Source organism: Pseudomonas sp. zfem002 (genome assembly GCF_032621685.1).
Taxonomy (GTDB): Bacteria; Pseudomonadota; Gammaproteobacteria; order Pseudomonadales; family Pseudomonadaceae; genus Aquipseudomonas; species Aquipseudomonas japonica.
The window spans coordinates 1-57,671 of sequence record NZ_JAVYJH010000022.1; the positions used below are offsets into that span (position 1 = coordinate 1).

General features: G+C 62.2%; 49 protein-coding genes and 1 pseudogene (1 of these 50 running past the window's edge). 35 read left to right on the forward strand and 15 right to left on the reverse strand.

Features of this window, described 5'->3' with window-relative positions; translation table 11 throughout:
• The first annotated feature begins 374 nt into the window (after positions 1 to 374).
• Positions 375 to 812 (forward strand): carboxymuconolactone decarboxylase family protein, encoded by a 438-nt coding sequence (locus RTI28_RS22385; protein ID WP_042128380.1) that lies wholly within the window; start codon positions 375 to 377, stop codon positions 810 to 812.
• On the opposite strand, the gene RTI28_RS22390 is transcribed toward RTI28_RS22385, so the two are convergent.
• Positions 809 to 1,819, reverse strand: coding sequence for an AraC family transcriptional regulator (locus RTI28_RS22390; protein WP_316922474.1), 1,011 nt, complete (start codon positions 1,817 to 1,819; stop codon positions 809 to 811). The genes RTI28_RS22385 and RTI28_RS22390 overlap by 4 nt on opposite strands.
• Before the next feature lie 174 nt (positions 1,820 to 1,993).
• Here RTI28_RS22390 and RTI28_RS22395 point away from each other — a divergent pair, with 174 nt between their 5' ends.
• From RTI28_RS22395 to RTI28_RS22430, 8 genes are all read left to right on the forward strand, one after another.
• On the forward strand, positions 1,994 to 3,178 hold the full coding sequence (locus RTI28_RS22395; protein WP_316922475.1) for an acetyl-CoA C-acyltransferase family protein: 1,185 nt from the start codon (positions 1,994 to 1,996) through the stop codon (positions 3,176 to 3,178).
• A 14-nt stretch (positions 3,179 to 3,192) separates the two neighbouring features.
• Positions 3,193 to 4,044 (forward strand): 3-hydroxybutyryl-CoA dehydrogenase, encoded by an 852-nt coding sequence (locus tag RTI28_RS22400; RefSeq protein ID WP_042128386.1) that lies wholly within the window; start codon positions 3,193 to 3,195, stop codon positions 4,042 to 4,044.
• A gap of 6 nt (positions 4,045 to 4,050) precedes the next feature.
• A complete protein-coding gene (locus tag RTI28_RS22405) occupies positions 4,051 to 4,653 on the forward strand; it encodes a TetR/AcrR family transcriptional regulator (RefSeq protein ID WP_316922476.1) in 603 nt (200 codons plus the stop codon).
• A 160-nt stretch (positions 4,654 to 4,813) separates the two neighbouring features.
• Complete coding sequence (locus tag RTI28_RS22410) at positions 4,814 to 5,206, forward strand: hypothetical protein (RefSeq protein ID WP_316922477.1); 393 nt, start codon at positions 4,814 to 4,816, stop codon at positions 5,204 to 5,206.
• A 34-nt stretch (positions 5,207 to 5,240) separates the two neighbouring features.
• Entirely contained in the window at positions 5,241 to 5,642 is a 402-nt protein-coding gene (locus tag RTI28_RS22415; protein WP_316922478.1) for a hypothetical protein, read from the forward strand.
• A gap of 20 nt (positions 5,643 to 5,662) precedes the next feature.
• Complete coding sequence (locus tag RTI28_RS22420; RefSeq protein ID WP_316922479.1) at positions 5,663 to 6,760, forward strand: hypothetical protein; 1,098 nt, start codon at positions 5,663 to 5,665, stop codon at positions 6,758 to 6,760.
• Between the two features lie 41 nt (positions 6,761 to 6,801).
• A complete protein-coding gene (locus RTI28_RS22425; protein ID WP_316922480.1) occupies positions 6,802 to 7,908 on the forward strand; it encodes a hypothetical protein in 1,107 nt (368 codons plus the stop codon).
• 188 nt (positions 7,909 to 8,096) lie between these two features.
• Positions 8,097 to 9,158, forward strand: coding sequence for a hypothetical protein (locus RTI28_RS22430; protein ID WP_316922481.1), 1,062 nt, complete (start codon positions 8,097 to 8,099; stop codon positions 9,156 to 9,158).
• Here RTI28_RS22430 and RTI28_RS22435 read toward each other — a convergent pair whose 3' ends face one another.
• The 6 genes from RTI28_RS22435 to RTI28_RS22460 all read right to left on the reverse strand — a co-directional run bounded on the left by RTI28_RS22435 (position 9,159) and on the right by RTI28_RS22460 (position 17,116).
• On the reverse strand, positions 9,159 to 10,451 hold the full coding sequence (locus tag RTI28_RS22435) for a DUF2235 domain-containing protein (protein ID WP_316922482.1): 1,293 nt from the start codon (positions 10,449 to 10,451) through the stop codon (positions 9,159 to 9,161).
• Positions 10,452 to 10,550: 99 nt separating this feature from the next.
• Positions 10,551 to 10,928, reverse strand: a complete 378-nt coding sequence (locus tag RTI28_RS22440) for a response regulator (RefSeq protein WP_042128402.1) — start codon at positions 10,926 to 10,928, stop codon at positions 10,551 to 10,553.
• Between the two features lie 53 nt (positions 10,929 to 10,981).
• The gene (locus RTI28_RS22445) at positions 10,982 to 12,229 is read right to left on the reverse strand and encodes a hybrid sensor histidine kinase/response regulator (protein ID WP_316922483.1); all 1,248 of its coding nucleotides are present in this window, start codon (positions 12,227 to 12,229) and stop codon (positions 10,982 to 10,984) included.
• Entirely contained in the window at positions 12,223 to 12,798 is a 576-nt protein-coding gene (locus RTI28_RS22450; RefSeq protein ID WP_316922484.1) for a chemotaxis protein CheB, read from the reverse strand. Before RTI28_RS22450 ends, RTI28_RS22445 begins: the two co-directional genes overlap by 7 nt.
• Positions 12,795 to 13,616, reverse strand: coding sequence for a protein-glutamate O-methyltransferase CheR (locus tag RTI28_RS22455; RefSeq protein ID WP_316922485.1), 822 nt, complete (start codon positions 13,614 to 13,616; stop codon positions 12,795 to 12,797). Before RTI28_RS22455 ends, RTI28_RS22450 begins: the two co-directional genes overlap by 4 nt.
• Positions 13,613 to 17,116 (reverse strand): response regulator, encoded by a 3,504-nt coding sequence (locus tag RTI28_RS22460; protein ID WP_316922486.1) that lies wholly within the window; start codon positions 17,114 to 17,116, stop codon positions 13,613 to 13,615. The genes RTI28_RS22455 and RTI28_RS22460 overlap by 4 nt, the downstream gene beginning before the upstream one ends.
• Before the next feature lie 212 nt (positions 17,117 to 17,328).
• Here RTI28_RS22460 and RTI28_RS22465 point away from each other — a divergent pair, with 212 nt between their 5' ends.
• The 12 genes from RTI28_RS22465 to RTI28_RS22520 all read left to right on the forward strand — a co-directional run bounded on the left by RTI28_RS22465 (position 17,329) and on the right by RTI28_RS22520 (position 33,554).
• Positions 17,329 to 17,685: a response regulator gene (locus tag RTI28_RS22465; protein ID WP_316922487.1), complete on the forward strand. Its 357-nt coding sequence runs from the start codon at positions 17,329 to 17,331 to the stop codon at positions 17,683 to 17,685.
• A 753-nt stretch (positions 17,686 to 18,438) separates the two neighbouring features.
• Positions 18,439 to 19,995 (forward strand): glycogen synthase GlgA, encoded by a 1,557-nt coding sequence (gene glgA, locus RTI28_RS22470; RefSeq protein WP_316922488.1) that lies wholly within the window; start codon positions 18,439 to 18,441, stop codon positions 19,993 to 19,995.
• Between the two features lie 3 nt (positions 19,996 to 19,998).
• Positions 19,999 to 21,762 (forward strand): malto-oligosyltrehalose trehalohydrolase, encoded by a 1,764-nt coding sequence (gene treZ / locus RTI28_RS22475; protein ID WP_316922489.1) that lies wholly within the window; start codon positions 19,999 to 20,001, stop codon positions 21,760 to 21,762.
• On the forward strand, positions 21,759 to 23,825 hold the full coding sequence (gene malQ, locus RTI28_RS22480; protein ID WP_316922490.1) for a 4-alpha-glucanotransferase: 2,067 nt from the start codon (positions 21,759 to 21,761) through the stop codon (positions 23,823 to 23,825). The genes treZ and malQ overlap by 4 nt, the downstream gene beginning before the upstream one ends.
• On the forward strand, positions 23,822 to 26,614 hold the full coding sequence (locus RTI28_RS22485) for a malto-oligosyltrehalose synthase (RefSeq protein ID WP_316922491.1): 2,793 nt from the start codon (positions 23,822 to 23,824) through the stop codon (positions 26,612 to 26,614). Before malQ ends, RTI28_RS22485 begins: the two co-directional genes overlap by 4 nt.
• Positions 26,611 to 26,889 (forward strand): DUF2934 domain-containing protein, encoded by a 279-nt coding sequence (locus RTI28_RS22490; protein WP_316922492.1) that lies wholly within the window; start codon positions 26,611 to 26,613, stop codon positions 26,887 to 26,889. The genes RTI28_RS22485 and RTI28_RS22490 overlap by 4 nt, the downstream gene beginning before the upstream one ends.
• A gap of 95 nt (positions 26,890 to 26,984) precedes the next feature.
• Positions 26,985 to 29,147, forward strand: coding sequence for a glycogen debranching protein GlgX (glgX, locus tag RTI28_RS22495; protein ID WP_316922493.1), 2,163 nt, complete (start codon positions 26,985 to 26,987; stop codon positions 29,145 to 29,147).
• Positions 29,144 to 29,917 carry an endonuclease/exonuclease/phosphatase family protein gene (locus tag RTI28_RS22500; protein ID WP_316922494.1) on the forward strand — a complete coding sequence of 258 codons (774 nt, stop codon included), beginning with the start codon at positions 29,144 to 29,146 and terminating at the stop codon, positions 29,915 to 29,917. Before glgX ends, RTI28_RS22500 begins: the two co-directional genes overlap by 4 nt.
• A gap of 299 nt (positions 29,918 to 30,216) precedes the next feature.
• Positions 30,217 to 31,272, forward strand: coding sequence for an autotransporter outer membrane beta-barrel domain-containing protein (locus RTI28_RS22505; RefSeq protein ID WP_316922495.1), 1,056 nt, complete (start codon positions 30,217 to 30,219; stop codon positions 31,270 to 31,272).
• A gap of 345 nt (positions 31,273 to 31,617) precedes the next feature.
• Positions 31,618 to 31,776 carry a PAAR domain-containing protein gene (locus tag RTI28_RS22510; RefSeq protein WP_316922496.1) on the forward strand — a complete coding sequence of 53 codons (159 nt, stop codon included), beginning with the start codon at positions 31,618 to 31,620 and terminating at the stop codon, positions 31,774 to 31,776.
• A 7-nt stretch (positions 31,777 to 31,783) separates the two neighbouring features.
• Positions 31,784 to 32,710, forward strand: a complete 927-nt coding sequence (locus RTI28_RS22515; protein WP_316922497.1) for a DUF6402 family protein — start codon at positions 31,784 to 31,786, stop codon at positions 32,708 to 32,710.
• A 418-nt stretch (positions 32,711 to 33,128) separates the two neighbouring features.
• On the forward strand, positions 33,129 to 33,554 hold the full coding sequence (locus RTI28_RS22520) for a hypothetical protein (protein ID WP_316922571.1): 426 nt from the start codon (positions 33,129 to 33,131) through the stop codon (positions 33,552 to 33,554).
• Between the two features lie 217 nt (positions 33,555 to 33,771).
• On the opposite strand, the gene RTI28_RS22525 is transcribed toward RTI28_RS22520, so the two are convergent.
• Both RTI28_RS22525 and RTI28_RS22530 read right to left on the reverse strand, forming a co-directional pair.
• Complete coding sequence (locus RTI28_RS22525) at positions 33,772 to 34,680, reverse strand: universal stress protein (RefSeq protein ID WP_316922498.1); 909 nt, start codon at positions 34,678 to 34,680, stop codon at positions 33,772 to 33,774.
• Between the two features lie 125 nt (positions 34,681 to 34,805).
• Positions 34,806 to 35,153 carry a hypothetical protein gene (locus tag RTI28_RS22530; protein WP_316922499.1) on the reverse strand — a complete coding sequence of 116 codons (348 nt, stop codon included), beginning with the start codon at positions 35,151 to 35,153 and terminating at the stop codon, positions 34,806 to 34,808.
• Positions 35,154 to 35,456: 303 nt separating this feature from the next.
• Here RTI28_RS22530 and fdnG point away from each other — a divergent pair, with 303 nt between their 5' ends.
• The 10 genes from fdnG (at position 35,457) to RTI28_RS22580 (ending at position 46,301) form a co-directional block, all read left to right on the forward strand.
• The gene (gene fdnG, locus RTI28_RS22535) at positions 35,457 to 38,507 is read left to right on the forward strand and encodes a formate dehydrogenase-N subunit alpha (protein WP_316922500.1); all 3,051 of its coding nucleotides are present in this window, start codon (positions 35,457 to 35,459) and stop codon (positions 38,505 to 38,507) included.
• A gap of 10 nt (positions 38,508 to 38,517) precedes the next feature.
• On the forward strand, positions 38,518 to 39,411 hold the full coding sequence (gene fdxH / locus RTI28_RS22540) for a formate dehydrogenase subunit beta (RefSeq protein WP_316922501.1): 894 nt from the start codon (positions 38,518 to 38,520) through the stop codon (positions 39,409 to 39,411).
• Positions 39,408 to 40,049, forward strand: a complete 642-nt coding sequence (locus RTI28_RS22545) for a formate dehydrogenase subunit gamma (protein WP_316922502.1) — start codon at positions 39,408 to 39,410, stop codon at positions 40,047 to 40,049. Before fdxH ends, RTI28_RS22545 begins: the two co-directional genes overlap by 4 nt.
• The gene (fdhE, locus tag RTI28_RS22550; RefSeq protein WP_316922503.1) at positions 40,046 to 40,933 is read left to right on the forward strand and encodes a formate dehydrogenase accessory protein FdhE; all 888 of its coding nucleotides are present in this window, start codon (positions 40,046 to 40,048) and stop codon (positions 40,931 to 40,933) included. The genes RTI28_RS22545 and fdhE overlap by 4 nt, the downstream gene beginning before the upstream one ends.
• A 229-nt stretch (positions 40,934 to 41,162) precedes the next feature.
• Entirely contained in the window at positions 41,163 to 41,741 is a 579-nt protein-coding gene (locus RTI28_RS22555) for a GNAT family N-acetyltransferase (protein ID WP_316922504.1), read from the forward strand.
• A 72-nt stretch (positions 41,742 to 41,813) separates the two neighbouring features.
• On the forward strand, positions 41,814 to 42,536 hold the full coding sequence (locus RTI28_RS22560; RefSeq protein WP_316922505.1) for a TenA family transcriptional regulator: 723 nt from the start codon (positions 41,814 to 41,816) through the stop codon (positions 42,534 to 42,536).
• A gap of 22 nt (positions 42,537 to 42,558) precedes the next feature.
• The gene (locus RTI28_RS22565; protein WP_316922506.1) at positions 42,559 to 43,788 is read left to right on the forward strand and encodes an MFS transporter; all 1,230 of its coding nucleotides are present in this window, start codon (positions 42,559 to 42,561) and stop codon (positions 43,786 to 43,788) included.
• Positions 43,789 to 43,835: 47 nt separating this feature from the next.
• On the forward strand, positions 43,836 to 45,086 hold the full coding sequence (locus tag RTI28_RS22570; protein ID WP_316922507.1) for an aminotransferase class I/II-fold pyridoxal phosphate-dependent enzyme: 1,251 nt from the start codon (positions 43,836 to 43,838) through the stop codon (positions 45,084 to 45,086).
• The gene (locus RTI28_RS22575) at positions 45,079 to 45,306 is read left to right on the forward strand and encodes a hypothetical protein (protein WP_316922508.1); all 228 of its coding nucleotides are present in this window, start codon (positions 45,079 to 45,081) and stop codon (positions 45,304 to 45,306) included. The genes RTI28_RS22570 and RTI28_RS22575 overlap by 8 nt, the downstream gene beginning before the upstream one ends.
• A gap of 68 nt (positions 45,307 to 45,374) precedes the next feature.
• A complete protein-coding gene (locus RTI28_RS22580) occupies positions 45,375 to 46,301 on the forward strand; it encodes a dienelactone hydrolase family protein (RefSeq protein ID WP_316922509.1) in 927 nt (308 codons plus the stop codon).
• Between the two features lie 10 nt (positions 46,302 to 46,311).
• On the opposite strand, the gene RTI28_RS22585 is transcribed toward RTI28_RS22580, so the two are convergent.
• The gene (locus tag RTI28_RS22585) at positions 46,312 to 47,358 is read right to left on the reverse strand and encodes a GlxA family transcriptional regulator (RefSeq protein WP_316922510.1); all 1,047 of its coding nucleotides are present in this window, start codon (positions 47,356 to 47,358) and stop codon (positions 46,312 to 46,314) included.
• 665 nt (positions 47,359 to 48,023) lie between these two features.
• Here RTI28_RS22585 and RTI28_RS22590 point away from each other — a divergent pair.
• The 4 genes and pseudogenes from RTI28_RS22590 to RTI28_RS22605 form a co-directional block, all read left to right on the forward strand.
• Complete coding sequence (locus RTI28_RS22590) at positions 48,024 to 48,440, forward strand: hypothetical protein (protein ID WP_316922511.1); 417 nt, start codon at positions 48,024 to 48,026, stop codon at positions 48,438 to 48,440.
• A gap of 61 nt (positions 48,441 to 48,501) precedes the next feature.
• Positions 48,502 to 49,290 (forward strand): hypothetical protein, encoded by a 789-nt coding sequence (locus RTI28_RS22595; protein ID WP_316922512.1) that lies wholly within the window; start codon positions 48,502 to 48,504, stop codon positions 49,288 to 49,290.
• A gap of 352 nt (positions 49,291 to 49,642) precedes the next feature.
• Complete coding sequence (tnpC, locus tag RTI28_RS22600) at positions 49,643 to 51,076, forward strand: IS66 family transposase (RefSeq protein WP_316922572.1); 1,434 nt, start codon at positions 49,643 to 49,645, stop codon at positions 51,074 to 51,076.
• Positions 51,077 to 51,121: 45 nt separating this feature from the next.
• Positions 51,122 to 51,463 (forward strand): annotated as a pseudogene (locus RTI28_RS22605) (radical SAM protein); the annotation flags it as partial.
• Between the two features lie 6 nt (positions 51,464 to 51,469).
• Here RTI28_RS22605 and dinB read toward each other — a convergent pair.
• The 5 genes in view from dinB to speD are tightly spaced (at most 27 nt apart) and all read right to left on the reverse strand, a layout consistent with a single transcriptional unit that may run on beyond the window.
• Entirely contained in the window at positions 51,470 to 52,540 is a 1,071-nt protein-coding gene (dinB, locus tag RTI28_RS22610) for a DNA polymerase IV (RefSeq protein ID WP_316922513.1), read from the reverse strand.
• Positions 52,537 to 54,666 carry an ornithine decarboxylase gene (locus RTI28_RS22615; protein WP_316922514.1) on the reverse strand — a complete coding sequence of 710 codons (2,130 nt, stop codon included), beginning with the start codon at positions 54,664 to 54,666 and terminating at the stop codon, positions 52,537 to 52,539. Before RTI28_RS22615 ends, dinB begins: the two co-directional genes overlap by 4 nt.
• Positions 54,644 to 55,861, reverse strand: coding sequence for an MFS transporter (locus RTI28_RS22620; RefSeq protein ID WP_316922515.1), 1,218 nt, complete (start codon positions 55,859 to 55,861; stop codon positions 54,644 to 54,646). The genes RTI28_RS22615 and RTI28_RS22620 overlap by 23 nt, the downstream gene beginning before the upstream one ends.
• A gap of 27 nt (positions 55,862 to 55,888) precedes the next feature.
• A complete protein-coding gene (locus RTI28_RS22625) occupies positions 55,889 to 57,295 on the reverse strand; it encodes a radical SAM protein (RefSeq protein WP_316922516.1) in 1,407 nt (468 codons plus the stop codon).
• A gap of 22 nt (positions 57,296 to 57,317) precedes the next feature.
• On the reverse strand, positions 57,318 to 57,671 hold the 3' portion of the coding sequence (gene speD / locus RTI28_RS22630) for an adenosylmethionine decarboxylase (RefSeq protein ID WP_316922517.1). It continues 6 nt past the right edge of the window; the window shows 354 of its 360 coding nt (coding positions 7-360); its start codon lies beyond the right edge, outside the window — the gene reads right to left on this strand; the stop codon is at positions 57,318 to 57,320.

Genomic DNA, 57,671 nt, shown 5'->3' on the forward strand with positions numbered 1-57,671 from the left:
TTATTGAAAACACCATCGCCTGGGAAGTTGGCGCCAACACCGAAACAAATTGAACAATTTCAGCGCAAACTTATATGAAATTCCTGCCGGATCGATTCAAATTTCCGGCGCGGACAGTAAAACATCTGACTTGGGGATTTCGACCTGAAAACCAACGCTCAGAATTTCCCTGGGAAATTTGGGAAAATTCCCACCCTCGCGGTGCATCACGGACTCAATCCGCTCAGTTTTTCTGCAACGTGCCATGGCCTGTGAGAGTCGAGCCGTTCGCCCCTTTGGCCCCCTCGCTTTTCCGCAAATTGGCTATTCGGCCCACCACCCGCCCCGTTTAAGGTGTTCTCCATTCCCAACGCATCACCCACGGAGCCACCGCAATGAGCAATCGAATCGAATGGGCCAAGCACGCACCGGACGCCTACAAGGCGATGATCGGCCTGGAACAGGCCCTGGCCCGGTCGGGGCTGGAGAATTCGCTGCTGGAACTGATCCGCCTGCGCGCCTCGCAGATCAATGGCTGTGCCTACTGCGTGAACATGCACGCCAATGACGCGCGCAAGGCCGGCGAGACCGAAGCGCGCCTGCAGACCCTCAGCGTCTGGGCCGACACCGACTACTTCACCCCGCGGGAAAAAGCTGCGCTGGCCTGGGTCGAAAGCCTCACCCGGCTGCCGGAAAAGCACGCGCCACAACACCAGTACGACGCGCTGCTGGAGCATTTCTCGGCCAGCGAAGTGGTCAACCTGACCCTGGCCATCGCCACCATCAACGCCTGGAACCGCTTCGGCGTCGGTTTCGCGATGATTCCCGCCTAACGCGAGGCGAGGCGCTGGCGATAGCTGCCCGGGCTTTCGCCGGTCCACTTCTTGAACGCCCGGTGAAACGCGCTGGGTTCCTGGAAGCCGGTCTGCGCGGCGATCTCGGCGACGCTGAGGTCGCTGTCGCGCAGGCATTCGAAGGCCATGGCCCGGCGCACTTCGTCCTTGATCTGCTGGAACGAGCAGCCTTCGCGCTCCAGTTGCCGGCGAAAGCTGCTGGCACTCAATCCCACTTCTCCGGCCAGGCCCAGCAGGGTCGGCCACTGGTCGTACTCGCGCTGGCGCAGGTGCCGCCAGACCCGCGCCGCCAGGCCATTCTGGTTGCGCCAGCGCACCACCAGGCCCTGGGGCGCGGTACGCAGGAAGGTCTTCAGCGCGCCGAGGTCCTGCACCACTGGCAACTTCAGGTAGTCGGCGGCGAACTCCAGTTCGGTGCGCCCGCTGCCCAGTTGCAGGTTCGGCCCCCACAGCAGGGCATCGTCCTCCAGGCGCACACGCGCATCGGTCAGCTCGGTGCGGTCGATGGCGATCCGCCGCCCGCCCAGCCAGCACAACAGGCTGATCACCAGCACCAGCAGGGTTTCCTCGGCGTAGACCCGGCGCTGCGGGTCGTCGATGCGCGACTGCAGGCTGATCACCGCGCGCTGGCCGCGCAGGCTGAGCGTGCCCTCGACATCGCGCAGGAACAGGCTGAAATACTCCAGGCACTGCTGCAGCGCCTTCTCCAGCGTCGGCTCCTGGATCAGCCCGCGGCAGATCAGGGCAAAGCTGCCCAGGGGCATGCCATGGCTGTCGAGGTTGAAGAATTCGTCGTCGAGGGTTTCGATCAGGATCAACCACAACCGCGCGAACGCCGTCGCCGGCACCCGCGCGCTGCTGTCGTCGAGCACCGCGGGATCGATGCCGGCCTGGCTCAGCGCAGCCGCCGCCCGCGCCGGCTGCTCGCGCAGGGCGTAGAGCATGATGTGGACGAAATACACCGCGACCGAATCGTTTTCCCGCATGACAATTCCGTAGACGCCGCCCATACATTGCAAAAAATGACAGGCTGGCTGGACAGTTAAGGCATAGGCCCAGGAACGCCGGTTGCCTAGACTCGACGGCATCCCGGAGGTGACCGGGCGCCATTCTCGCAGAGCGGGGGGGCCTGGTCACGCCTTCACCCATTGGAGTGGATCATGAACAGCAACGATATCTATGTAGTCAGCGCCGTGCGCTCGCCCATCGGCTCCTTCGGTGGTTCGCTCAAGGACCTGCCACTTGCCGATCTCGCCACCCAGGTCACCCGCGCCGCGCTCGAACGTTCCGGTGTCGCGCCGGAAAAGATCGGTCATGTGGTCATGGGCACCGTGATCCCCACCGAAGCCCGTGACGCCTACCTGGGCCGGGTCGCGGCGATGAACGCCGGGATCCCCAAGGAAACCCCCGCCTTCAACGTCAACCGCCTGTGCGGTTCCGGCCTGCAGGCCATCGTTTCCGCAGCGCAGACCCTGCAAGTGGGCGATGCCGAAGCGGTGCTCGCCGCCGGCGCCGAATCCATGAGCCGCGGCCCGTACCTGCTGACCCAGTCCCGCTGGGGCGCGCGCATGGGCGACATGAAGAGCATCGACTACATGCTCGGCGTCCTGCATGACCCGTTCGAAAGCTTCCACATGGGCATCACCGCGGAAAACGTCGCGGCCAAGCACGGCATCACCCGCGAGATGCAGGACGAAGTGGCGATCACCAGCCAGCAACGTGCCGCGCGCGCCATCGCCGAGGGCCGTTTCGACAGCCAGATCGTCGCCATCGAAGTGCCTGGGCGCAAAGGCCCGGTGCAATTCAAGGTCGACGAGCATGTGCGCGGTGACGTCAGCGCCGAGCAACTGGCCGGCATGAAGACCGCCTTCAAGAAAGACGGCACCGTCACCGCCGGCAACGCCAGCGGCCTCAACGACGGCGCATCGGCACTGGTCCTGGCGACCGGCGCGATGGTCGAGCGCGAAGGCCTGAAGCCCCTGGCGCGCCTGGTGGCCTACGCCCACGCCGGCGTCGAGCCGGAACTGATGGGCCTGGGCCCGGTTCCCGCGACCCAGAAAGTGCTGGCCAAGGCCGGCCTGACGGTCGCCGACCTCGATGTCATCGAATCCAACGAAGCCTTCGCTTCCCAGGCCTGCGCCGTGTCGAAACTGCTCGGTTTCGATCCGGAGAAGGTCAACCCCAACGGTTCCGGCATTTCCCTGGGTCACCCGGTCGGTGCCACCGGCGCCATGATCGCCACCAAGGCCATCCATGAACTGCAACGCATCCAGGGCCGCTATGCCCTGGCGACGATGTGCATCGGTGGCGGCCAGGGTATCGCCGTCCTGTTCGAACGCGCTTGAAGGAAGACAACCACATGAGCATTACCACTATCGCCGTGATCGGCGCCGGGACCATGGGCAACGGGATTGCCCAGGTCTGTGCGGTCGCCGGCTACCACGTGACCCTGGTCGACGTTTCCGACGCTGCGCTTGAGCGTGGCGTGGCCACCCTGCGCAAGAACCTCGAGCGCCAGGTCAGCAAGCAGACCCTGCAGGCCGACCAGGCCGCGGCCGCGGTCGGACGTATCCGCACCAGCACCGACTACGCCCTGCTGCAGGACGCCCAACTGGTGATCGAGGCCGCCACCGAGAACCTCGAGCTGAAGAAACGCATTCTTCAGCAAGTGGCGGCCAACGTCAGCGAAACCTGCGTGATCGCCACCAATACCTCGTCGCTGTCGGTGACCCAGCTGGGCGCTGCCATCAGCCACCCGGAACGCTTCGTCGGCGTGCACTTCTTCAACCCGGTGCCGATGATGGCCCTGGTCGAAGTGATCCGCGGCCTGCAGACCAGCGACGCGACCTATGCCGCGGCCATGGCCCTGACCGGCCAGGTCGGCAAGACCGCGATCACCGCCGGCAACCGTCCGGGCTTCGTGGTCAACCGCATCCTCGTGCCGATGCTCAACGAGGCGATCTTCGTGCTCCAGGAAGGCCTGGCCAGCGCCGAGGACATCGACACCGGCATGCGCCTGGGCTGCAACCAGCCGATCGGCCCGCTGGCCCTGGCCGACCTGATCGGCCTGGACACCCTGCTGGCGATCGTCGAGGCCTTCCACGAAGGCTTCAACGACAGCAAATACCGCCCCGCGCCGCTGCTCAAGGAGATGGTCGCGGCCGGCTACCTGGGTCGCAAGAGCGGCCGTGGTTTCCACGTCTACGAGTAAAACGCCATGCCCAAGACCTGTGCCGACCGTTGCGCCGACTATGAAGAACGGCGCGAGAAGGCCCTCGAACTGTTCGCGCTCAAGGGCTTCGGCCAGGTCAGCATGCGCGAGCTGGCGGCCCATGTGGGACTCACCGCCGGCTCGCTCTACCACCATTTTCCGAGCAAGCAGCACCTGTTGTTCGATCTCATCGAAGAACTCCACGAGGAGCTGCTTGCCACCCTGCAACCGGTCGTGCGCGGCAAGGCCGGCACGGTGCACCTGTCGGCGGTGATCCGCGCGCACTGGGAACTGCACGCCGAACGGCCGTTGCAGTTCCGCCTGGCCGAACGCGACCTGTGCTGCCTGACCGACGAGCAGCAGGCGCAGATCGCCGCGATGCGCCGGGAATACGAGCATCGCCTGCTGCAGTTGATCGCCCCGGCGACGCGCCTCGGCGGCGCGGCCCTGGAAACCGCCACCCAGGTGGTGGCAAGCATGCTCAACAGCCTGCCCGGCTGGCTGCAGAACTCCGCGGCGAGCCAGGCCCAGCGCCTGGCCCTGATGGAGAGCATGCTGCTCGGTGCGATCGAGCGGACGCTGCCGGAGTGCGTCAGCTCGGCGGCGTGACCGCGCAGTCGATTTTCGCTACCGCTCGTAGGAAAAAGTTACTTTCTTCATTGCCCATCTCCAGGTCATCGTCTAGACCTTGAACACCCCCTTTTGCCAATGATGGCTGATTGATTTCGCCGCCGGTGTCGCCGCTGGCACTTCAATCCGGAGAATGGACTTGAACCGCATCGACATCCTCATCGTCGTGGACGTGACCGGCGCGCTCGCCGCCGGCACGCTCCAGGGCAGCGTCTATCTGGTGGACAGCAACAAGTACCTGGGCTCCTGGCAGGAAGGCCAGAGCACGCTCAATACCGTGTGCCAGGACGGCCAGGCGCTGACCTGGTCGGTGACCCCGGTGAACCCGGGGGATGCCGTGGCCATTGCCGGGTTCTCCGGGACCATGGTCGCCAACCACATCTGCGTCCCCACCCAGGACCCCTTTCTCGGCAACACCGTGTGGAACGGCCTGGTGCAGACCCAGGGCGCCTACGCCAGCTACCCCTATTCCGTCAGCCTGTCCATGGACGGCACCACCCTGAGTTTTTCCAGCGCACTGAAGGTGGTGTGACGACCCCGGTTTCACTCACGCAGGAAGCATCACGATGGCAAACGAAATCTATGTACTGGTGGTGGTCGACGTCGAAGGCGCACTGGCCAGCGGCGACCTGGGCTCCAACGTCTACCTGGTGGATACCAACAAGTACTTCGGCTCTTCCAGCGAAGGTCAGGAAGAGCTGGTCACCAGCTGTACCGACGGGCAGATCGTGATCTGGTCGGTCAGCCCGATCAACCCCGGCGACGACGCCGAGATCACCGGCTTCAGCGGGCAGATCATCGACCAGAAGATCTGCCAGCCGCAGCAGTCGACCCTGGTCAGCGGTGAAACCGTGTGGTCCGGCCGCGTCGAGTCCCAGGGCGCCACGGCGCAGTACCAGTACAGCTGCACCCTGTCGTTCGACGGCAAGGCGATGACCTTCGACCCCTACCTCAACGTCACCGGCTGATCCGCCACGGAGGTATCACCATGCTCGCACCCGATGTCAACGACACCCAGGACAAACTCACCGACGCCTACTCGAACATCGTCGGCCTGGACAGCTTCGCCGTGAGCTGCGAAAGCATCCGCATCGCCACCATCCCCGACGAACCGAGCTGGCTGCCGGCGGTGGCGGTGGAAGTGCAGCAGCTGGACGCCGCCGCCGACGCCTGGCAACTGGACCGCGCCGGCATCTGGGCGCCGGTGCTGCTGGCCTTCGAGAACTACTACGCGATGTTCACCGGGGTCGCCGGGCTGTCGCCCAGCAGCAACAACGATGCCGCGTTCTGGATCAAGCTGCTCGGCGAGACCCTGCTGCCCCAGGTCAACCAGAGCCTGGCCGCGACCCAGGCCGCCGACCAGGCCCTGAAGCAGCGCATGGCGGCGTTCAGCGCGGTACTGCCGGCGATGAACAAGTCCATCGAGCAGGGCTGGAACGCCCTGGGCGACGAAGAGCAGCAGATGCTGCAACTGACCGAGCAGCTGGGCGAGCTGGTGGACTCGGTGGAGGCCCTGGGCAGCAGCATGACCAGCCAGGACATCGCCACCGGCAAGGGCATCGCCCAGTCCGCGGTGTCGCTGCTGTACGAGGTCGGCTCCGCCGGCGCCGAAGCCACCGTGCCGATCGCCGGCATGGCCATGGCGGTGCTGAGCATCGGGCAGAGCTTCTACACCCTGATCGCCGATGACAACCAGCTGATCGCCACCATGAACCAGATCAACGCGATCAAGGCGCAGCTGTCCGACGAGGCGCTGGGCGTAGCCCTGACCAAGTCCACGCTGCAGACCCTGTACCGCGTCGAGGGCCAGTTCCTGGTCCTGCGCGATGCCCTGCCGGCGCTGGTCGACCTCTGGGTCACCCAGCAGGCCAAGACCCAGGACGCCATCGACGCCCTGCACGCCGGGGCCCAGCCCGACCAGTACCTCGACCTGCTGACCCTGCCCCAGGCGCTGGCGGCCTGGACCACGATCAACAACTTCGTCACGCAGTTATCGAAGACCGACATCGGCGTCGGCGAGCCAGTGACGATCGACATCAGTTCGGCCAGCGTTCGGCCAACCTTTGCGAACTTTATGCGCAATTGAAGGACCTCCCGCGTTTCCACCCCTACCAGAGGATGTTCATGATGAATGTTGCCCTGACCGACTCGAGCACCACGACCCAGGCCCCCGACACCCTGATCGGCAATACCAACGTTTCCTACAACGCCGCGCAGCTGATCACCTTCGCCTGCCATGCCGTGGTCAATACCGTCTTCATCTCGCCGACGCCGCAGCCGAGCTGGTTCGACAGCCTCAATGCCGAACTGGGCGTGGCGCAGACCCTGTCCCAGCAATGGATCGACACCCTCGGTCCGCAGGTGACCAAGACCATCCCGCTGCAGGTGATCAATTTCGGTTCCGACTTCACCGCCGCGACCAATGCGATCCTGCAGATCGTCCAGCAGAACCCCACCGCCTCGGGGGCCGACAACCCCTATGTGATCGAGGTGCAGACGATCATCGAGCAGACCCTGCTGCCGCCGATCCAGGCGGTGATCGACCAGATGACCCAGACCACCACGGCGCTGACCACCTGGGGCGACCAGATGCAGACCGCGCACAACAACCTGGTCAGCGGTGCCACCAATATCCAGAGCGCGGAAACCCAGCTGACCGCCGACATCAATCAGATGAACGCGGCGATCAGCGCGCTGAATGCCGAGATCCAGCAGGAGAACGAAGCCATCGCCGCCTCGGCCGCGGGCATCGGCGTGGGCATCTTCGCCCTGGTGGTCGGTGTCGCCCTGGCCCCGGAAACCGGCGGCGCCAGCCTGCTGGTGGGCGGTGCCATCGGTGCCGCGGGGATCATCGGCGGTGGTGTGACCTGGGGCGTGATGCAGAGCAAGATCAACGACCAGTTCAACCAGATCGCCGCCGACCAGCAGGAACTGGATGACGACCAGCGTCAGCTGGTAGCCCTGCAAGGCCTGCAGATGGCTTCCGATGGCGCGGTGGCCAGCCTTGAACTGGCGACCCAGAGCCTGTCGAAACTGCAGACCCAGTGGGCGACCTTCCAGGGCGAGCTGCAGGGCGTGGTCACCCAGTTGCAGGCGGCCGACCAGCAGCTGTCGACCATTACCGAAGGGGTGTTCACCCAGGCGGCGGTCACCGAGTGGAACCAGGCCATCGTCACCGCCAACAGCCTGGTCAACGCCCAGGTGCCAATCGAGTCGCAGACCCTGCCGATGTAACGAACGCGGGTTACCAATGGCCGTAGGAGCTGGCTTGCCTGCGATCGACGGCGTAGCCGTCGCAAACCCTGAATCCGCGGTGCGCCTGGCGCACCGTGGAGACTGATTTTACGACGGCTGCGCCGTCGATCGCAGGCAAGCCAGCTCCTACGGGTTCAGCGCCAGCCCACTGCAACAGGAGTGTTCCGATGAGTTTCGATGCCACCCAGACCAATCAGCAGATCAGCGATTCGGTCGGCAGCATGCTGCTGCTCAATTCGTCCTGCCAGGCATTGATCGAGGCGTCGATCGCGCCCTCGGACTCGCCCTGGTACCCGGTGCTCGACCAGGAGCTGGGCCAGGCGGAAAACCTTGTGGTTGGCTGGCGGCAGAACGGTTTCCTGTATTTCCAGGAACAGATCCTGGCCCAGACCGCCGCCTGCGCCGCCGCCTTCCTCGCGGCGCAGCCGGCGCTGGACCAGGCCTTCGCCCAGTTGCAGGTGCAGTTCGACAGCACCCTGCAGGCCAGTATCGTCGCCCAGCTCAATGCCCTGGAGGCGCCGGTACAGGCGATGATCGACGCGATCGACCAGTACACCGACCGTCTCGGCACCTTCAATAGCCAACTGGCCGTGCCCTATGCCGCGATGAACCGCAGCATCGCCCAGATCCAGGCCCAGGAAGCCGATATCCAGGAACAGATCACCACCATCAACGCGCAGATCGCCCAGTTGCAAGCGCAGGTACAGAGCGATCGGCAAGCCATTGCCCAGGCCCAGGCGAAGAAGACCAGCGGCCTGGTGGAAACCATCTTCGGCGTGCTGCTCACGCCGTTCACCGGCGGTGTCTCGCTGATCCTGGCCGGGATCGGCGTGGCCAGCATCGCCCAGGCCGAGGAGCAGATCTCCAGCCTGCAGGACAGCATCGCCCAGTACCAGAGCACCATCGCCAGCGACCAGCAGGACCTGTCCAGCGACCAGCAGCAGGTGGCCACGCTGAACGGCCTGAGCATGAGCCTGGCGCTGGTGATCGGCGATGTCACCGACATGACCAGCGCCCTCGATGCCTTGAATGTCAGCTGGCAGGTGCTGTCCGGCGAGCTGGGCAACGCCGCCAGCGACGTCGCCCAGGCCGAGAACGCGCAGCAGGCCCTGGTAGCCCAGGTGTGGTTCGATGCGGCGTGCAACAGCTGGCAGGCGATCGCCGGGTTCGTCGCCAACATGCAGGCCAACAATGCACCGCAGCCGGATCTGGTCAGCATCGGTCAGTGATCAGGCCGGCGGATCGGCGTGGATGACCCGTTGCCGGTCGGCCTGCGGGCGATTGATGAACAGGGCGTCGAGCAGCGGGCTGTCGGAGTGCAGCGTGGCATTCCAGTGGGCCGAGAGGTGGATATAGCGGCGCCGCAGCAAGGCCATTTGCGCCGCGTCCAGACCGTGCCCCAGGCGCGGCGCCAGGCCATGGGCCAGCAGTCTGGCGGCGATCGGGCGCAGTTCCTCGGGCAGTGCCAGCTCGGCGCTGTCCGGCACCGGGTCGAACGGCACCCCGGCCGCGCACGCCAGGGCGTGCATCAGGCGCAGGTAGACCAGCGACAACTCACCCCGCACCCGGCGCTCGCCACGAATGCGCACGCGCACACGCTTTTCCCGGTACAGATCGCGCTTGGGCAGGAATGGCTGGGCGACGCTTTCGCTGTCCAGGTACAGGCGCAGGCCAAGTGCCTCCCAGGCCTGGCGCTGGCGTTCCAGGCAGGCACTGGCCAGACGCCAGGCCTGTGTCTGCTGCAGCGCCAGGTGAGCGGGCTCGGTGCTGCTGAACGGTCGCTCCAGCACCAGCACCTCGTCCTCTTCAGCGCGGTATCCGCCACCGATATCGCAGTGATCGCCCGGCAGGACCAGGTCGACATCGGTGGCGACCAGGGGAAAGTTCACCCGCCATTCGTCCGCCGCCACCAGTTGCACCCGCTGCCGCGCCAGCCCAGCCGGCAGTTGCGTGCGCAGACCGTCGAAATCGGCATTGGCGGCGCTGAAATTGCCCTTGAGCGGGGCCATGATGCTGGCCACGGTATCGAACAGGCCGACGAAGTTGAGCCGCAGCGGATACCCGCCACACGCCTGGGTCAGCGCCTCCAGGTCATTGGCCAGGTGCCGCGCCGCCGCCGCGCCGCGACTGAAACCGAACAGGTCGACTTCGATGGCGGCGATGCGCACGCCGGGGTTGCACTCAAGCAGGCGCCGCAGCGCCTCGCCGACCTGCGCCGGCACCTGCGCGACCCGCGCCGCCACGCCACTGGCACCGCGCCCGCAGGCCTGGGCCATGAGGTCATCGGCCGCGCCGCGGGTGGTGCCGACGCCTTCGATATACAACGCCAGCGAAGCTCGGTCGGCTGTACCGGGGATGTCTGGCGATTGCCGATAGAGTGCGAACAGCCGCGCCACGTTGCTCCTGCCCATGGCGTAGCTGCCCTGGGCTCGCGACTGCGTCGCGCCCTCCTCGCTGTTGTACAGGTTGAGCCCGGTGCCATCGAAGAACAGGCCGAGATGCAGGGTCAGTGTCGGATTCATGACGGTTCCTTGTGCGGTAGGACAAGAAACCGATCGGATCACCCGGCGAAAAAGCCGGATATAAGAAGACTTACAACAGGTTGTATGAAAGGTCTGACGCTAGCTGAGCAAGGCCTGGATCTGCTCGCGCAGGCTGTCCAGGTCGAACGGCTTGGCCAGGATCGGTGCGCGGAACGCGATGGGGCTGCCGGATTCGCGGATTTCCGCCGGGTAGCCGCTGATGAAGATCACCTTCAGGTCCGGGCGCAGCTTGACCGCCGGCTCGGCGATGTCCACCCCGGAAATCCCGCCCGGCAGGCGGAAATCGGTGACCATCAGGTCCAGGTGCGGCTTGCTGGCGAGGATTTCGAAAGCCTGCGCGCCGTCCTCGGCGAGCAGCACGCGATAGCCCTCGCCCGCCAGGTAATCATTGAGAACCATACGGATCACCGGCTCGTCCTCGACGACCAGTACCACATCTTGTGCATCTACGCTCATGCCAACGCCTTGATTCGAATTCGTTCGGGGGTAATGACCATACGACCCCCGCCTTACACAGAGGTTGCCTGCGGGCGACCACTTTCATCGGTTTGCCCTTCATGCCCATGCATATCGCGTACCAGCGGCAGGTAGACACGGAAGGTCGCGCCCTCGCCTTCGGCGCTGTGCACACTGATCCGCCCGCCATGGGCCAGGACGATCTGCTCGGAGATGTACAGGCCCAGGCCGAGGCCGGCGACGCTGTGGTTCGAGGCGACCCGCTCGAACTGCTGGAAGATCCGCTGCTGGTGGTCCGGGCTGATGCCGATGCCTTCGTCGCGCACCTCGACGCAGGCCATGCCGTCGGCCTCCAGCACCCGCACATGCACCGGGCGCTTGCGCCCGTAGCGCAGGGCATTGCTCAGCAGGTTGGCGATGACCTGTTCGATGCGGAACTCGTCCCAGATCCCTTCCACGGCGCTGGCGCCGTCCACCTCGATGAGCGAGCCGGCCGCCGCGGCCTGGGCGGCGAAATTCTCCACCAGGCCGGCGACCAGTTGCCCGAGATCGAAACGCGAGGGCCGGATCGACAGCTTGCCGGTGCGGATCCGCGACACGTCGAGCATGTCCTCGATCAGGCGGATCAGGCTGTTGATCTGGCGTTCGTCGCGCTCGACCATGGCGCGCATCTTGTCCAGGGTGAAGGCATCGGCGTTGTCCTTGGCCAGGTGCAGCTTGCGCAGCTGGGTTTCCAGGATCAGGCCGTTGAGCGGCGTGCGCACCTCATGGGAGACGATGGACATGAAGTCGTCGCGCATGCGCACCGCCCGTTCCAGCTCGCCCCGCGCCACCTGCAGCTGTTCGAGCAACTGCTGCTGCTCGCGCTGGCTGCGCTCCAGCGCCTGCAACTGGCGGTCGAGGGCCTTGCGCTGGCGGTACAGCTCGACGAACACGGTGACCTTGCTCTTCACCGCGAGGGTGTCCAGGGGCTTGTGCAGGAAGTCCACCGCGCCGCTTTCGTAGCCCTTGAAGGCGTAGTTCATCTCCCGTCCCGCGGCGCTGACGAAGACGATCGGGATGTGCTTGGTCTTCTCCATGCCACGCATCAGCTCGGCCAGCTCGAAGCCGTTCATGCCGGGCATCTGCACGTCGAGGATGGCCAGGGCGAACTCATGCTCCAGCAGCAGCGACAGGGCCTGGTCGGCGGAGCTGGCCTGGTACACCGCGCGGTCGTCGCCCTTGATCAGCGCCTCCAGCGCCAGCAGGTTCTCCGGGAGATCGTCGACGATCAGCAGTTTGGCTTGGATGTGGCTCAACATGGGTGTGATTCCAGCTTGGCGAGCAGATGCCCGATGCCATTCAAAGGGAGTACATGGTCGGGGCGGTGCAGGGCCAGGGCGGCGGCCGGCATGGCCGAGACCTGGGCCTGGGCCGGGTCCTGCACGATGCTCAGACCACCCAGGCGGCTGATTCGTGCCAATCCGGCGGCACCATCTTCGTTGGCCCCGGTCAGCAGCACGCCGGCCAGGGCCGCGCCGTAGGCATCGGCGGCGGACTCGAAGAGGATGTCGATCGAGGGCCGGGAAAAGTGCACCCGTTCCTCCTGGCTCAGCGACAGGCTGCGATCACGCTCCACCGAGAGGTGATAGCCGGGCCCGGCGACGTAGATCATCCCGGCCTCGATGCTCTCCTTGTCGCGCGCCTCGCGCACCGGACGGCGCAGCTTGCGGGCAAAGACCTCGGCCAGCTGGCTGTCGTGATCGTCCGGCAGGTGCAGCACGCAGATCAGCGGGATGGCGAAGGTCGGCGGCAGGCAGGCCAGTACCGTCAGCAGCGCGCTGACGCCACCGGCCGAGGCCCCCATGACGATCGCTTCGATGCGCTTCATAGCTTGCGGTAGATCCGTTCCGGCTTGACCAGCGCTTCGAAGCGCTCGGCGTAGGCGGAAAAATCCAGGGTTTCCTTGCTGCCCAGGACGAGGAAGCCGCGATGACACAGCGACTCGTGGAACAGCCCGAAGGAGCGGTCCTGGAGGTTCTTGTTGAAATAGATCAGCACGTTGCGGCACGACACCAGCTGCACCTCGGAGAACACGCTGTCGGTGGCCAGGCTGTGGTCGGCGAAAGTCACGTTGTCGCGCAGGCTGCCGTCGAGGATGGCATTGCCGTAGGCGCAGGTGTAGTACTCGCTGAAGTCGCGGCTGCCGCCGGCGGCGGCGTAGTTGCGCGCATAGTCGCGCATGGCCTGCATCGAGTAGATACCCTGCTTGGCCTTTTCCAGCGAGGCCGGGTTGATGTCGGTGGCGTAGATGATGGTGCGCTCCAGCAGGCCTTCCTCGCGCAGGAGAATGGCCATGGAATACACCTCCTCGCCGGTGCTGCAGCCGGCGATCCAGATCTTGATCGATGGCCAGGTCTTCAGGTGCGGCACCACCTCCCGGCGCAGGGCGAGGAAGTGGCTGGGGTCGCGAAACATCTCGCTGACCGGGATGGTCAGGTACTGCAGCAACTGCATGAACATGCCCGGGTCGTGCAGCACCCGTTCCTGCAAGGCGGTGATCGTGGCGCAGTCGAAGGTGCGCACGGCATGCAGGATGCGGCGCTTGATCGAAGCGCCGGAGTAGTCGCGGAAATCGTAGCTGTACTTGAGGTAGATGGCCTCGATCAGCAGGCGGATTTCGATGTCGGTATTACGCTCGCTAGTCAAATTCGCTCCAGTTGCGGCAGCCACACACGGATCAGGGAAAACAGCCGGTCAAGGTCGATCGGCTTGGCCAGGTAATCGTTGGCGCCCGCCTGCAGGCAGCGCTCCTGATCGTCCTTCATGGCCTTGGCGGTGACCGCGATGATCGGCAGCTTGCGCCAGCGCGGATCCTTGCGGATCAGGCGGGTCGCTTCGTATCCGTCCATCTCCGGCATCATCACGTCCATCAGCACCAGGTCGATCTCGCTGCCCTGCTCCAGGCGCTCGATGGCTTCGCGACCGTTGCGCGCGATATCCACCAGCGCGCCCTTGTGCTCCAGGGCGCTGGTCAGGGCGAAGATGTTGCGCACGTCGTCGTCCACCAGGAGGACCCTGCGCCCCTCGAAGACCTTGTCGCGGCTGCGCGCGGTCCTGAGCATGCGCTGTCTTTCGTGGGACAGCGTCGATTCGACTTTGTGCAGAAACAGCGTGACCTCATCCAGCAGGCGCTCCGGCGAGCGCGCGCCCTTGATGATGATCGAGCGCGAGTACTTGAGCAGCTCGGCCTCTTCCTCGCGGGTCAGGTTGCGCCCGGTGTAGACGATCACCGGCGGGAAGGACTGGATCTCGTCGACGGTCATGCGCTTGAGCAGCTCGTTGCCGAGCATGTCGGGCAGCTTGAAGTCGATCACCATGCAGTCGTAGATATTCTCCCGCAGCAGCTCCAGGGCCTGCTGTGCGGTGCCCACGGCGGTGATCTGGATGTCATCGTCGCCGATCAGCAGGGCGATGCTCTCGCGCTGCAGCTCGTCGTCCTCGACCAGGAGAATGTGCTTGAGCTTCTGCGTCAGCTTCTCTTCGAGGCGGGCGAACACCGATTTCAGCTCGTCGCGGCTGGTGGGCTTGACCACGTAGCCCACCGCGCCCAGGTGCAGGGCCGGCTCGATGCGGTCCTCGACCGAGATCACGTGCACCGGGATATGCCGGGTGGCGGTCTGCTCCTTCAGGCGCTGCAGCACGGTCAGCCCGGAATGGTCGGGCAGGCGCATGTCGAGGAGGATGGCGTCGGGCACGAAGCGCTCGGCCAGCTCGAAACCGTCGTCGGCGGCGTGCGCCACCAGGCAGTTGTAGCCCAGCTCGTGGGCCAGGTCGAAGAGGATCCGGGCGAAGTTCGGCTCGTCTTCGATCACCAGGATGCAGCGATTGCTGAACGGTGCCTTGTCGCGATCGTCATCGAACGCCGGACGCCGCGTCGGGACTGGCGCCGGCGCGGCCTCCTGCACCGCTGCCGGCACTGCCAGCCGCGGCAGCGGCAAGGGCTGCGGTCGATTCAGCGGCGCCAGCGGCGCCTGGTCGACGATCGGCTCCCAGGCTTCCGGCAGGCTCAGGCTGAACACGCTGCCCTGCCCCGGCGTGCTGCGCACCTCGATCTGCCCGCCGAGCAGACGCGCCAGGTCGCGGGAAATCGACAGGCCCAGGCCGGTGCCGCCATAGCGGCGGTTGGTGGTGCCGTCGGCCTGGTGGAAGGCCTCGAAGATGGTCTGCTGCTGCTCGGCGGCGATGCCGATGCCGCTGTCCTGGACGTGGAACACCACGCCGCCGGGCTGCTGGGCCAGGGTCAGGCTGACCTGGCCGTGCTCGGTGAACTTCAGGGCGTTGGACAGCAGGTTCTTGAGAATCTGCTCCAGGCGCTGGCGGTCGGTGTACAGGGTCGCCGGCACCTGCGGCTCGACGATCACCTCGAAGCCCAGGCCCTTCTGCGCCGCCAGCGGCTCGAACATCGCCCGCAGGCCGTCGGCCAGGCGCGCGACCTGGGTGGTTTCGGCGCGCACATCGAGCTTGCCGGCCTCGACCTTGGCGATGTCGAGGATGTCGTTGATCAGGTTGAGCAGGTCGTTGCCGGCGGAATAGATCGACTCGGCGAACTTGACCTGCTCGTCGCTGAGGTTCTCCTGGGGGTTCTCTGCCAGCAGCTTGGCCAGGATCAGCGAGCTGTTCAGCGGCGTGCGCAGCTCGTGGGACATGTTGGCGAGGAATTCGGACTTGTATTTGCTGGAGCGCTGCAGTTCCTCGGCGCGCTCCTGCAACTGCACCTGGGCCTCGTTGAGCTCGGTGTTCTTGTGGTCCAGGGCGTCGCGCTGCGAGGCCAGCGCCTCGGTGCGCTCGGCCAGCTGTTCGTTGGTCTGCTCCAGTTCCGCGCGCTGGGTCTCCAGGTGCGCCTGGGACTCCTTGAGCACCCGCGACTGTTCCTCCAGCTCCTCGTTGGCGGTCTTCAGCTCCTCCTGCTGCACCTGCAGCTCTTCGTTGAGCTGCTGGGTCTGCGCCAGCACTTCCTGCAGGCGCTGACGGTAGCGCGCGCTTTCGATGGAGGTGCCGAGGTTGCCGGCGACCCGTTCGAGCAGTTCGCTGTCGCGCTCGGCCAGCGGGCGCAGGAAGCCCAGTTCGAGCACGCCGTTGATCTGCCCGTCGTTGGTCGCCGGCAGCAGGATCACACTGCGCGGCAGGCCCTCGCCGAGGCCGGAACTGACCTTGAAGTAGTCTTCCGGCACCTCGTCGAGGGTCAGCAGGCGATTCTGCGCCAGGACCTGGCCGACCAGGCCTTCATTGGGCGCGATGATCTGCTCGCGCCCCTCCTGCTCGCGGGAGAAGCCGTAGCTGGCGACCCGGTGCAGGTTGTCGTGTTCGTCACGCACGTAGAGCGCGGCGACCACGCTGCCGAGGTAGTTGGAGAAGAACTGCAGGATGTTGTGGCCCAGGGTCGGCAGGGTCTGCTGGCCCAGCACCCGCTCGGCCAGCTGGCTCTGCCCGGTGCGGATCCAGCTCTGCTGCTGCAGGCGCTCGGCGGAGCGCTCCTGGGCATCGATGTTGTCCTGGTAGCTGCGCGACAGGTTGAGCAGGTCGCGACGGCCGACGTAGGCGAGCAAGGCGCTGATGACGATGACCAGCAGCAGGTACAGGGAAATCGACACCCAGGTGGTGGTGCTCACCTCGTCATTGCGCTTGGCGCGCAATTGCTGTTCGAGCGCGACGAAGTCCTCGTATTCCTTGCGGATCTGGTCGGTCAGGCGCTTGCCGCGACCGGCCTCGATATCGGAGCGGTAGTCGCCACCGGTACGGCGCAGCACGATCATTTCCCGGGCGAATTCGTTCCAGTCGGCCTGCAAGGCCTCAAGGCGTTCGAGGCGGTCGATCTGCGCCGGGTTGTCGGCGACCAGCTCGCGCAGGGTCTGCATCTGCGCGGCGATCCGCGGCCGGGCCAGCTCGTACGGGTCGAGGAAATGCTCCTCGCCGGTGAGCAGGTAGCCGCGCATGCCGGTTTCCTTGTCGATGGACAGCTTGAGCGATTCGTTGGCGTTGTTGATCACCCGGTCGGTATGCCCGACCCACTGGATGACCGATAACAGGTACGCGATCACCGCGATGAACACCACGGCGCTCAGCAGCCCCACTCCCAGGGGCAGGCTGACGTTGCGTACCAGCAGCTTGCGAAAGCGCTGCTGATCGACTGAATTTGACTGGTTCATCTGTTGGTCCATGCGGGCAGAGTGGCAGTTGTTTCCCAGTCTATCCGTCTTCGCGGCTTGCGACAGGGCATAAAGCCAGTATTTGAGGCATGACGTGCGCATTCGTTCCATGCATCATCGCCGGCCGCTATGCTGCATGCGTCGAAACCGGGGAACTTCCACCGGTGCGTTGCTTACAGAGCTAGTACTTACCTTTGCCGCAGGAGTCCCCCATGCCCGCCACTTCCCCGCTTCTGGTCGTCGAAGACGACGACATCGTGCGCATGCTGATGGTCGATGTCCTTCAGGAACTGGGATACGAGGTCAAGGAAGCCGGGGACGGTGAAGAGGCCCTGGCCTTGCTGGGCGACCCGCAGCAGCCTTTCGCCCTGATGCTGACCGATGTAGGCCTGCCCGGCATGGACGGCAAGGAGCTGGCGCGGCAGACCCGCGAGCTGCGCCCGCTGTTGCCGATCCTGTTCGCCAGCGGGTATGGACAGAGCCTCGAAGTGCCCGAGGGCATGCACCTGATCAGCAAGCCGTTCAGCATCGATCAGTTGCGCGAGAAGATGCGCGGGATTCTGGGGTGAGGTTGTCTGGAGATCCGGGAGTGCATGACGACACCCCTCTGGCGCTCTTGAGATCGAGCGCCGCCCGCGCGGCGCATCGCGGATGAATCCGCTCCCACATTTGTTGCAACGTACCTCTGTCTGACAGGCCATGGTTGTCCGCCTTTTGGGGTCGACTCGATATCGAGTCGAACACAACAGCCTCCCCGCGATACATCGCCGAAAAAACAAAGGCTGGCAACTCAAATCCCACAGGCCATGGCACGTTGCAACAAATGTGGGAGCGGATTCATCCGCGATGCGCCGTGCGGACGGCGCTCGATCTTGAGAACGCTGGAAGAGCGTCGCCATGCACTACGACTCACCGCCCCCATCACGACGATCACCTCCCCCCTCCCTGCCACCCCCCTCACAAAAACCAGCCCCACCACCCCGTCTTCAGACTGAAACATGACCAACGGGTCACCCTTTTATTCCGTCCTCTCCTACACTCACTAATCCTGTCTGCAATCGGCCCGCGCGCCTGGTTCGAAAAACTTTGAACCTTCCGCGAACCGGGCCAGTCAGGAACTAGAAGTAGGTCATCGTTTCCGGCATTCGCGGACGCGGCCAGCCCATCCCTACACTTCGTCACCTCGTCAACGGCAGGAGCGCCGTCTGGCGCAGCGCTTGCACGGGTCATGGGGACGCAACATCGCACAACAGAAGAGAGCACACCGCACAGGCATCGCATTCGGGCGCATCGCCCAAAGAACAAGGGACGGAGAGAAGTTAATGATCAGTGCCGCTGTCGAACCGCATTTCGAGCTGAACCCAGACAACAGCGCCCCCGTGGGCAGCGATATCGTCACCACCGGCCGTGGTTTCATCGGCGATAACAGGCAGAACCGGCACAAACGCAAGGTCTTGTTCGTCACTTCGGAAATCGCCGACCTAGTCAAGACCGGCGGCCTGGGCGACGTCTCCGCCGCCCTGCCACGGGCCCTGCGCCATCTGCACGATGTCCGCGTGCTGATCCCCGGCTACCCACAGGTGATGGACAGCGACTACCCGATCCACGTGGTCGGCGAACTCGGCGGCCATGCCGCCCTGCCACCCTGCCGCATCGGCCGCATGGACCTGCCCGACGGCCTGGTCATCTACGTGCTGATCTGCCCCGAGCTGTACCAGCGCGAAGGCACCCCCTACGGCGCCAACAACGGCCGCGACTGGCCCGACAACCACATCCGCTTCGCCCGCCTGGGCCTGGCCGCCGCGGAGATCGCCGCCGGCGAAGGCATGGTCCACTGGACCCCGGACCTGATCCACGCCCACGACTGGCCCGCCGGCCTGGCCCCGGCCTACATGCACTGGCGCGGGCTGCGCACGCCGACCCTGTTCACCATCCACAACCTCGCCTACCAGGGCGTGGTCAGCCTGGCCTGCTGCCCGGAACTGGCGATCCCCGAGCACGCCCTGCAGCAGGAAGGCATGGAGTTCTACGGCAAGCTGTCGTTCCTCAAGGCCGGCCTGGCCTACTCCAGCCACATCACCACGGTCAGCGCCACCTACGCCCGCGAGATCACCACGCCGACGTTCGGCTGCGGCCTCGACGGCTTCCTCGCCAGCAAGGCCCAGCAGGGCCTGCTCAGCGGCATTCCCAACGGCATCGACGAGAGCTGGAACGCGGCCACCGACAGCTACCTGCAACACCGCTTCGGCCTCAACGACTGGGACGGCAAGGCCGCCAACGCCGCCGAAGTACGCGCCCTGTTCGGCCTCGAAGCGTCGAGCGGGCCGCTGTTCGCCGTGGTCTCGCGGCTGGTCTACCAGAAGGGCCTGGACCTGACCCTCGGCGTCGCCGACTACATCGTCCGCCAGGGCGGGCAGATCTGCGTGATCGGCCGTGGCGAGCCGGAGGAAGAACAGGCCATGCGCGAGCTGGCCCTGCGTTATCCGGGCCGGGTCGGGGTGCGCATCGGCTTCAACGAGACCGACGCCCGACGCATGTTCGCTGGCAGCGACTTCCTGCTCATGCCGTCGCGCTACGAGCCCTGCGGGCTGAGCCAGATGTACGCACAGCGCTTCGGCTCGCTGCCGGTGGCGCGCAATACCGGCGGCCTGGCCGACACCATCGAGAACGGCGTGACCGGCTTCCTCTTCGACGAATCCACCGTCGACAGCTACCGCGAAGCGCTGCAACGGGCCTTCTATGTCTACGAGAAGAAAGACCTGCTCAACGCCATGCGCTGCCTGGCCATGACCCAGCCCTTCAACTGGTGCCAGGCGGTGGAACCCTACGCCCGGCTGTACGAGGAACTGGTCGAACGCGCCCTGTGCATGGGGAGATGAGCCATGGCGGCACTGCCCCTGCGTTTCAGCCACGGGGCACTGGTCGAGGATGGCCAGCGCACCCGCTTCGCCTTGTGGGCACCGGATGCCCGCAGCGTCGAACTCGAACTGGACGGCGCCAGCTTCAGCATGGCCCCCGAGGCCGACGGCTGGTTCCGTCTCAACCGGCGCTGCCCACTCGGCGCCCTGTACCGCTACCGCATCGATGGCGAGCTGTCGGTGCCGGACCCGGCCTCGCGCTTCCAGCCCCAGGGCGTGCACGGCCCGAGCCAGGTGCGCGCGCCGCAGCGCTACCCCTGGCGCAACCACACCTGGCGCGGACGGCCCTGGCGCGAGGCGGTGATCCAGGAGCTGCACGTCGGTCTGCTCGGCGGCTATGCCGGGGTCATGGCCGAACTGCCGCGCCTGGCGGCGCTGGGCATCACCGCCATTGAGCTGATGCCGATCAACCAGTTTCCCGGCGAGCGCAACTGGGGCTATGACGGCGTCCTGCCGTTCGCCCCGCAGCACAGCTACGGCACGCCCGAAGCGTTGATGGCGCTGATCGACCGGGCTCACGACCTCGGCCTGATGGTCCTGCTCGACGTGGTCTACAACCACTTCGGCCCGGACGGCAACTACCTGCAGCGCTATGCCCGCGGCTTCTTTCGCGAGGACCGGCAGACGCCCTGGGGCGCGGCCATCGACTTTCGCCGCGCCGAGGTCCGCGACTTCTTCATCGAAAATGCCCTGATGTGGCTCAGCGACTACCGTTTCGACGGCCTGCGCCTGGATGCGGTGCACGCCATCGACGACCCGGGCTTTCTCCGTGCACTGTCCAGTGCCGTGCGCCAGCACTGCGCGGAACAGCGCCACTGCTGGCTGGTCCTGGAAAACGAGGCCAACCAGGCGCAACTGCTGGAGCAGGCCTTCGACGGGCAATGGAACGACGACGGCCACAACACCCTGCACGTCATGCTCACCGACGAGCGCGAAGGCTATTACGCCGATTTCCAGCAACCCACCGCACGCCTGGCCCGCTGCCTGGGCGAGGGCTTCGTCTACCAGGGCGAAACCAGCCACCTCGGCACGCCACGCGGCGAGCCCAGCGCGCACTTGCCGCCCAGCGCCTTCGTGCTGTTCCTGCAGAACCACGACCAGACCGGCAACCGCGCCCTCGGCGAACGCCTGCCACTGCTCTGCTCGCCCCAGGCCCTGCGCGCGGCGACCACGCTGTTGCTGCTGGCGCCGATGATCCCGCTGCTGTTCATGGCTGACGAATGGGCCTGCGAGCAGCCGTTCCTGTTCTTCACCGACCACCACGACGCCCTCGCCGACGCCGTGCGCGAAGGCCGCCGCGCCGAGTTCAAGGGCTTCGCCGCCTTCGCCGATGCGCAGCAGCGCGAGCGCATCCCCGACCCCAACGCCCTGCGCACCTTTCTCGACTCGCGCCCCATGCGCAACGCCCACAGCGCCGGGCACGAGGCGCTCTACCGCGAACTCCTGCAACTACGCCACGCGCACATCGTGCCGCGTCTGGACGGCAGCCACGCCCTCGGCGCCGAAGTCATCGGCGACAAAGCGATCAGCGCGCGCTGGCGCCTGGGCGATGGCAGCGAGCTGCGCATCGATCTCAACCTCGGCGCGGCCCCGGTGCACGCGCCGCTGCCGGACAGCCATCGAACGCTCTTTCACTGCACTGAAGCAGTGCAACAACCCGGCACGCTGCACCCGTACAGCGCCCTGGTCAGCCTGAGTCCAACCCGCGCAGCGGAGCCTGCCCCATGAGTGACCTGCACCTGCATTACCTGGCCCGCCGCGCGGGCGTCGTGGTCGACTGGATCGACGCCAACGGCCGCGCGCAACAGGTCAGCGACAGCAACCTGCGCCGTATCCTCGGCGCGCTCGGTCATCCCGCCGATGACCTGGACAGCATCGAACTCAGCCTGGAGCGGCTGGAAGAAGCCGAAGACGCACAGCACCTGCCGCCGCTGCTCACCGTGGACATCGGCGCCAGCCTCGATCTGTCGCGCTGGTTCGACGGCGGCAGCCCGTGCCAGGTCCACCTCGAAGACGGCAGCGAACAGGCCCTGCACCTGGACCGCGGCGGTGCCCTGCCCGCCGGCCTGCCGATCGGCTATCACCAGTTGCGCATCGGCGAGCAGACCTTCAGCGTCGCAGTCGCGCCGCTGCGCTGCTACACCCTGGGCGATGCGCAGAACCAGGCCACGCCTCGCAGCTGGGGCATCGCCGCGCAGCTGTACAGCCTGCGCCGCCCCGGCGATGGCGGCTTCGGCGACTGCCTGGCCCTGGAGGCCCTGGCCCGCGGCGCCGCCGAGCGCGGCGCCGACGCCCTGGCGATCAGCCCGACGCACGCGATGTTCGCCAACCACAGCCAGACCTTCAGCCCCTACTCGCCGTCCAGCCGGGTGTTTTTCAACGCCCTCTACGCCAGCCCGGAAATCCTCCTCGGCGAGCGCGCCGTGCGCGTGGCCCGGGAAGCGCTGGGCCTGCCGTTCGCGGCGCTGGAGCAGTTGCCGCTGATCGACTGGGCGCAGGCCGCCACGGCCAAGCAGAAACTGCTGCGCGCGCTGTACCGCGACTTCAGCCGCGGCGAACACCCGCAGCGCGAAGACTTCCTCAGCTTCCGCAAGGCCGGCGGCCAGGCCCTGGAGGATCACTGCCGCTACGAAGCCCTGCTCGACGCCGCCGCCAGCCGTGGCGTCGAGGCCGACTGGCGGCGCTGGTTCGATGGCTGGCGCGACCCGCGCAGCGTCGAGGTGGCGCAGTTCGCCGACAACTACCCGGCCGCCATCGAGTACTACGCCTTCTGCCAGTGGCTGGCGGCGCGCAGCCTGGAGCGTGTGCAACAGGCGGCGCGCGGCCAGGGCATGGCGGTGGGCCTGATCGCCGACCTCGCGGTGGGCGCCGACGGTGCCGGCAGCCAGGCCTGGAGCCGCCAGGACGAACTGCTGGCCGACGTGCATGTCGGCGCGCCACCGGACATCCTCAACCGCGCCGGGCAGAACTGGGGCATCAGCGCCTTCTCGCCCCAGGGCCTCAAGCGCAACGGCTTCCGTGCCTTCATCGAGATGCTGCGGGCCAACCTGGCGCATGCCGGCGGCCTGCGCATCGACCATGTCATGGGCCTGCACCGCCTGTGGCTGATCCCCGCCGGCGCCGCCGCGCCGGACGGCGCCTACCTGCACTATCCGCTGGATGACCTGCTGCGCCTGCTGGCCCTGGAGTCCCATCGCCACCGCGCGATCATCCTCGGCGAAGACCTCGGCACCGTGCCCGAGGGCCTGCGCGACAAGCTCGCGGCGCGGGGAATCCTGGGCATGCGCGTGCTGCTGTTCGAACAGGATCCACCCGGGCATTTCAAGCCGATCCTCGACTGGCCGGACAACGCCCTGGCCACCACCAGCACCCACGACCTGCCACCGCTGGCGGGCTGGCTGGAGTCGCGGGACATCGACTGGAACCAGCGCCTGCAACTGATCGACGCCATCGTCGAACGCGACTGGCGCGAGACCCGCCAGAACGAAATCAAGGGCCTGCGCCAGCTGCTGGAAAGCAACTACCACACGGCCCTGCCCGATTCTGACGCGCTGATCGACGCCAGCGTGCGCCTGCTCGGCCACACCCGCGCGCCGCTGGTGCTGCTGCCGCTGGAAGACCTGCTGGGGGTAGACGAACAGCCCAACCTGCCGGGGACCATCGACGGCCACCCGAACTGGCGCCGGCGCTTTGCCGCGCCGGTGCGCGAACTTCTAGACGACAGCGACGCCGCGCGGCGCCTGGAGCTGCTGGCGCAAGCCCGTGAACAGGCCTGGGAGCGCGACCGATGAAGCCCCTGAGCGCGACCCTGCGCCTGCAGTTCCATGTCGGCTTCAGCCTCGACGACGCAGTGCCGCTGGTGCCCTATTTCGCCCGCCTCGGCATCAGCCATGTCTACGCCTCGCCGCTCCTGCAGGCGCGTCCCGGCTCGATGCACGGCTACGACGTGGTCGACCCGACCCGGGTCAACCCGGAACTGGGCGGCGAGGCGGCCCTCGAACGCCTGGTCGCAGCCCTGCGCCAGCACGGCATGGGCCTGCTGCTGGACATCGTCTCCAACCACATGGCGGTGGGCGGCGAGCACAACCGCTGGTGGCAGGACCTGCTGGCCTGGGGCCGGCGCAGCCGCTACGCCGAGTTCTTCGATATCCAGTGGCACTCGCCGGACCCGCTGCTGGAAGGCCAGTTGCTCCTGCCGTTTCTCGCCGACGACTACGGCAAGGTGCTGCAGGCCGGCGAGGCGCCGCTGCGCTTCGACGCCCACAGCGGTCAGTTCCTCATCCATCACCACGACCATCGCTTCCCCATCAGCCCGCCGGACTACGCGCTGATCCTCGCCGCCAGCCAGCTCGCCGACCTGCGCGACCTGGCCGGACGCTTCGCCGCGCTGAGCGATGCCGAGGCCGCCGCGGCCCTGCAGCGCGAACTCATCGCCCTGGCCCGGCATGCCCAGCACGCGGTGGATATCGAACGCCTGCTCGAAGGCTTCAACTCGCGCACGCCACAAGGCTTCGCGCGCCTGCACGCGCTGCTGGAGCGCCAGCCCTACCGCCTGGCCAGCTGGCGCACCGCGGCGGACGATATCAACTGGCGGCGCTTCTTCGACGTCAACGAACTGGGCGGCCTGCGGGTGGAGCGGCCGGCGGTGTTCGAAGCCACCCACGGCAAGCTGTTCGAGCTGATCGGCCGCGGCCTGGTCGACGGCCTGCGCATCGACCATATCGACGGCCTCGCCGACCCGCGCGGCTACTGCCGCAAGCTGCGCCGGCGCAGCACCGCGCTGCTCGCGCAACGCCCGCTGGGCGCGGCGCTGGAGCACCTGCCGATCTATGTCGAGAAGATCCTCGGCGCCGGCGAACGCCTGCACCGCGACTGGCAGGTGGACGGCAGCACCGGGTACGAATTCATGAACCAGGTGTCGCTGCTGCAGCACGATCCCGCCGGCGAGGCGCAACTGGCCGCGCTGTGGTACGAGTCGAGCGAGCGCCCGGCCTTCGCCGACGAAGTGCGCCAGGCCCGGCAACTGGTGCTGCAGGGCAGCCTCGCCGGGGATTTCGAATCGGTGGCCCAGGCCCTGCTGCAGGTGGCGCGCAACGACGTGATGAGCCGCGACCTGACCCTCGGCGCGATTCGCCGTGGGCTGCAGGCGCTGGTCGAGCACTACCCGGTGTACCGCACCTATATCGGCGCCTGCGGCCGGCCGGCGCAGGACGAAGGGTTCTTCCAGCAGGCCCTGGAGCAGGCCCGCGCCAGCCTCGGCGAGGCCGATGCCGGGGTCCTCGAACACCTGCAACGCTGGCTCGGCGGCGAAGCCTGGCGGCGCCTGCCACCCGGACGTCCGCGCAAGCAGCTGCGCCATGCCTGCGTGCGTTTCCAGCAACTGACCTCGCCCACCGCGGCGAAGGCCGTGGAAGACACCGCGTTCTATCGCTCGGCGGTGCTGCTGTCGCGCAACGATGTCGGTTTCGATGCCGAGCGCTTCAGCGCGCCGCCGCAGGCCTTCCACGAACACTGCCAGCAGCGCCTGCGCGACTTCCCCGACAACCTGCTGGCCACCGCCACCCACGACCACAAGCGCGGCGAAGACCTGCGCGCGCGCCTGGCAGTGCTCAGCGAGCGCGCCGACTGGTACGCCAGCCGCGTCGAGCACTGGCGCGAACTGGCCGAGCCGCTGCGCCAGCACCTGGGCGACGGCCCGGCCCCCTCCGTCGGCGACGAACTGCTGCTCTACCAGACCCTGCTCGGCAGCTGGCCGCTGGACCTGGATGCGGACGATGCGCTGGCCCTACGCGCCTATGCCGAGCGCCTCCACCAGTGGCAGGTCAAGGCCCTGCGCGAAGCCAAGCTGCGCAGCAGCTGGAGCGCGCCCAACGGCGCCTACGAGGAAGCCTGCGCGGCCTTCCTCGACGCCCTGCTGCTGGACGGGCAGTGCCAGCAGCTGCGCCGTTCGATTGCCCAGGCCGCCAATGCCCTGGCCTGCCCCGGCGCGCTGAACAGCCTGGCGCAGACCCTGTTGCGCATGACCGTGCCGGGCCTGCCCGACCTGTACCAGGGCACCGAGTTCTGGGACTTCAGCCTGGTCGACCCGGACAACCGCCGGCCGGTGGATTTCGCCGCGCGCCGCCAGGCCCTGGACGACAGCCAGCCGCCCGCCAGCCTGCTCGCCGGCTGGCGCGACGGGCGCCTCAAGCAGGCGCTGATCGGCCAGGTGCTGGAACGACGGCAGCGCTTCGCCGAGCTGTTCCAGCGCGGCGCCTACCTGCCGCTGGAAGTGCAAGGCCAGCACGCCGAGCGGGTCCTGGCCTTCGCCCGGGTCAACGACGAGCAGCGTGCCGTGGTCATCGTGCCGCGTCTGGCCTGCGCCCTGCTCGGCAACACGGCGCAACCGCTGATCCCGGCGCAGAACTGGGGCGATACGCGGGTGCTGCTGCCGTTCGCCGTCTCCCCCGCGACCTGCACGGGACTTTTCGAGCAGCGCGCAGTCACAAGCAACAGAGAGCTTTGGCTGAACAGCGCGCTGCAGGCGTTTCCCGTGAATCTTTTCATTGATCACATCGAGTCATCAGGAGCGTACCCATGAGTGTCGAGGAAAAACGCATTCGCGAATTCGCGTATCAGATCTGGGAATCGGAAGGCAAACCGGAAGGCCAGGAAGCACGTCACTGGGACATGGCACGCAAGCTGGCCGAGGCCGAATCCCTCGCGCCCAAGGCCAGCACCTCGCGCAAACCGCGCAGCGCCTCGGCCAAGCCGAAGGCCGAGGCAGCGCCGACCCTGGGCAGCAAGACCGCGGCCGCCAAGCCGGCCGCGGCGGCGAAGAAACCCCGCACGCCGAAGAAACCCGCCGCGATCTGAAATCGCGCCAGCCCTGATGAATCCGCCAGCCGTGGCAGCCGCAAGGCCGCCGCGCTGGCCCACTGTTCCCCAGAATCGCGCTTTCCAGGTGACCCATGAGCCGTAGCAAAGACCACTCCGAACCCGTCCACCACGAACCGTCGCGCATCCGTGAAGGCCTGCCCTTCCCCCTCGGCGCCACCTGGGATGGCCTGGGCGTCAACTTCGCGCTGTTCTCGGCCAATGCCAGCAAGGTCGAACTGTGCCTGTTCGACGCCAGCGGCGAGACCGAGATCGAGCGCATCGAACTGCCCGAGTACACCGACGAGATCTTCCACGGCTACCTGCCCGACGCCCATCCCGGGCTGATCTACGGCTACCGCGTGCACGGCCCGTACGAGCCGCACAACGGCCATCGCTTCAACCCCAACAAGCTGCTGATCGACCCCTACGCCAAGCAGCTGGTGGGCAGCCTGAAATGGTCCGAAGCGCTGTTCGGCTACACCATCGGCCATGCCGACGGCGACCTCAGCTTCGACGAGCGCGACAGCGCGCCCTTCGTGCCCAAGTGCAAGGTGATCGACCCCGCCTACACCTGGGGTCGCGACCGGCGGGTGGCCACGCCCTGGGAGAAGACCATCGTCTACGAAGCCCACGTGCGCGGCATCAGCATGCGTCACCCGGCCGTCGCCGACGCCGCCCGCGGCACCTTCGCCGGGCTGATGAACGATGAACTGCTCGGGCATATCAAGGACCTCGGCGTGACCGCCATCGAGCTGCTGCCGATCCACGCCTTCGTCAACGACCAGCACCTGCTGCAGAAGGGCCTGAACAACTACTGGGGCTACAACAGCATCGCCTTCTTCGCCCCCCACCCGCGCTACCTGGCCAAGGGCAAGATCGCCGAGTTCAAGGAGATGGTCGCGCACCTGCACGACGCCGGCCTGGAGGTGATCCTCGACGTGGTCTACAACCACACCGCCGAGGGCAACGAACTGGGCCCGACCCTGTCCATGCGCGGCATCGACAACGCCTCGTACTACCGCCTGATGCCCGACGACAAGCGCTTCTACATCAACGACTCGGGCACCGGCAACACCCTCGACCTCAGCCACCCGTGCGTGCTGCAACTGGTCACCGACTCGCTGCGCTACTGGGCCGGCGAGATGCATGTGGACGGTTTCCGCTTCGACCTGGCGACCATCCTCGGCCGCTATCACGAGGGCTTCGACGAGCGCCACAGCTTTCTCGTCGCCTGCCGCCAGGACCCGCTGCTGCGCCAGGTCAAGCTGATCGCCGAGCCCTGGGACTGCGGCCCCGGCGGCTACCAGGTGGGCAACTTCGCCCCCGGCTGGGCCGAGTGGAACGACCGTTTCCGCGACACCGCGCGGGCCTTCTGGAAAGGCGACGAAGGCCAGCTGGCCGACTTCGCCGCGCGCCTGACCGCCTCCGGCGAGCTGTTCAACCGCCGCGGCCGGCGGCCCTATGCCTCGGTCAACTTCATCACCGCCCACGACGGCTTCACCCTGCGCGACCTGGTGTCGTACAACGACAAGCACAACGAGGACAACGACGAGAACAATCAGGACGGCAGCAACAACAACCTGTCGTGGAACCACGGGGTCGAGGGGCCGACGGACGATCCGCAGATCAACGCCCTGCGCCTGCGCCAGATGCGCAACCTGTTCGCCACCCTGCTGCTGGCCCAGGGCACGCCGATGATCGTCGCCGGCGACGAGTTCAGCCGCACCCAGCACGGCAACAACAACGCCTACTGCCAGGACAGCGAGATCGGCTGGGTCAACTGGGAGCTGGACGAGGACGGCCAGGCCCTGCTGGCCTTCGTCAAGCGCCTGACCCGCCTGCGCCAGAGCTACCCGATCCTGCGGCGCGCCCGCTTCCTGGTCGGCGACTACAATGAGGCGATCGGGGTCAAGGACGTCACCTGGCTGGCAGCGGATGGCAGCGAAATGACCGTGGAACAGTGGCAGGACAGTCAGGGGCGTTGCCTGGGCATGTTGATGGACGGGCGCGCGCAGGTCACCGGCATCCGCAAGCCCGGCGCCGATGCCACCCTGCTGCTGATCGTCAATGCGCACCACGACAACCTGCCCTTCAGCCTGCCGCCAGTGCCCCAGGGCGAATACTGGAGCTGCCTGCTCGACACCGACCAGCCGCAACGGCGCAAGTCGCGCAAGCTGGAGTTCGGCAGCGCCTACGAGGTGACCGGGCGCAGCCTGGTGCTGCTCGAACTGCAACGCGACGAGGAGGCGACGTGAACGTGACAGCGCGACCGGCGGCACAGGCGGTCAAGGCCCTCAAGGTGCTGACCATCAACACCCACAAGGGCTTCACCGCACTGAACCGCCGTTTCATCCTGCCGGAGCTGCGCGAAGCGGTGCGCAGCACCGCCGCCGACCTGGTGTTTCTCCAGGAAGTGCTCGGCAGCCACGAGCGCCATGCGGCCCGCCATCTCGACTGGCCGCAGGTGTCGCAGTACGAATTCCTCGCCGACAGCATGTGGACCGACTTCGCCTACGGGCGCAATGCGGTCTACCCCGAAGGCGACCATGGCAATGCCCTGCTCTCGCGCTACCCCATCGCGCAGTACCGCAACCTCGACGTGTCGATCACCGGCCCCGAGCGCCGCGGCCTGCTGCATTGCGTGCTGGAGGTGCCGGGGCAGAGCGAGGTGCATGCCATCTGCGTGCACCTGTCGCTGCTGGAGAGCCATCGCCAGCGCCAGCTCGGCCTGCTGCGGCGCCTGCTCGACAGCCTGCCGAGCCATGCCCCGGTGATCATCGCCGGTGACTTCAACGACTGGAAACTGCGCGGCAACCGCCTGCTCCATCAGCACCCCGATCTGCACGAAGCCTTCGAGCGCCACCATGGCCTGCTCGCGCGCACCTATCCGGCCCGCCTGCCGCTGCTGCGCCTGGACCGCGTGTACCTGCGCAATGCCCGCAGCCATGCGCCGCGCATCCTCGGCAGCAAGCCGTGGACGCACCTCTCCGATCATCTGCCGCTGGCAGTGGAAGTGCATCTGTAGCAATGATTCGAAATAGCGCTGGCGGGTTAAATCGCCAGTCTCTCTATGGCTTGAAGATTCCTGTGATTTTTCAGTGAGTTGCCTGCCAAGACGAATCCATCACAGGCCTATCACACAATCTTGACGCCCCCCTTCCGATCTCCTTGACTTCACCGTAGCGACACCCGTTCAGCACTCAATCCGAGCGTCTAGCTCGCGCCTTTTCGCGCGGGACGGGGTTCGCTTGCTGGTTTGGGTCGCCCCTCCTCGAGCCGTGACATCAGGCCAGAACCCTGGCTGTTTCATTGAGGAGATCCGCCATGAAAAAACCGTCGAATCCTTCGGGCTTTGAATCGTTTTTCTTCGCGGTTTCCACGTCGCTGCTCCTGGCAACCCCGGTGGAATCGCAAGCACTCGATCTCGACGATCAAGACCCGTTTCCGGCGTTCGCTGTGCCGACCCTGACCTTGCAACCCGTAAGCATCAGCGGCCTCGGCCGCGAGACCCTCGGCGCCTTTTCCGAGCAGCGCGCGCAGCGTGACCTGCTGCCCGAGCCGGACCTGCTGCAGAGCCAGTGGGCGCAGTTCTTCCCCAGCGCGGCGCGGCCGGCGGCGACGGTGCATCTGGAGGCGCCGGGCAACGACCTGCGCATGAGTCCGGACCTGTTCGTGCGCGAGACTGCGGGGGGCAGCGTCCATCGGGCGGGGATCTTCGTCGGGCACAGCGATCTGCAGAGTGGTTTCGACGGCAAGCGTCCGCAGCTCGGCGAGAAGAACAACAACGTGCGCCTGCAGGGGGAAAGCGTCGGCATGTACTGGAGCATGCGCCATGAACAGGGCTGGCATGTGGATGCGGTGGCCATGGGCACGCGCTTCGACGCCAGCGGGCGCAATGACGCCGGCGAGCGGATCGACGGCGACGGGCATGCGCTGACCTTCTCGGTGGAGGGTGGTTTTCCCATCGGCCTGGGCAAGAACTGGGTGATCGAGCCGCAGGCGCAGTTGGTCAACCAGCAGTACTTCGCCGCCAGCCAGGCCCAGGCCGAGGCGCTGCAGGCCTACGATGGCCAGCCGAGCTGGAGTGGTCGGGTCGGGGCGAAACTGTCCGGGCACTATGTGGTGAGCGGCATGCCCATCGAACCCTATGTGCGGACCAACGTCTGGTATGACTTTTCCAATGCCGACACGGTGAGCCTGGACAAAGTCGACAAGATCAGCAGCGGGCGCAACGCCGCCACCGTGGAACTTGGCCTGGGCCTGGTGGCGCGGGTCACGCCGAAGGTGGCGCTGTTCGTCAGCGCCGATTACAGCAGCGATGTGGATGACAATGATCTGAACGGGTTGATCGGCAATCTTGGGGTCAGGGTGAGGTGGTAGGCACACTGCGCATTACCCTGTAGGAGCGAGGCTTGCCCGCGAAAGGACCACACAGCGGTCCCCGATGGTAGTGAGGTCGGGGACCGCTTTGCGGTCCTTTCGCGGTGGTTCGTCACACGACAAGCCTCGCTCCTACGAACATGTTCAAGTCCTCCGAATGACGACGCGCCAGAAAGACAAAGACCTTTCATCCAATCATCCAGACAAATCCTACATACCTCACCCACTATCCCGCCCATCCTCTGGCCGGTCGGCCTGCATACCCTCAGAACACAGGAAGGTCATCGCAGGCCATCACCCGTCTTCGAGTACGACTCGATTACCCAGCCAAGAGGAAATACATCGATGGATGGATTTTTCATACGTCGAGGCGACAAGACCAGTTGCGGTGGCGTGGTCACCGGATCCGACAGCCTGATCACGATGATGGGCATCCAGCATGCCCGCGAGGGCGACAGCGTCACGCAAGTCGCCACCTCCGCGCCCTCGCCAATTCTGGAGTAACTGCCCCATGTCCTTGAAAGATTTCCAACAAACCACCGCGCTGGGGCCTGATGCCCTGTTTCTGCTGGAAGGCGCCACGTTCGATACCTCGCCTGGCGGGCAGCACAGGCCGAAGCAGATCGTGATCAATGCGTTGCCGTTGACCAAGCTGCCGGTGGCGATGCGGAAGATGGGGTGGCATACGTCGGCGGCGTTGATGCAGCGATGGTTTGACAGTCCGGGGTGGAAAATGCCGGAGTCGTGGAAATCAGACTACGGTCAACCGTCGCCGATGGTGCTGGCACAAGCGCAGTGCGACGAACATCTTGTGAAGATGAGCTGGGCGATGGGCTTTGAACGGTGCCAAATAGCGGTCAGTAAAGCTGAATTGGCTCTCACTACACCAAACGCTATCGTCCGATTGAAGACCCTGCTGCAGAAAGTCGGTTGGAAGAATCGCGGCACGGTGAAATTGGGATGCCCAACATTTTCCGCGCGGGAGATAGACGCTTCGTCCCAAATCAACTTCGTGACACTTGGCACCAACACCGACACGCTCGACGATATGTATGGAGCTCTGGGCATAGCAACGCTAAAAATTGGTGTCGCAGGAAGAACGTTCAGCAAGATTGCGCCAGACACCCAGAAATTACGAAATTACTTTCAGGTCGAGCACATCGGCTTTTACATTCGAGACCACTATGACTTCAATGGCCCCCAGTTTTTGGGAATCTGGACAGCAAATCGCGTTCTATCAAAAAAGGAAATGCTTCGATCTTCCCTTCCAAGCGGACAATCGATCTACAAATGGGCAACCGACGAATTCGCGCTCATTCAGAATAGTGATTTCAGAAATTACAGAGAACAAATTGGAATGGGTGGCGACTACGTTCTCTACTCCGATGTGCTCTGGAAGAAAGTCGACAAGATCATTGATCTGGGTGAAGCGCCTTGAAACCGCTCTCGAAGTTTTTGTTTCTAGGGGGCGGTGCAATACTCGGGCTTTGGTTCGCTTCCGACTGGTGGGAAAAGGGCCTCGCTTCTCCGATGGACAAATCCGTAACAAGCCCGAATGGTTGCTCTACTCTTCGGGCTTTCAAGCCGTTTTGGTTATTACCTGACATACTGCACCGTGAGTTCCCACCCAACGAAGATGGTGCTGTACGATGGTTTCCCGCATGGGAGTCCCCCGGTTTCTTTCGCTTATATGACAACCACAACGGCCAACTTATTGGCGAGACCGTCATTTATGATCTCGCGTTTTCAGGAGGCGGTCTGGACTGGAACCGCGGCGGAGGTGTTTGGGTAGGAATGACTTATGTTGGCCCAAGCATCCAAGACTGTATCGGTGTCAATCCCGACCTGGGTCCAAGATCTTGAGGGCTCACCTGGTTCTTCTCGCGACATCACTTATCTCAGGAGGGCTCTGGCTATCCTCAGAATGCTGGGAAACAGGACTCGCAGCCCCACTCAGCGATCCTGTAATCAGCCCCAACGGATGCTACCGTCTGCAAAGCTTCAAACCGTTCTGGGTACTACCCGATATTCTTCACAGAAAAGCGGATCCTAACGAAGACATCAGTCCAAAATGGCTTCCTTGGTGGGAATACCCTGGATTTTACCGACTGTACGATCATCGTAGCGGGAAGCTTCTGGGGGAAAGCAGGATCTACGACTTGGAACAAGCCAGCGGCCCGATTAACTGGGGGGTTAACGGAAATGTATACGCAGGCATGATTTATGTAGGCCCAAATGCTTCGAACTGTATTTTCGATAAACCGGCTCCAGTTAGAAACTGAGCTGTAAAAATGCCCTATTAAACATTCAAGACAGCACGAGAGCAATTGATTGGGCCTGGTGGCGCGGGTCAGGGTGAGGTGGTAAGCACAGTGCGCATTACCCCGTAGGAGCTGGCTTGTCGGTGTGCCGAACCACTGCGAAAGGACCGCGCAGCGGTCCCAGACCCTACCGCCATCGGGGACCGCTTTGCGGTCCTTTCGCGGGCAAGCCTCGCTCCTACGGGGTAGCGGTGGTTTCCTGCCGGGCCGCCAGCACATTGCACGGCAGATGCTGCAGCACATGCTCGGTGGTACTGCCCAGCAAGCCCTGCGCGCCCTTGCGCTGGCTGCTGCCCATGACGATCACGTCAGCCCGGTGATGCGCCGCGTACTCGCCGATGGCATGGCTGGCCGGCCCGCTGACGAAATGCCGGTGCGCCTCCGGCACGCCGTGAGCATCGGCCAGGTGCTCGAAGGCCAGCTGCGCCGAGCGCCGCACCTCGCTGTTGAAGCCCGGCATGGTCACCGCCCCGGCGCCGAAATCGGCGATACGGGTCTGCGCCACATCCCAGGCGTGCAGCAGATGCAGGTCGGCATCGCACTGGATGGCCATGGCATTGGCCTCGCGGATCACCCGCTCGTTGAGCCCGGTGTGCTGGCTGTCCGGATGCAGGGTGTCGACCGCGGCGATGATCACCCGCGGCAGCGGGCAGCGCACCTCGCTGACCAGGTGCAGCGGCGCCGCGCAATCGCGCAGCAGTTGCCAGTCCGGCGGCGTGAGGAAAACCCGGCGCAGCGCCGACTCATGGTGGACATCCTTGATCACCAGGTCCGGCTCCATCTCCTCGACGTGTTCGAGCATGTCCTTCATCACCTGGCGGCTGAGCTGCACTTCGCAGGTCACTTCCAGACCGTCATGGCGCAGCTGCGTGGCTTCGTCGCGCAGCCAGGTCCAGGCTTCCTGCTCCATCGACTGGCGCAACGCCGTGCCCGAGGCCATGCGTCCCAGCAGGTCGCCTTCCTCGATGAACACCGCCAGGTGCAAGGCCGCATCGGTGGCCTTGGCGATCGCCACGGCGCGCTCCAGCGCCGCGGTGTGCCGCAGGTTGGGCGAAGCGATCATGAAAAGTCGTTGATACTGGCGCATGAGACACCTCCAACGGGTGGTCCGCTCGGCCCCCTCCCTGGGAGATCAACGCGCCCGACCAGGACGGCCAAGGCGGCGCCGCCAGCGACGGATGCGCTGGCGGCGTATTCAGTATAAGCCGCGCTTCACAGACAGGTGGCCAGGGCGGCCATACGGCGCTGGGCCAGCGGCCCCTTGGTCTTGGCGTAGAACTTCACCTGGCTGCCGGCGCCGGCGGCGGCGATATCGGCGAAGAACTCGGCGCCACGGGTGGAAACCACGATCAGCTCGCGCTCACGCTCCAGATAACCACTGGCATCGACGCCGAACACGGCTTCGTCCTGCCAGCTGAACTGCACGCACTCGGCGACCTTCAGTGCTTCTTTGGTCGAATTGAAAATCTTCTCCGGCTGGCCGGAGCGGGCCTCATCGATCACCGCCGAGGCACAGCCCGCCAGCAGCATCGCGGCGATGATCGCCAGTCCTGTACGCATGTTTCACCTCGTCGAGCGCAAAAAAGGAGGCGACTTTAGCACCGCCGGGCCCGTCGCCGAAAACCCTGTTTTCCGTGTGCCAATAGACGCCATCGATCACACCATCAAGAAGGTCGATTAGTCACACAAAAAACATGGACATAAACTGCCCGCGACTACGCCCGCAAGCCGCCAGCAGAGTGCGCTACCGCGTAGTCCCTGCATGCTTTGGCCTGAACACCACTGACCGATCCTGACGCTTTCACCGGCGGGCCCCCGCGCGCCCGGTCGGCGCCCAGGCTCGGCCGCGAGAAGGAGATGATCATGGGACTGGGTAGACGACAGTTCTTCAAACTGTGCACCGTGGGCGCCGCCACCGCGACCTGCGCCACCCTGGGCTTCGCCCCGGGCATGGCCCAGGCCACCCAGTCGCGCCAGTACAAGCTGCTGCGGGCCAAGGAGACCCGCAACAACTGCACCTACTGCTCGGTGGGCTGCGGCCTGCTGATGTACAGCCTCGGCGACGGGGCGAAGAACGCCAAGGCGCGGATCTTCCATATCGAAGGCGACCCGGATCATCCGGTCAGCCGCGGCTCGCTGTGCCCGAAAGGCGCCGGCCTGGTCGACTACATCCACAGCGAACAGCGCCTGCTGTTCCCCGAATACCGCGCACCGGGCTCGGACAAGTGGCAGCGGGTCAGCTGGGACTACGCCATCGAGCGCATCGCCCGCCTGCTCAAGGACGACCGCGACGCCAACTTCATCGAGAAGAACGCCAAGGGCACCACGGTCAACCGCTGGCTCAGCACCGGCATGCTCTGCTCCTCGGCGGCCAGCAGCGAAACCGGCTCGCTGGACCAGCGCTTCACCCGCGCCCTGGGCATCCTCGGCACCGACAGCCAGGCGCGGGTCTGCCACGCGCCGACGGTATCGGCCCTGGCGCCGACCTTCGGCCGCGGCGCGATGACCAACAACTGGGTCGACATCAAGAACGCCAACGTGGTCCTGATCATGGGTGGCAACCCCGCCGAGGCGCACCCGGTGGGCTTCAAGTGGGTGATCGAGGCGAAGATCCGCAACGGCGCCAAGGTCATCGTCGTCGACCCGCGCTTCAACCGCAGCGCCGCGGTGGCGGACATCTACGCGCCGATCCGCGCCGGCTCCGACGTGACCTTCCTGATGGGCATGGTCAACTGGCTGATCAGCCACGACAGGATCCAGCACGAGTACGTGCGCGCCTACACCAACGCCAGCCTGATCGTGCGCGAGGACTACCACTTCGACGAAGGCCTGTTCAGCGGCTACGACGCCAGCAAGCGCAGCTATGACCGCAGCTCGTGGAACTACGAGCTGGACGAGAACGGCTTCGCCAAACGCGACCTGAGCCTGAGCCATCCGCGCTGCGTGTGGAACCTGCTCAAGGCCCACGTCGCCCGCTACACCCCGGAGATGGTCAGCAGCGTCTGCGGTACGTCGCAGGAAGACTTCCTGCAGATCTGTGCGATCCTCGGCGAGACCAGCGCCCCGGACAAGACCGCAACCTTCCTCTACGCCCTCGGCTGGACCCACCACACCAACGGCGCGCAGATGATCCGCGGCTCGGGGATGATCCAGCTGCTGCTGGGCAACATCGGCATGGCCGGCGGCGGGGTCAACGCCCTGCGCGGCCACTCCAACATCCAGGGCTACACCGACCTCGGCCTGCTCTCCCTGCGCCTGCCGGGCTACATGAACCTGCCGTCCGACGCACAGACCGACCTTGCCACCTACCTCAAGCAGACCACCCCGGCCGCGCTGCTGCCGGAGCAGGTCAACTACTACAAGAACACGCCGAAGTTCTTCGTCAGCCTGATGAAGAGCTTCTGGGGCGACAAGGCCACCAAGGACAACGACTGGGGCTTCGACTGGCTGCCGAAGTGGGACGACAGCTACGACGTGATCAACTTCACCAACCGCATGTACGAAGGCAAGGTCAACGGCTACATCGCCCAGGGCTTCAACCCGGTGGCCGCCTTCCCGGACAAGAACAAGGCCCAGGAAGCCCTGGCCAGGCTCAAGTTCCTGGTGATCATCGACCCGCTGGCCACCGAGACCTCGAGCTTCTGGAAGAACCACGGCGAGGAGCACGACGTCGATACCGCGGCGATCCAGACCGAGGTGTTCCGCCTGCCCTCCTCCTGCTTCGCCGAGGAAGACGGCTCCATCGTCAACTCCTCGCGCTGGCTGCAATGGCACTGGGCCGGGGCAGCGCCGCCCGGCGAGGCCTGGCACGACGGCAAGATCCTCGGCCACCTGTTCATGAAGATCCGCGAGCTCTATGAAAAGGAAGGCGGCGCCAACCCCGCGCCGATCCTCAACATGGCCTGGGACTACGCCGACCCGCTGGACCCCAAGCCCGAGGAAGTGGCCAAGGAGTCCAACGGCCGCGCCCTGGCCGACCTGCATGACGACCAGGGCAACCTGATCCTGCGCAAGGGCCAGTTGCTCAATGACTTCGGCCAGTTGCGCGACGACGGCAGCACGGTGTGCTTCAACTGGATCTTCGCCGGCTCCTGGACCGAGCAAGGCAACCAGATGGCCCGTCGCGACAACAGCGACGTCGGCCTGGGCAACACCCCCGGCTGGGCCTGGGCCTGGCCGCAGAACCGCCGCGTCCTGTACAACCGCGCCTCGGCCGACCCGGCCGGCCAGCCGTGGGACCCGAAACGCCAGCTGATCGCCTGGGACGGCGCGCGCTGGAGCGGCGTCGATGTGCCGGACTTCGCTCCGACCATCGCCCCGGGCAGCGCCACCTGCCCGTTCATCATGCTGCCCGAAGGCGTCGGCCGCCTGTTCTCGGTGGGCGCGCTCAACGACGGGCCGTTCCCCGAGCACTACGAACCGACCGAAAGCCCGCTGGCGAGCAACCCGCTGCATCCGGCCGTGACCTACAGCCCCACCGCGCGGGTGTATGAGCACGACCGCTCGCGCATGGGCAAGCGCGACGAGTTCCCCTATGTCGCCACCACCTACTCGATCACCGAACTGTTCCGCCACTGGACCAAGCACTCGCGGCTCAACGCGATCATCCAGCCCGAACAGTTCGTCGAGATCGGCGAAAAGCTCGCGGCGGACAAGGGCATCCAGCACGGCGACCGGGTCAAGGTCAGCACCAGGCGCGGCTATATCAAGGCCAAGGCCGTGGTGACCAAGCGCATCCAGCGCCTGACCATCGACGGCCAGCCGGTCGACACCATCGGCATCCCCTGCCACTGGGGCTACGAGGGCAGCACGCGCAAGGGCTTCCTGGCCAACACCCTGACCCCGGGGGTCGGCGACTCCAACACCCACACGCCGGAATACAAGGCGTTTCTCGTCAACGTGGAAAAGGTCTGAGGGCGCATCCATGTCATACCAGTCCCAGGACATCATCAAGCGCTCGGCCACCAGCAGCCTGACCCCGCCGCCCCAGGCGCGCAGCCACCAGGCCGAGGTGGCCAAGCTGATCGACGTGAGCATCTGCATCGGCTGCAAGGCCTGCCAGGTGGCGTGCAACGAGTGGAACGACCTGCGCGACGAGGTCGGCCACAACGTCGGCGTCTACGACAACCCCGCCGACCTGACGGCGGACACCTGGACGCTGATGCGCTTCGACGAGGTCGAGCACGAAAGCGGCCGCCTCGAATGGCTGATCCGCAAGGACGGCTGCATGCACTGCGCCGACCCCGGCTGCCTCAAGGCCTGCCCGCAGCCGGGGGCGATCATCCAGTACGCCAACGGCATCGTCGACTTCCAGTCCGAGCACTGCATCGGCTGCGGCTACTGCATCGCCGGTTGCCCGTTCGACGTACCGCGGATCAGCCAGAAGGACAACAAGGCGTACAAATGTACGCTTTGTGTCGATCGCGTCTCGGTCGGCCAGGAACCGGCCTGCGTCAAGACCTGCCCGACCGGGGCGATCAACTTCGGCGGCAAGGCCGACATGCAGCAGTTGGCCGCCGAGCGCGTGCGCGAGCTCAAGGGCCGCGGCTTCGCCGGCGCCGGCCTGTATGACCCGCAGGGGGTCGGCGGCACCCATGTGATGTACGTCCTGCAGCACGCCGACAAACCGCACCTGTACCACAAGCTGCCCACCGATCCGCGCATCAGCGCCGCGGTGCAGGGCTGGAAGGGCTGGCTCAAGCCGGCCGCGGCGGTGGCCTTCTTCGCCACCCTGGCCGGCACCGTGTTCCACTACGTCGGCGTGGGCCCCAACGAAGTGGACGAGGACGAAAAACACAACGAGGAGACCCCGGCATGAACAAGGACAAGATGATCCTGCGCACGCGCTTCATCGAGCGCGCCAGCCACTGGCTGATGGTGATCTGCTTCTTCAGCGTCGCGCTGTCCGGCCTGTCGTGGTTCTTCCCCTCGCTCAACGGCCTCAACGCCGTGTTCGGCACACCGCAGATGGCACGCATCCTCCATCCGTTCTTCGGCGTGGTGGTGTTCCTGCTGCTGGTGTTCCTGTTCATCCGTTTCGTGCGCTACAACCTGCCGGAGCCGCAGGACAGGATCTGGTTCAGGAACCTGCCCCAGGTGCTCGCCGGCAAGCATGAACCGGCGCTGCAGATCGGCAAGTACAACGCCGGGCAAAAGGTGCTGTTCTGGGGAATCATGGGCTTGATCTGCGTGCTGCTGGTCAGCGGCGTGGTGATCTGGCGGCCCTGGTTTGCGCCGCTGTTTTCCATCCCGGTGATTCGGATCGGGCTGCTGGTGCATGCACTGGCGGGGATCGGCCTGATCCTGCTGGTGATCGGGCATGCCTACCTGGCGTTCTGGGTGAAGGGTTCGATTCGCGGCATGGTCACCGGTTACGTATCCCAGCGCTGGGCGAAGACCCACCATGACCGCTGGTACCGGCAGGTCAGCGCCAAGCAGGAGGGGAAAGGCCAATGAACAGTATCCGCATGACACCCCTGGAAGGCGGCCAGGCGGCGGTGGGCGAGATCGTCCCGGTGCTGCTGCCGTCCCGCGCGGGCGACTACCGGAAACGCGCCGCGCGCCTTCGGGTGCTGGCGGTCGGGCATCCGATGGCGGATTACCTGGGTTTCGTCGGCGGCTTGGTGGAAAGCCAGCAGCGCCTGCTGGAGTGCCTGCCATTGCCCTCGGCCCTGCTCGAAACCTTGCCGGTGCTGCTCGACGGCAGCGGCGCGCCGCTGGATTGCCGCCGGCATGTGCGGCACGGCCATTGGCTGGCGTTGCTGCGCGGGCTGGGTGAACACATCGAACACCCGGCACTGGAGGACCTGCTGGGCGAAGACGACGAGCGCCTGGGGGCCCAGGCCGACGCCCTGCTGCGCGGTGATTTCCACCAGGTGCACAGCGGCGCGGCGCTGTTTCTCTGGGCGGCGTTGTCGCTGTACTTCCGTCAGTTGGCGGCGCATCTGCCGGCCAGCGGCAAGGCCCAGGGCGAGGGTCGCCAGCACTGCCCGGTGTGCGCCAGCGCGCCGGTGGCCAGCAGCATTCTCAGCGGCGCCCAGGCCGGGCTGCGTTACCTGCACTGCGGGTTGTGCGAAAGCCGCTGGCATATGGTCCGGCTCAAGTGCAGCAACTGCGAGGCGACCGGGGCGCTGGACTATTGGTCGCTGGATGCGCCGCGGGTGGCGGTCAAGGCCGAGAGCTGCGGAGCGTGCGAGAGTTACCTGAAGGTGTTCTATCCGGAGCATGACCGCGATCTGGAGGTGCTGGCGGATGACCTGGCGACGCTGGGGCTGGATGCCGAGGTGGAGCGGGAGGGGTTTGGGCGCAGTGGGGTCAGTCCGTTTCTGTTTCCGGGATGACCCTTGCAAACTCGGTCTACCCTGTAGGCGCTGGCTTGTCGTGTGACGCCCCCTTGCGAAGGACCGCGCCAGCGGTCCCGACATGCCCGGATCTCTGGATAACCATGGCCCGACTGGCTTGCCAGCGACCTGATGTCACTATCTTTCCGCTTTCTGTCCGATTCCCTGCTTACTCGACATAACACCTAAACGGTTAAATCCCTGCCTGAACGTACACGGGATTTACACCATGAACACCTCCCCTTCCCTTGCGCCGCGGGTCTCTGCCGAGCCGCAGTTGCAATGGCTGAACCAGACTGACAGCACTATCGCTGCGGACATCATGAACCTCATCAACAGCACCGTCGGGGATGGCGGTGTCCTGGGCTATGAGCAAGAGATGTCGGTCGACCAGGGTGTCGATTTCACCGCGGCGTTGCAGGCGCGCATCCAGGGTGGAGATACCTATGCGTTGCTCGGGTGTGCACCTGCCGGGCCGGCGTGCCTGGTGATCGTTTCGCGCAGCAGCATGCCGAACTGCCGGCACATCGCCGACCTGAGCAAGGGCGTGGTACACCCGGCCCACCGCGGCTCTGGCCTGGTGGCTCGCGCCTTCGTGGAAATCGTGCGGTTGTGCCAGGCAAAAGGCATCGAACTGCTGACCCTGGACGTACGCGAAGGCACTCGTGCTCACCGTCTATGGCAACGCTTCGGGTTTCAGACCTACGGCGTGCTTGAGGACTATGCGCGGGTAAACGGCGTGAAACATCGCGGCCACTACATGGCCCAGTCAGTGGCAAGCCTGGCCCTGCGACTCAACCTGAACTGACGCGCCATCAATCGTTCGCCTGCGGTCATCGTCGCCAAGGGCTCCCCTTTCAATCATTCAAGGAATGCCGCCATGGCCTTGTCGACTGCTGCCTTTCGCGATCAGCTGGAACAGAAACTGCACCACCACCTGACCTTGTCCCACCCGATATTCCAGGCACTGCTTTCGCCTGAAGGCAACAAGCCGCTGTTGCGCAAGGTGGCTCTGCAGGGCTACCAACTGACCAAGTACTTCCTGACCTATGTCGAGCACCTGTTCTTCTATTGCCCGCTGCCTGCGCATAAGCGGGCGCTGGTCACCAATTGCTTCGAAGAAGAAACCGGGCGGCTTTCGCGCACCGATAACCATGTGGTGCTCATGCAGAATTTCCTCCGCGCACTGGGCATCAGCGATGCCGAGCGCGATGCCGAGCAACCGCTGCCGGCCACCTGGGAGCTGATCGACTTTCGTCTGCAGGCGGTGCGTGACCCGGCGCGTTACCACGTTGGCGCGGCAGCGGTGATGATCGCCAGCGAAGGGCAAAACCTCGAAACCGTCGCCGGCGATGCACGTCATGTGTTGCTCGGGCGTGCTTACGGCCTGGCGGAACAGGATCTGCTGTTCTTCTCCGTGCACCAGAAGGAGGACGTCGGCCACGTCAACGAAGGCCTGGACCTGGTGTCGGAACTCTGCACCACGGCGCAGATGCAAGAGGAGGCCTTGCACGCGGTAGACCACACCTGCCGGCTGTTCTACGCGATGTACGAAAACATGTACCAGGCGTATTGCCGGGTTCCCGAGGCCGAAGCGGTTTGATACCCCGCAAGAAGGATTGGTCATGAATCAGAAATTCAGCTCGACCTTGATCGTCTCGGTGCTGGTCGTCGGCTTCGTGGTGATGTTCCTGTCCAGCGCCCTGAAAGGGCTGTACCAGGTGTACTTCGTCGACCTCGCCGCTCACTTCGGCGAGGGGCGTGCGGCGCTGGCCACGGCCGGTTCGCTGTTCGTCCTGACCATCGGCCTGGTGTCGCCCGTGGTGGGTTGGCTGAGCGACAGGGTCGGGCCGTTGAGCACGGTGGCCCTGGGCAGCGTCAGTGCAGGGCTGGTGCTGCTGGGGGTGACCCTGGTCGGCACTCAGCTGATGCTGTTCACCCTCTTGTATGGCCTGCTTGGCGCCTTTGCCCTGGCGGCGATGACCTACGTGCCCATGGGCATCCTGGTCGATCGCCTGGTCGCCGAACGCTTCAAGGCCTTTGCTTTCGCTTTCGTGACCAATGGCACGTCGATCGGCTTCATCGTGCTTTCGCCGCTGTGGATCATGCTGCAGCAGCGCATAGGCTGGCAGCCGGTGTTCTCCTGGGTTGGCCTGATCTTCCTGATTCCGTTGAGCCTGGCGCTGTACTGGGTGGCCCGGACGGTGCCGTTGAAGCCCGATCCGCAGGCCGCCCTGGTCAAGCACTCGGTAGCGTTCCTGCTGCGTGACTCGCGTTTCTTCGTGCTGGCGCTGAGCTTTGCCAGCTGTGGCGCCACCATGGCGTTCATCGACGTCCATCTGGTGTCGTTCTGGCAGGGCGAGGCGCTGCCCAGCTCGGTACAGGCCAGTGGCCTGAGCCTGCTGGGGGTGCTGGAACTGATCAGTGGCCTGATGGCTGGGTGGCTGGCCACCCGCTACAACAAAGGGCTGCTGTTGATGCTGTTCTACCTGCTGCGTACGGCGGCGGTGATTGTCCTTCTGACCACTCCGGGACCGCTTGGCACCTACCTGTTTGCGGTGCTGTTCGGTGCCAGTTACCTGGGCACAGTGGTACTGACGTCGGCATTTTGCTTTGCCCTGTATGGCTCGGAAATCAAAGGCAAGGTGTTCGGCCTGCTGTTCCTGGTGCACCAGCTGGGCGCCCTGGTGGCCACGCAGCTCGGCGCACTGGATTTCGACAGGCATCAAAGCTACCAGTTGACCCTGGCTGGCCTGGCGACGGCCACCGTGGTGGCTGCGCTGGCTTCCTTGTGGCTGGTATCGGCGCGCACCGCAGCACAAACCCCGACCTCGCCAGTGGCTGAACCTGAGTAGTTCACCGATCAATTGCCCATCGTTCAATGCAAACAAGGAGGTGCACCATGCAATCGTCTGCGATTGGCCTGGATGGTTTTGACGCAACTTCGGCGTTGCACAGCAATCGGGTCAGCGATTTGTCCGATGTTTTCTGCGAGCCACTGGCCATGACATCTGCCTATACCTTCGCTTCAGCGAAGGAAGCGGCGGAACGCTTCAGCGGCCAACAGCAGGGCAATGTGTACAGCCGCTTCACCAACCCCACGGTGCAAGCGTTCGAAAGCCGCGTGGCGGCGCTCGAACATGCGGAAGGTGCCGTGGCGTTCGCCTCCGGGATGGGCGCGTTCACCGCGCTTTGTCATGCGTTCCTGCAGCAAGGTGACAATATTGTCTGCAGCCGCGATGTGTTCGGCACGACCGTCAGTGCCTTCAGCGTCTACATGGCTCGTTTCGGGATCGAGGCGCGGTTCGTCGACCTGACCGACCTGACCCAGTGGCAGCAGGCAATCGACGACAGGACCCGCCTGGTGGTGCTCGAGTCCCCCTCCAACCCGCTGCTGAAAATCGGCGACATTCGTGCCATCAGCTTCCTGGCACACCAGAAGGACGCTCTGGTCGTGGTGGACAACACCCTGCTGACGCCGGTGTTCCAGCGCCCGCACACCCTGGGTGCGGACCTGGTCATCCATTCGGCAGGCAAGTACATGGACGGTCAGGGGCGTGCTCTGGCAGGTGTGGTGACGGGTTCGCAACACCTCATGCAGGCGTTGAGGGGCGTATTGCGCACCCTGGGTATTTCCTGCAGCCCGTTCAATGCCTGGTTGCTGCTCAAGAGTCTGGAAACCCTCGAAATCAGGATGCTGCGTGCGCAGCAGAGCGCCCTGGAACTGGCCCAGTGGCTGAGCGGGCAACCGCTGGTGAGCGCGGTGCACTACACCGGTCTGGCTCACCACCCCCAGCATGCCCTGGCCTGCACCCAGCAGGACGGTCATGGCGGGCTGCTGAGTTTCGAGATCGTCGGTGGGCAGCCAGCAGCCTGGCAATGGATCGATGAACTGCGTTGTGTGGCCCGCTGCACCAACATCGGTGATACCCGCAGCATGGTCACCCATCCGGCCAGCACCACCCATGGCCGCCTGGATGCAGAAGCGCGGCATCAGGCGGGCATCAGCGACGGCCTGATCCGCTTGTGTGTCGGCCTGGAGCGCGTGAGCGATATCAAGGCCGATCTGCAGCAGGCGTTCGACGCCGTGTCCTTTCAACGAACGGTGCACGTGCCGTCAGGCCTGTCCCGGAGTGCGGTGTGCAATGGCTGAAATACTCGCTTCAGGTTTCGCGATTGGCGTGTTTGCCGTGGGGATGCAACTACTCGCCCTGGTCGCGGTGTATGGCACCGGTGCCGGCAAGGAAGCGCGTGGGTATGTCGTGGCGTTCGGGCTGGGCTGCTGTGTGCTGCTGGGGATGGTGATGCTGGATCCCTTGGCGCTTGGCGGCTGGCACATCGATGGCCTGGCAATAATGGCGATGTGCGGCTGATGCCGGCGTCGTGTCTTTGGTGAACCGGGGCTGGATCAGGATCCGCCTGGGCGTTCTGGGGTATTCAAATGTACAAAGTAATGGCCATCAGCCTGTTGCTGGGGTGTGCGCTACCGTTCGCAGCGGCACAGGGTGAGGTTGCATCGAGCACTGGCGACAGTGTTGCCAGCGTCAGCAAACGCCTTGTTTCGTTCTACAGTCAGCCCCTGCCCTCCGCCGGCAAGGCGACCCCGATACGGGTTCCGGCTGTGCTGTCGCTGCCCGCCAACGTGACGGGGCCGGCACCGGCGGTAGTGATCCTGCACGGCTCGGCGGGAATGGACTCGCGCGGCCCGCTGCACGGTGGTGACCTCAATGCCCGCGGCATCGCCACGCTCGAGCTGGACATGTGGGGCGCACGCCGCCTTGCTGGCGGTGCACAAGGGCGGCCGCCGCGTGTTCACGACACCTTGCCGGACCTGGCGGGTGCCTTGGCTTATCTGGCCACTCAGCCCGGTATCGACAGCCACCGGGTGGGGGTGCTCGGTTTCTCCTGGGGCGGTGCTCAGACCATGCTCGCGGCTTCTGCGGCCATCAACGACGAACTGGAGCAGGCCTCCGGCGTGCGTCCCGTCGCGCTGGCAGCCTTCTATCCCGTGTGCTGGGGCTACAACCGCGTTCCCGGCTACAACCTGAAGCACCTGGCGCCGGCGCGCCTGTTGGTCCTGGTGGGTGAAAAGGACCAGTACGAGGATGACCCCGCTGCTTGTCCAACCCTTGTTTCAAGCCTGCCTGCCGAAGACCAGGCACGAGCGCAGGTGGTGGTCTACCCCGGCGCCGAGCACGGCTTCAATGGCCTGGAAGCCGCTCAGGAGTACAAGGATCCCTTCCTGCACCGTGGCCAGGGCGGCCTGGGGCGTTCGGCACCGGATCCAGCGGCGCGGGAGGCGTCGCGCAAGGCCGTGGTCGGGTTTTTCACTGACAGTTTCACCACCACGACCGTGAGTGGCCGGTGACAACGGGGGCCTAGGCGTTGTCCTGAGTGATCACGCTGCGAAACTGCAGCGGCGGTTGTGGCATTTCCCGGCGCCATGCCAGGCGAAAGGCATGGCTGCTGCCGTAACCGCAGCGTTCTGCGATCTGCTCCACATTGAGCCGGCTGCCGCGCAAAAGCTCACGGGCCAGGTCAATGCGTTGGGCGCGCAAGTAGTCCTGCAGGGTTTGACCGGTATTGTCGCGGAACAGCCGCGCCAGGTGCCGGTAGCTGACATTGAACTGGCTGGCCAGTTGTTCAAAGCTGAAATTGCTGCCCAGGTGCGTATCGATATGGTCCTGGGCCGCGTGTACCAATGGGTGGATGTGATTGCGTGCCAGGTCCGCCGCGCGCAACTGCACATCTTCGCCGGCGCGGCGACGGTAGATGACCAGCTCCTGCGCCACCTGGTTGGCCACTGTTTTGCCGTAGAGCCGAGACACGATATGCAAGGCCAGGTCGGTCCCGCTGGACACGCCGGCCGAGGTGAACACACCGTCGTCCTCCACGAAAAGGCGATTTTCCAGCACCCTGGCGTTTGGGTAGCGAGCCTGAAGCAGGCCGACGTAACGATGGTGCGTGGTGCATTGACGGCCATCCAGCAGGCCGGCTTCGCCCAGCAGGAACGCACCGGTGCAGATGGAGCACAACTGCAGATCTGGCGTTTGCCCTACCACCTTCGCCAGCCACTGGGCGGTCGCGGCCAATATCGCGGCTTCGCTGGTGCTCACAGACAGCTTGTTGCCAACGACGAACAGCAAGTCCTGGGGTGAGAGCTGTTCCGGCAACTGCTGCAAGCCACTCAAGGTCACGCCCTGAAAGCTGCTGATCTGCGGCTTCGCCGCGATGCAACGCACGTTGATCGGCGCCAGTTGCAGCTCTTCGAGGCTCGCCATGATCTGCAACGGACCGCCGAGATCCAGGATGTGTGTGCCCGGGAGCAGCAAGAACCAGATAGTGCGCATGACGGTATTCCTTACATCTCCAAGCGCCTGACGTTGGGCGGCACCTTGCCAACATAGCGTCAAAAGGCCATGCATTGAAAGTCTGCTGAGTCTGGTGGGTTGATTGTGGCTTTCTTGGAGAGTGCGCTTGCGAGTGTGGCAGGAGCGTCAGGATGCTGCGTTCACCCAGGACCTGTTCGCGGCGATGTGCACGGGCAGCGGTGAGGGAGCTGAATCACGGACAACTCCTTCAGTTAGAACAATGAAGGGTGAATCGTCCTGACTCTTAGACGCTGTGATCGGCAGTTCTGGGTTGTTTTCAGCCGTTCGCGAGCGACTGCTTTCGACCCATAGTAGCCCTTCGCTAAGGGCCGCAAACAGCCAAAAGCGGTCTGTCTGCGGTGTCTGCGAAATAGGGCCGATTCACACGGTCAAAAAATCAATAGAAATCCTCGGTGATGGATTGGAACTACTTAATTCCAGGCCCCTTAAATCAAAGGTTTCCAGCAGCATTCGACCTGATCCGTACCATTTTTACTATCTGGATCCGGCTTCTCCTCTAATAGCAGAGGCCTTCCTAACCAAACTGATTGCCTTGGTCCATTAAGTCGAGCACAATTACCTGATCACGCTATGACAAACGAGCCGTAAATGGAATATTTGATCTACGTATTCACACCTGAGAATTCACTATCCCCCTACTGGTCAATTGGAACCAGTATTGCATCAGTAGTAATTGCCATGGTGGCAGTGGTATTTACATGGCTTCAAGCAAAAAAATCGACAAACACAATCGCCTTATGGTTACGCCACATATCTCGAGCACAACCCACATAAACAAAGACGACGGGACGATTTCGCTTCACTTAGAAAATAATGGAATAGGCCCCGCACTTATCAAAGACTTCTCAATAGAAGTTGATGGGGAAAAAATCAGCTCAGGCGATAAAGTGGAGGAGGCTTTAATTTTACTATTAAAGGGCCTTCCAATCGACAAGTGGGGGCATGAGTCGATTGCACGAAATTCATTTTTACCTGCAGGAAAAAAAATAGAACTTGTCACAATAATTTCAAACAAAATTACAGCTGAAGAGATAACAAAAAAAATCGATTCCAGAGCAAATGTAAGAATAGATTACACTTCCATCTATGGAGAGCCTTACACCTACGAATCTTGAGTTTACTTCTGAATCGATAGCAACAGTCTGCCTCAAGACCGTTGATGACGGAGAAACGAAATTGGAAATTATGATTCCTTGCGCGGAGTGCGCGCGCGCTGTCTCGATGGCTGACAATGACTTTGGGCCTGAGGGTGTGGTGCTCCGAAGTAGGACGGTGCACGTTCAGGAGCATAATCTTTATCGCGCCGTTTGCCCGGAAGGGCATCAGCTGGTAGCCATCCTCGATAATCTTCCTTTTGAGCTACTTTTTGAAAGCGGTTTAGAGGCTCTAGTTGACGGCTATCTACGGGAGTCTGTAAGCAGCTTTGCTGCCGCACTGGAACGCCTATACGAATTTTCCATCCGTGTGCAATTGACAGCCGAAAAGGTCGAGGTCGATCAGTTAGATTTGATGTGGAAATCAGTCGCTGCCCAGTCGGAACGGCAGCTTGGAATGTATATCGGCTTGAGAACTTTGAAGGATGGAAAGCAGCCGGCGTTGCTGTCCCCATCTCAATCAAAGTTCCGCAATTCGGTTATCCATAAGGGGTACTTTCCCGATAGCAAAGAGGCTTTCGATTTTGGTGAGGTGGTTTTTAGGCTAATGTTGGATGAGGTTCTGCGCTTGGACGAGAGTTTCAAGGATGCAGTAAGCATCCAGAAACATGCATACCGGGAAAAAGCGTCGAAATCTCTCAAAAGAGAAGACCCACCCCCCTATATGTTTGGCTTTGGATTGGCAGTCGCAGATCGAGCAGATCGACCGTTCTCTGACGTAGTAATGAAAGCGCAAGCGTCAATGCGTAGGAGACGTGCAGACGAAGCACCGCCTGTTCGAATGCCCCGTAGTAATGACACGCACTCTTAGTAATTTTCAGAATTTGCGTCGGTGATTAACTCTGTGAACATACGTGAATCAGATCTGAACTATGTAAGTGCTCCATGAACCCCACATTCAAAGCGCTCAACTGATTCCGGATGCTGTGCTCCCGATTTCTTTCCGGAGCCCGCCGACCATGATGCGACCCGACGCCAAAGTCGAAAAAGTCTACCTCTATCCAAAACCTGTCGACAGTCTACCTCTATCCAAAACCTGTCGACTTTCGAAAGTCCATCGATGGCCTGGCCGCTCTGGTCGAACTCGATATCAAGGTGGCGGTGTTCGATCCCGTGCTTTTTGTCTTCCTCAACAAGCCGCGCAACCGCGTGAAGATCTTGTACTGCATCTCGAAGAGGAAGTTGCGCTGTTGCGCCAGCGCCTGTTTGGCCGCAAGAGCGAGCAGACAGGCGACGTGGCAACACCGCAGTTGCTGCTGTTCAACGAAGTGGAGAGTCTGGCTGAGCCGGTCGATGAGTTCGCCGAAGAAGAAGTCGTTGCGCCAACCAAACGCCGTGGCAAACGCAAGCCGCTGCCCGCTGATTTGCCGCGTATCGAAGTCACCCACGAACTGCCCGAACATGAACTGACCTGCGCTTGTGGCTGCCGCAAACACGTCATTGGCGAAGAAGTCAGCGAGCAACTTGAAATCGTCCCGATGCAAATTCGGGTCATCAAGCACCTGCGCAAGGTCTACGGCTGTCGCGACTGCGAGTCAGCGCCAGTGACGGCAGACAAGCCTGCCCAAGTGATCGAGAAAAGCATGGCCAGCCCCAGTGTGCTGGCCATGCTGCTGACGACCAAGTACGTAGACGGTTTGCCGCTTCACCGTTTCGAAAAAGTGCTGGGCCGCCACGGCATTGACATCCCACGCCAAACCTTGGCGCGCTGGGTGATTCAGTGCAGTGAACACTTGCAGCCGCTACTGAATTTGATGCGCGAGAACCTGTTGAACAGCCGGATCATCCACTGCGATGAGACCCGCGTACAGGTGTTGAAAGAACCTGGGCGCGAGCCCAGTAGCCAGTCGTGGATGTGGGTACAAACCGGCGGCCCACCTGATCGGCCGGTGGTCCTTTTCGACTACGCCACCAGCCGAGCGCAAGAGGTGCCAACGCGCCTGCTGGAAGGCTATCGCGGCTATGTCATGACCGACGACTACGCCGGGTACAACGCGCTGGCCGCGCAGGACGGCGTCGAGCGATTGGGCTGCTGGGCACATGCTCGGCGCAAGTTCGTTGAAGCGCAGAAAGTGCAGCCGAAGGGCAAGACTGGGCGCGCTGACATTGTGCTGAACCTGATCAACAAGCTCTATGGCATTGAACGCGATTTGAAAGACGGCAGCGATGAGGCACGCAAGATTGGCCGTGAAGAACGCAGCTTGCCGGTGTTGGCTCAGTTGAAGAGCTGGGTAGAGAAAACCCAGCCCCAGGTCACGACGCAGAACGCCTTGGGCAAAGCCATCGGCTATCTGGCCAGCAACTGGAGCAAGTTGGAGCGTTACCTCGAGCAGGGTTACTTGCCGATCGACAATAACGCCGCTGAGCGTGCCATCCGCCCGTTTGTCATTGGCCGAAAGAACTGGCTGTTTAGCGACACGCCCAAGGGCGCGACGGCCAGTGCGCAACTCTACAGCCTGGTTGAAACAGCCAAAGCCAACGGCAAGGAGCCTTATGCGTGGCTGCGCCACGCACTGGAACGCCTGCCGCAGGCGTCCTCAGTGGAAGATTACGAAGCCTTGCTGCCGTGGAATTGCACGCCTCATCTGCATAGCTAAGCGCTCGCCCATCTTTGGATAGGTGGGGTTTATGGAGCGCTTACACTGGAACGTCTGCTCGAAGCGGCCAGCGCAGCCGGCGCCCTCAGCGCCGCCTACATGCTGCTGCGCCTGCCGTTGGAGGTCGCGCCGCTGTTCGAACAGTGGCTGCAGGATCACTACCCGCAACGCGCCGAGCATGTCCTCAGCCTGGTCCGGCAGAGCCGTGGCGGTGAACTCTACGACAGCCGCTTCGGCGCCCGGATGCGCGGCGAGGGCGTATTCGCCGACCTGCTGGCGCAGCGCTTCGACAAGGCAATCCGGCGTTATGGCCTCAACCGTCGGGGTGGTTATGCGCTGGATTGCACGGCGTTTTGTCCGCCGGGTGGGCAGTTGTCATTGTTGTAGAGTCAGCTACCAAGGCAATTCCAATTGAGGCGTATCTTGAATTCTCTTTTTGACTTTTACAGACAAGCCAATCAGTCGTACCGCTCTACCTCCACGTTTGGTATCCCAAAGTTTTTGGAAAAGCGTCTTGAATGTTTCCTCATTCAATGAGTGTGCACATGCCTCGGTAGTAGATACTGAAAAATCAGAAAATTTGAGTTTTACATTGTTTCTGATAATTAGAAACTCCTCGCTCGCTTCAGTGATTCTTTGTCGGAGAATCACTGCAAGACGAAGTAGTTCATCATGGCACTGTGAGAGATCAAAGCAGTCAGATGGTAGCGTTTTTTCCACACCGATTGACCTTATATCGTTTGGGGTCTCATCAGACTGCTCGATGCCCTGACAGCGCTCCCAGACATAAAATCCATGCACTCCCAAGTACTGTATGAGTGCGGGGATTTTTTCTTCTGTCAGATCTCTACAGTGGCGACAACCGAGGTTTTCCAGTATTGAATACGTTTTTGGTCCGACACCGGGGATTTTTCGAATATTTAAATTTTGTATAAAATTTTGTGTCTGAGCTGGTGTAATCACGAAGATACCGTTCGGCTTGTTTATTTCTGATGCGATTTTCGCTAAATATCTCAAGGGGGCCACACCAGCGGAGGCCGTAAGATAAAGCTCCTGTTCGATAGTCTGGCGAATTTCCTCGGCCATATAAGTTGCTGATCCATTACAGTGGCTTTGATCAGTAACCTCAAGTGATGCTTCATCTAGAGAAATGAACTCTATCTTGTCGGTATAACGTTTAAATATTTCTCCCATCTGCTGGCTAATTCGCTCATATACTTCGAATCGAGCAGGCAGCAGTACGAGTTTCGGGCACAGTCGGTGAGCTGTAGCTGTGGCCATCCCACTTTTGACTCCGAACTTACGAGCGATATAATTTGCTGTACTGATAACTCCACGCTCTGCTGCCGTCCCCCCCACTGCGACTGGTAGACCCATTAAGTTAGGTGAGCTTAGAAGTTCAACTGAAACAAAAAAAGAATCCATGTCTATATGAATGAATTTTCGGATATGGTTTTTTGTCACGTGGCTACCAAAATGACCATTGAAGATGAGTTGTCGTCTGTATGTACACCTTGAATATGGGGAGAAAACTCAGGGTACTTTACAGTCAAGTCCTCCACCGCGAGAAGATAACGGATCACGTCTTGAGTGAATTTTTCACCAGGCGCTACGCACATTATTCCAGGCGGGTATGGAATTAGGCCCTCTACCGCAGTCCTATCTATAGCCTGCTCTAGCGAGACAGACTCATAGTTACCACGTATAAGATCTTGGTTTGCTTCGTAATTTGATATCGACCCAGCAGAGACTCTGTGACTAGTGAATATTTTATGCTGCAAACGCTCAACGTCATGCAGTTCATATAGGTTATTTATTGATAAGCATAGCTCGCGCAATGAAATACCGTTGTAGCGATCAGTACGAGTGCAAAGAAATGGCAGAGCCTCGGACGCGCAGGCGTTGTTTTCGATCAATTGCTCAAGGCGCTTTAGTTTCGTGGCCATGTCAGAGAGTTGATAACGATTGGTCGAAGGTGAGATGAGGATGGTGAAATTATAGAAATCCGATTTTTCTGGTGTGAAGTTACACTCTCTGAGGTATTGAGTGACTATCGGCCCCGGGATAGAAATGTTGTGCCCTTCAGCATCGTGAATGGTGGGCTTGGTTGTGAATAAAAGTTTGCAGGGGTCTCGATAGTGCAAATTGTCTTCTATAACTTTCAGATTGTTTTTGCCTGACCCATTTACGAATGGAATGTGTTTTTTGCTATGCTCGTAATCATCATGATTTTTGTGATGGGCGGTCAAAGGACTGCCTCCGCTATACGGTTTTATGATAGAGCATTGACTAGCGACTAAAGAGTTGAGAAATGAAGATGACGAGACAGCAGATTTCCACATGGCTTCGCCCTGCCCATTGGCATGGATAGCGGCATTGACCTCAAGCGACATAAATAATGGGTATGAGGGGCTTGTGGACGAGTGAAGCATAAACGCGCTGTTGAATGCCTCCTTTGAACAGAATCGCGCCTGTCCCCTAACATGATGATCTTTTTTATGGATTTGAGACGTTTGTGATAGTCCAGACATCTGCTTGTGTACTGATTGAGTGACGATGATACCTGGAGATTTTTCTGATAGTGGTAGAGTTAATGGGGATTTGTCTTTTAAGCTCGTGATGAATTGCTCATATCCTAACCACGCAGAGTCAAAAAGGATATATTCACAAAGATGCCCAACTCTTCGTACTAGTTCTCTTGCATCCAGAACTGCTCCATCGCAGGTTGCATGTTGTACGATGGCAAGACGAAAAGGACGCGGCCTCTGTGCCTTAATGTGGTCTACCTTGGCGGCCCTGGTTCGAAGTGAGACTTCGTCCAGCGCTCCTAATGCGTAACCTCCAAGAACACCGAACTCGTCCCGATGGTTGTCTAGATAAATAGGTACTCCTCCGCTCAGGACGAGAGCCCCTAAAAATATAGATTTATGATTATTCCTATCCATAAGTACCAAGTCACCGGCCGCTACCAAGGCGCTCGTCACTATCTTATTGGCTGTGGACGTGCCATTAAGAACGAAATAGGTCTCGTCAGAGCCAAAAACTTCCGCAGCAAGGTTTTCAGCGTTATGTACAGGGCCTTCATGACTGAGAATGTCGCCGAGCTCTGGGGCGGCGTGGGGTACATCAAGCTTGAAAATCTGTTCACCAAGCAAATTCTTGAAGCGGTAACCTTCTGGGCTTAGATCAAGACATCCACCTCCTTGATGCCCAGGGCAAGCAAAAGTAGGGCGGAGCTGGCTGGAAAATCTCGCTACGGTTCGTGTAAATGTTGGAAGCAAAGCAAAATCATAATTTCGTGCGGAGCTTTCTATTTGTGAAATATCAATGGGGGTAAGAGGCTTAAAGAGACTCACATAGGGGGTGTTTGCAAGTGCCTTCAGTATTTGTGGTCCTGGTTTTTCGAACACGATGAATAGTGGTATCGTGAAGCGAGAAATATAGTCGCACACTCGTTTGTTTTCAGCGTCTTCTGGAGTAACAACCAATGCAGACGCCTTGTGCAAATTGTCGCACTGATGCAGCTTTATGCAGGAAGTCAAGGGTTGAGGTAGTTCAATATTTTCACTATATACAATCATGCTTTTCATCCTCATCACTCTTTACACCCCAAGCTAGAGGTGCGACCGATAAAAGGAACGTCATGCCTATCAGTGTGGCAGGACCTGCGATCAGGAATACGATACTAGCGACTAGACCTGATAGTGCATCGCCAAGCACTGCAGTGAAGTAGTAAAGAGAAAAGTTTCTTCCAGTTTCGCTTTGTAAAGATAGAAGTTGAATGTTTGTGATTATCGAGATGTCAACGAACGCTCCAACAAATCCTACGAAAAATAGGCTTGCTATGAAGGCGGATGTGCTCAGGTTCAAAGCTAATGCTGAAATGAAAAGTAAACATCCATAAATCCACCAGTATCGAACTACTGAACGTGATGATGTGCGAAGATTAAATTTCTCGTAAAGAATACTTCCCAGAACTGTGCCGGTAGCGAGAAGAGAATTCACGTAACCTACAGCCGCCTCTATATGGAATTCTTCGAGTACAGCAGCGGGAAGTATGAATCGAAGTATTGACGTTGCGAATATAGCGCACAGCGTGGTGCAACAAATTACGGTGAATAACGAAGGATTGCTCTGTCTGATTCGACCAATGCTCTGCATTGCCTCTTTGATAATTGAGTAAGGCTGAAGTGCGGTCGTATTACTTGTCGGGAACTCACGCAATGCTAGGAGCCAGGCCGCTGATGCAATGAGGCAGGCCAGGAAAAATAAAAAAGTTAATGCAGGGAAAAATGCAATGGTTATCAGGGAAAATATCAACGGGCCAATAATAGATGAACAGTCTTCAATGGCTTGCAATCCGCTATTGAGTGACGATAGTTGATTTTTTTCGACAACATGAGGGAAGTAAGATCTAAATGTAGGGCTATATAGACAATCGCCAGTGGTCATTATCATTGATGCAAAAATTATCACTATTATTGGTGAGTCAAACGCCTCTGATGTAAAAAATAAAATAATTGCCGCGATTGCTTTGATAAGCTCAGCTGAAATCAGAATTTTCCTCTTGGAGTAGTTGTCGGCAAGCCAGCCTCCTAGAGGGGAAAATATTAGAGTAGGGATATAACGAAGAAAGTATATTACGCCGATTAGTAGAAGATTGGCGTTGGTAAGCTGAACTACAGAGACAGCAAACGCTGCTTCAAATGCGAACTCGCCAATTTTTGAGAATAGATAGGCAGTTGAAAGTCTTCGCGTGTCATGGTTTATCGCAAGCGCGCGCATTTGATTACCCTACTTAACGTTTGTGGTTCATGCGGAGGGATAGATAATCTCGTTTTGTAATATGTCTCTGCCAGGGACATTAAGCTTTTCATGTACAATTTTTTTCAATATCTCTTGCTCTCCCTCCGGCATCAGGTAGAACATCATATTGCTGTACCATAGCCACCCTTGTCGGGTGACGGTCAGTGTATTGGCTGTTTCTTGAATTAACTTCGCATCAATAAGTGCATTGATTTTTTTTGATAAGCCATCTGGAAGTTTGGACCTGTCGACTTTCGATTTTTCGAGATGTCCATGATAAGGCAACCTGAGAATCCAAGGCTTCACGGTATCAAGAAGCGGGGGATGACTGCTGACGTGGCATACGTATTCGTCCTGCAGCATACTTTTCATATACTGCGCTCGTGACGTGGAGTTTGTTATCACGTTTTCTGCCATAGAGGAAATTGCGCCGGTTCCAAACCCCAGTACATCATGGTCGTCATAACCGTATACATGCTCGTGATAGACGAAAGAGTAGTCTCTCGTAATCAGTTCGTTGTTTGGGTTGGAATGGCTGACATAACCGTGTCCGTTATATGGCATAAATCCTTTTTGTCGTAGGTGTTCGTCTATCATCAGCTTCATATTTTGCTTTCTGATAGCTGGCATGACATCTTTGAATGTTTCTTTGATCTTCTTATGAAGCTTTACTGAGGTTGCAGCATTGTTGATTGGGTAGATATCAATATTCGAGACGCCTAGGCTGACTGCTTTATCGATATCTAGCAGTGTTTGATCCTCGGTGCTTCCATTCATTCCGTAGATAATATCGCAGAGTACGTGCTTCACTTGAGAAGTTAGTAAGTGTGCAGCGGTGTCGATTTTTCGAATGTCTGCATTCAGGTTGAACAACTTTCGCCAAGTTGCATCCACCGTTTGTAATCCGAATCGAGCATGTGTCATCCCCGCTTCTACTAAAGCAGCCACTCGTTCCGGCGTAACGCTAGTAATATTGAACTCGAATGAAAACTCTTCTACACCTGACATGTCGAAATGACGGTGCAACGCCTCACTTATGTCTGTTATATTTTTGGGAGATAGCAGTGATGGAGTTCCTCCGCCAAAAAATATAGCTCGGATAGGAACCGAACGATAGTCGATTATCTTAGATTTGTATTCGATTTCATTTATTATTGCTTGCGTATAGCGATCAATTTCCTCATCAGACTTATATAGGCCTCTAGTGAACGGGCAGAAGGAACATATTTCTTCGCAGAACGGAATGTGGAAGTAAAGTGCTCTCGAATTGGCTTTTTCACTTGCACGAGCAAGCAGAGACGAAAGACGTTTTCTGTCTGGAGCGAATATGTTTGACGATTGTGCTGGAAAAAAGAAATTGTATAAGGGGAATTGGTAGTCGAATTTTATAAGGCCGTTATTGATCAATTTCATACTGGGTCTCCGATTGGTGCAGTCACGCGCTCACGCGACTTCCTCTAAGGATCGTGCTCTTGGAAATTTTCGCACTGCCGCCGAAAAACTTTAAAATTGGCTCGTTGATTGAGCTGTTATTGCTGCCACAAGTATAAACATCTATGCTTATGTATCTATTCTCGGGGTAAGTGTGATACGAAAGGTGTGACTCTGACAAAAGATACAGCCCGGTTACGCCTTCACCGCCATCACTGAATTTGTGAGTTAGGTGGTTAAGGACAGTGAATCTCGAGTTCTTTAAGGCGTACAGAAAAAAGTCATGTAGCGCTGAGGCGTCCTTTAATATTCTCGCATCTGCTTCGGTTATGTCCCATAAAGTGTGGTAGCCCACATC

Coding starts and splice junctions, on each gene's coding strand:
- RTI28_RS22485 (WP_316922491.1), top strand. CDS start 23,822: ATGAAGCCCCTGAGCGCGACCCTGCGCCTGCAGTTCCATGTCGGCTTC.
- treZ (WP_316922489.1), top strand. CDS start 19,999: ATGGCGGCACTGCCCCTGCGTTTCAGCCACGGGGCACTGGTCGAGGAT.
- RTI28_RS22385 (WP_042128380.1), top strand. CDS start 375: ATGAGCAATCGAATCGAATGGGCCAAGCACGCACCGGACGCCTACAAG.
- fdhE (WP_316922503.1), top strand. CDS start 40,046: ATGAACAGTATCCGCATGACACCCCTGGAAGGCGGCCAGGCGGCGGTG.
- RTI28_RS22445 (WP_316922483.1), bottom strand. CDS start 12,229: ATGTTGAGCCACATCCAAGCCAAACTGCTGATCGTCGACGATCTCCCG.
- RTI28_RS22570 (WP_316922507.1), top strand. CDS start 43,836: ATGCAATCGTCTGCGATTGGCCTGGATGGTTTTGACGCAACTTCGGCG.
- glgA (WP_316922488.1), top strand. CDS start 18,439: ATGATCAGTGCCGCTGTCGAACCGCATTTCGAGCTGAACCCAGACAAC.
- RTI28_RS22465 (WP_316922487.1), top strand. CDS start 17,329: ATGCCCGCCACTTCCCCGCTTCTGGTCGTCGAAGACGACGACATCGTG.
- RTI28_RS22450 (WP_316922484.1), bottom strand. CDS start 12,798: ATGAAGCGCATCGAAGCGATCGTCATGGGGGCCTCGGCCGGTGGCGTC.
- RTI28_RS22430 (WP_316922481.1), top strand. CDS start 8,097: ATGAGTTTCGATGCCACCCAGACCAATCAGCAGATCAGCGATTCGGTC.
- RTI28_RS22590 (WP_316922511.1), top strand. CDS start 48,024: ATGGCTTCAAGCAAAAAAATCGACAAACACAATCGCCTTATGGTTACG.
- malQ (WP_316922490.1), top strand. CDS start 21,759: ATGAGTGACCTGCACCTGCATTACCTGGCCCGCCGCGCGGGCGTCGTG.
- RTI28_RS22460 (WP_316922486.1), bottom strand. CDS start 17,116: ATGAACCAGTCAAATTCAGTCGATCAGCAGCGCTTTCGCAAGCTGCTG.
- RTI28_RS22415 (WP_316922478.1), top strand. CDS start 5,241: ATGGCAAACGAAATCTATGTACTGGTGGTGGTCGACGTCGAAGGCGCA.
- RTI28_RS22435 (WP_316922482.1), bottom strand. CDS start 10,451: ATGAATCCGACACTGACCCTGCATCTCGGCCTGTTCTTCGATGGCACC.
- RTI28_RS22525 (WP_316922498.1), bottom strand. CDS start 34,680: ATGCGCCAGTATCAACGACTTTTCATGATCGCTTCGCCCAACCTGCGG.
- RTI28_RS22515 (WP_316922497.1), top strand. CDS start 31,784: ATGTCCTTGAAAGATTTCCAACAAACCACCGCGCTGGGGCCTGATGCC.
- RTI28_RS22390 (WP_316922474.1), bottom strand. CDS start 1,819: ATGCGGGAAAACGATTCGGTCGCGGTGTATTTCGTCCACATCATGCTC.
- RTI28_RS22505 (WP_316922495.1), top strand. CDS start 30,217: ATGAAAAAACCGTCGAATCCTTCGGGCTTTGAATCGTTTTTCTTCGCG.
- glgX (WP_316922493.1), top strand. CDS start 26,985: ATGAGCCGTAGCAAAGACCACTCCGAACCCGTCCACCACGAACCGTCG.
- RTI28_RS22405 (WP_316922476.1), top strand. CDS start 4,051: ATGCCCAAGACCTGTGCCGACCGTTGCGCCGACTATGAAGAACGGCGC.
- RTI28_RS22560 (WP_316922505.1), top strand. CDS start 41,814: ATGGCCTTGTCGACTGCTGCCTTTCGCGATCAGCTGGAACAGAAACTG.
- RTI28_RS22395 (WP_316922475.1), top strand. CDS start 1,994: ATGAACAGCAACGATATCTATGTAGTCAGCGCCGTGCGCTCGCCCATC.
- RTI28_RS22575 (WP_316922508.1), top strand. CDS start 45,079: ATGGCTGAAATACTCGCTTCAGGTTTCGCGATTGGCGTGTTTGCCGTG.
- RTI28_RS22440 (WP_042128402.1), bottom strand. CDS start 10,928: ATGAGCGTAGATGCACAAGATGTGGTACTGGTCGTCGAGGACGAGCCG.
- RTI28_RS22490 (WP_316922492.1), top strand. CDS start 26,611: ATGAGTGTCGAGGAAAAACGCATTCGCGAATTCGCGTATCAGATCTGG.
- fdnG (WP_316922500.1), top strand. CDS start 35,457: ATGGGACTGGGTAGACGACAGTTCTTCAAACTGTGCACCGTGGGCGCC.
- fdxH (WP_316922501.1), top strand. CDS start 38,518: ATGTCATACCAGTCCCAGGACATCATCAAGCGCTCGGCCACCAGCAGC.
- RTI28_RS22400 (WP_042128386.1), top strand. CDS start 3,193: ATGAGCATTACCACTATCGCCGTGATCGGCGCCGGGACCATGGGCAAC.
- RTI28_RS22425 (WP_316922480.1), top strand. CDS start 6,802: ATGAATGTTGCCCTGACCGACTCGAGCACCACGACCCAGGCCCCCGAC.
- RTI28_RS22555 (WP_316922504.1), top strand. CDS start 41,163: ATGAACACCTCCCCTTCCCTTGCGCCGCGGGTCTCTGCCGAGCCGCAG.
- RTI28_RS22580 (WP_316922509.1), top strand. CDS start 45,375: ATGTACAAAGTAATGGCCATCAGCCTGTTGCTGGGGTGTGCGCTACCG.
- RTI28_RS22625 (WP_316922516.1), bottom strand. CDS start 57,295: ATGAAATTGATCAATAACGGCCTTATAAAATTCGACTACCAATTCCCC.
- RTI28_RS22615 (WP_316922514.1), bottom strand. CDS start 54,666: ATGAAAAGCATGATTGTATATAGTGAAAATATTGAACTACCTCAACCC.
- RTI28_RS22565 (WP_316922506.1), top strand. CDS start 42,559: ATGAATCAGAAATTCAGCTCGACCTTGATCGTCTCGGTGCTGGTCGTC.
- RTI28_RS22530 (WP_316922499.1), bottom strand. CDS start 35,153: ATGCGTACAGGACTGGCGATCATCGCCGCGATGCTGCTGGCGGGCTGT.
- RTI28_RS22545 (WP_316922502.1), top strand. CDS start 39,408: ATGAACAAGGACAAGATGATCCTGCGCACGCGCTTCATCGAGCGCGCC.
- RTI28_RS22620 (WP_316922515.1), bottom strand. CDS start 55,861: ATGCGCGCGCTTGCGATAAACCATGACACGCGAAGACTTTCAACTGCC.
- RTI28_RS22510 (WP_316922496.1), top strand. CDS start 31,618: ATGGATGGATTTTTCATACGTCGAGGCGACAAGACCAGTTGCGGTGGC.
- RTI28_RS22585 (WP_316922510.1), bottom strand. CDS start 47,358: ATGCATGGCCTTTTGACGCTATGTTGGCAAGGTGCCGCCCAACGTCAG.
- RTI28_RS22420 (WP_316922479.1), top strand. CDS start 5,663: ATGCTCGCACCCGATGTCAACGACACCCAGGACAAACTCACCGACGCC.